The organism is Parabacteroides massiliensis (genome assembly GCF_900155425.1).
Lineage (GTDB): Bacteria > Bacteroidota > Bacteroidia > Bacteroidales > Tannerellaceae > Parabacteroides > Parabacteroides massiliensis.
This window is the reverse complement of the sequence record NZ_LT700189.1, coordinates 1,557,129-1,614,799: the sequence shown is the minus strand read 5'-3', so window position 1 is coordinate 1,614,799 and position 57,671 is coordinate 1,557,129. Positions and strand designations below refer to the sequence as shown.

The following is a 57,671-nucleotide window of genomic DNA, read 5'->3' as shown; positions in this document are numbered from 1 at the left end:
ATAAATGCGTGAAATTCTTTATTCTTATCAAAATCCTTGATGAATGTGCCTATTGTCTGAGGATGTGTGCATATTACAGTATCAAAGAAACTTGCAAATGTGTATGTTCTTACACCAAGAGATGTTAACAAATCAAGTTGGCCATAACTCTTGTTGACAATTTCAATTTTTATGTTTGATGGAAACCATGACATGTTAACTATATTCTCCAGATCAGTATCTGGGAAATATGTCTGTGAAGATACTTTTATATTATTCTTCCCATCATTTAATACTATGTCTTTAAATCTCTCAGGCAATACCTTGGTTTCCTTGTCTCTGAAGCATTCTAATTTGGAATCAATAAATTTGATAAAATCCACGTTTAAGTTTACGATATCATCTACTATTTGATTATACTCGTTCAAATATGACAAAACCTCATCTTTTGTTTCATATGGATTGGGAATTGATGTCTTCTTTATGATTGCAGGAAGGTTGTTTCTTATCACGAGATGACAGGCTATAGTGTCTGTCATTTCGGATATATCAAAACATTCTCTTAAAAACTTCTTACATATTTTACTTTGTTCTTCGTCAAGATTTTCAAAATAAGCGCGGTCTATTTTGTACAGCCATTCTTTCTCCATCCAAGCCTTTTGCGAATACACATTGAATAATCCTGTATCAATAAATCTGTTTACAGACTTATCTATATAGGCTTCTTCATTGGCTCCATTATATACGTGAAGACAATATTCGCACAATTCCTTTGGTCCGAATAGTTCTTTCTTAGAGAAGCAAAACCTAAAGAAATCAAGATTCGAAGATGGATTTTGAATAGAAGAATTAATTTCCTCAAGGTGTTTTGGGGATATTCTTTCTTCTCGAGAACTCCAACCATTGCTAACATTTTTATAAGAAGGTCTTATAAATGTGTCAACAACAAGTTTTTCAGAATACTCCTTTATTCCATAAAAAGTCTTTAAATATGTTATAACCTCTTCTGTATAGTCCTTTGATATGAATGTTATCCAATTATTATTCACCCATGGATGCTCTACAAACGATAACGCTTCTGTAGAAAATTCCAATATTAATTTATTGAATGAATCAAAAGCGACATCTGCATCACATTTATTCTCATGTATGAATCCCCAAAATGGTAGTTCTTTCAGAATATTTATAGTACTTTCATCTTTTGTTTTATTCCCATCTTCTTTGAAAAGATTTACATATTTAGCAAGGAAAGAATAAAAATCCAAGGAAGTTTGTTTGTCCTTTAATGCAGTAATTGTATTTGATCTATTTGAAGCATTAAGCAAAACGTTCAAAACGAATAATTTGCTTTTGAGGGCAGGGAATAATCCTTTTGTTTGTTCTTCCCATTCTTCGTTGTCTTTGAAGAACTCTACGGTTTGAAGTGTCAGATGTGGAATCAATGTTTCAAACCTTTTTAGGTAGTTTGCCTTGTCAAAAATATTTTTATCGTGATAAATAGAACTACAAGAATACAGATTGCCATCTGCACATAGAAATATAGAATAAACACCTATGTCTGTTAACCATTTTTTTTCAAGTAAAAATTTGAGGAAAAGATTGTTGTTTTCTTGGATTTTCAACCACGAAGCTATTTTTTCGGTAGTTATTGTTTGAACAAGATTAGTTTTATTCCAAATATTGTTCGCAAATCCAAACTTTGTTAAATATCTTTTGAGAAATGATTTGAAATCCTTATTTGTACGCAATATCCTCATAGGAAGATATTTGTCTTCAGGCAAGTAACTTAAGAAATCTGCGTCTTTAATTACACCAGATGACGTAATACTAGTCTCATCAAGGATAACCTCTGAAATCTTTTTAAACTTTCCTGCTCCAATAGGTATAAATTCTTCATTCTTCAGTTTTTCTTCAAATCCCTTCTCAAATCTTTCAATAAGATCCACATAATTTTTGCCAACACCATTTTTGCATCCCTCAAAATCAGGTATAAGTTGATAAATCGTGTCTGTTTTATACTTTTGCTCACGACATAACTGAAGAATCCATTCAAAGAATTTTTTACCTGCAATATATGCAATCTCTCGATTTACATCCAAATCCATTTCGATGTCATCACGGGGACCAGTCGGAACCATATCTGTGTTCATCAAAAATTTAAAGCCCCATGATGCTTTTTTAGCTGGCAAATAACAATATAGTAAAGCATCTAATACAGGACGCAATTCAACCCCGTTTTTTTCGCACGCAAAAGATACAGATGTTTCCTTAAAGTTATAATACTTTGTTGGTATCTTTAAAGTGCCATTTTCTTTCTGTTTATCTATCTCTTTATTGATAGCCTTTCTTGTTTCTTCTTTGATATGATCTTTATAAGTGTTAACGACCCATTTGTCATTACACTTAACTCTTGTTATGTCTTGATTAAAATTATCGTGGAAAAATACTTTAACAGAATTAATATATGGAATAAAGAGAATTACTCTTTCATTTGCAAATACATCCTTAAATAGTTTTACAAAATTTTGTTCAGATTGCCTAAGTGTTGAAGGATTAGTTGGGCGTAAAGCGAACTGAACAGGGAACTTGGTATAAGTCTTTTTGAAAATATCTAGCACACCATTATCCACCTCTGAAATATCCGTCCAAATAGGTAAAAGTTGCCAAGGAGTTGAAACTCTATTTTTAGAATAATCCCAATCAAAACGCAGATGAAAACGACCTGTTGACAAATAAACATAGTTATTATCAACAAACACGGTTTTAAAGCCAATGCCCTTGTAACCAATAGTATCTGTATTATCCGTTTTGTCTTTATCATTAATATCGCATATAGCCGCTATATTTTTTTCTGAAAACACAGCCCCAGTATGCATAAATATTAGATATTTATCGGTAATGTGAAATTCCACATCAACGGGTTGCTTAATGTTATCTATCTCTTGAGGATAGTCATTTGCATTTTGCAATAATTCATAAATAAATATTTCCTTTCCGCTAGCGGTGAGTTGAGTTTTTAGAGTATCAATAGAACGTACTGTTCTTTGAGCAGAAGGAGCACCTTCGCCCATTATATTTCTATGCAACTTCTCAACAACAGCTAAAGGTGTTACTTCGACGATTGGAAAATCTTCATTTACAGTAAATTGATATTCGTTTTTCTCAAAATCACAATTTACTAGTTTCCAAGTAAATTCATAATATCCATTACGTATTGACCTTTTTATTTTTGCACAAAATGGAGCCAACTGCTCCATATTATGCATTATCAATTTAGAGAAGTCAGAACGCCTTATATCCGATATTTCATATTCATTTCCAATAGATTTAAACTGAGCGATAAATCTGAAATTACGCAGATTCAACCTCCATCTAACAATACCAATATCAGTTCTATCTTTATCATCTATTGGCAAGTCGTTAACAAGAGAATAGTCATCTCTGTTAGTAATAGTTGTTTTTGTCCTCGGCTTATTCGCATTGCCATCAGTAGAAGTAAATATAAAATCAGGTTTTCTTATTGGCAAGAGTGCAACTATAGATAAAGCAAAAGGATTGTAGGTGGCTTCCCTGATTTTTTCAGGCGCAATAACACAATTAAAACTACACCAAGAACTTGTTAGTTTTTTGGAGATTTTGAAGCGTACGGGTATATCTTTTATAATTGGATATTTCAATATCCTTTTGCCATTACTTGAATATACGTTATCAATAATACCGATCTGTTTCACTTCATCATAGTGAAATTCAGCTACAAAAGAAAGACTTTCTATATGCCAATGATCAAGAAGATACGCTTCGCGTTCCTTGTCTGTTGCCGTAGAGAGGTTTATATTCTTTTCCATATTATACTTCTAGTTGTTGTAATTTTATTGAATTGTCAATATTTGGACATAAATTTATAAAAGGATTTGCAGATTCTCGAAGAAATCTCTGAAAATCTGCAAATCTCTTGTGAAAAAGATAGTTTTCTTCTTCGTTAACACCAATTGTTACCGTTTTCGTCTAGATGACCCCATATTGTTATCACGCTTCTTCTCTCCCCACGGCATATCCGACGATGAGCCACCACCTCCAGTACCGACATGAACTTGTGCAGGGCCACCAGCCATCAATCCTAAGGAAGCATCAAGCAATTGTGCCTGCATTTGGCTGACCTGCTCAAACGGTTCAAAGATGGCATTGATAAGTTCATATTCGGTAAATTCATCATTCAGATACTTCTGCATAGCCGGATTTCGCCACTCCGTATATTTGGCATCGTCAAATATCTCATCTTTTACCTGTGTCCAAATGTGAACGCTTGGTGATGGTGTGTGTCTTGGAGAAATATAAAAGTGAATGAGCGTAGCCCCTGAAGATAGCCTATAACGATGGGGATTTGCCTTGCGGTCAAGTTCCCTGTTCTTCTCTTTCAAATTCTCGTTCTCCTTCTTATAGGTTTCAGATTCTCGGATTGTCTTCTTCAAGGTTTGCTCTAGATTGAAACGGGTTTTCTCTCCATTCTCTGCCAATTGCTTTTTCTCCTGCTCCAATACTCGGACTCGTTTTTGCAGTGACTCAATCTGTGCGGTCTGCTCGGCTATGGCAGTTCTTGCCTTTGCCAGGTCGCCCTTATTGAAAAGACTAAGGATGAAATTTTTGCCCTCTTTGGCTGCTTCCTCTTCCTTTTTGAGTCTGGCCAGCTTTGCTTGTTTTACTTCAGTTTCCTGAATTAGTATCTCGATATTTTCTTGAATACTTTCCATCTTCTGCTTGTAGTAGGTACTGTTGGAAATATGCTTCGCAACGGAACCGACGACGCCACGTTCAAGCCCGAAACCTTTCATGGCTTTGCCATAGCTGTCTTGATATTTGGTAAGCATGGAACGGTGCATCACATCATCTGCACTTAATCGTGGCCCTCCTTTTGTGGTACGGTATTTCTTTTGACCTTCCCTTTCTCGACGCTTGCGTTCCGTGGTTACAATAGGAATAATCGTGGCATGCAGATGGGGAGTTTTCTCGTCCATGTGCAGCACACAAGAAACCAGATTCTCCTTCCCGAATGTATCTTCTAACCAGCGGATATTGGCATTGATCCATTCGGACAATCGTCCCTCCTGTTGTATCTTCATCATCTGGTCATGGCTGCCGGATAAGATTGCACACAGGTGGGTTGTCTGGTTCTTGCCAATCTTACGTTTGAGTCCGGCATTGGCAAGCCGATTCTTGATGGCACCGTTTCTATCTTTTACCCCATCGGGGAAAGAGAGTAGTTCACGATTAAGGTGTGTTCTCGACGGGTCGGCATTTTTAGGGATGAACGGCTTTCCGCTTTTCGTCTGTCTCTCTATATGGGTGCTCAATCCACTGCCGTTTGAATTGCCACGCTGAATGTGGCATACTGCATATTGGGTCATGATAGTTTCGTTTTAATGTTAGTTTTACTGTTTACTTTACGATGGTCGCTTTATAAAATTCCGTCATTGCAAACCGTCATTGATGATGGTAGGGAAAAGAATAGAACAGGTAGTCAAACGGGTGTCGAGAGGGTTGCCCTTTCGCTTATCGGCTTTTTTAGCTGCCACTTGTGCAGCGGTCGTAGAAAAAATGCCGTAATAAGCTACGGAATTTTTAAAATATCCCTCCTTAGCCAGCAAGCTGTCCACATCCGCCATATCTGTCACTATTCACTATCGAATTCCACTTAAAGGATTTTCCACCAATATTCGGGTCTCTTATGTGGTTACAACTTTACTTATCTTTATTCCTATATATATGCACCTTGAATAAAGTAAAGTAACCGAAACAAGACACTTGGTCAGTAGCGGTAGCCACCCCGATTGTAACGGTAGAGTTTCCCGTTGTCCTGCACAACCATTCTCTTGTTTCTGAGGAAAGTGATTTCAGCTGCTGCCTTGTTCTTGTTGAAACTGCCAAGTATGGTGCGAAGTTCTTCGACAAGTCTGTTTTGGAAGTCCTCATAATTGAATTCGTCAAACATGGTCGGGAATATCCTTTCAAGGGCGGTTTCGTGCTGTTTCTGTGTAATGTCAAAGTATGGGTCGAACTCTTTCTTTGACGGACGACCGGCTTTCTTCGGTTCGGACACATAGTCCTCAACAAGCTCAGGAAGAATGTGGTCATTGATACGGAATGCAAAGGTGGGGAAAGTCTGTGCGCGTGTAAGCACTGCGGACACCTTACTGATGTTCTCATCGACTTTGTCTTTCTCCACCTGAATGACGGTCGCAGCTTTATTGTTTATCTCCGTTCCGATATGACCTCTGGCATTCTCATCACCCTTGTTCTGATGGAGGATTGTATGGATGTGAATCTGATATTCATCCGTCCAGCGCATCAGTATGGAAGTGATTTGCGTAGCCTCCAATGGAGCATTGATGTCAAAAAGCAAGTCACGTACCCCATCGATGATGACAAGCCCGATTCCTTCGGTAGTCGCAAGAGCACATTCTATAATTTCAATGCGTTCTTTAGGCGTGTATTTCCGTAAGGAGAGAAATTCCAGGCGGTCAGTGTCCGTACCATCGGGAAGGTTGGCAAGAGCAAGGATCCTGGCAAGCGTCTTCTTGGAATGTGCCTTGCTCTGTTCGGTATCGACATAAAGAATCTTGTTCTTGCCTTCTGGCAAACATACCTCATACGTAAGTACCTTCTCACCACTCAGTGCTGCCGCAGTTATGGCAGAGACATTGAATGTCTTCTTGCTTTTGGCCTTTCCGATGGATGCACTGAAATTGCCGAATGTACCGATGGGTATGCCGTCCACCTGAATAACAACTGCTCCAGTGTCGTACTCTTCCGTCATACTAATGCGTGACTCATGCCATTTCTTTACTACGTCATCTTTGTTGGGTGGCTGTGTCAGGATTGGAATGTTTGCTTTGTCCATCATCTCAAACCTTTCTCTATACGTTCCACATCGGACTGTTTATAACAGTTCTTGCCTCCTATCTTATAACAGGTGAGATAACCCGAAGCATTCCATCTCCAAAGTGTGGCACGGCTCTTGCCCAAGCGTTGCAATACTGCGGATTCATCCAACATGGCATCATTTGCGGTTGCCAGACGTGTCTGTTCCTGTTCTTCCGCCCATTGTTGGAAAGCCTCTTTCAAAGTCTCTACAGAGGTGATGACCAAAGTCTCGGGTTGAGACGGATTGAAATTATTCTTATCAATCATGTGATAGTAGGCAGGGTTGCTGGCGACCCTCACGGCAAAACGCTTGCCTCGCACCTGCCCGGGCTTCACTATATCAGTGAGGTCTGAAGTAGATTCGCACTGCAAAAGTAGTATGGTTTGAAATGAAGCTGAAATATCTTGGATTGTCATTACTTGCCGACCATCGGAAGACATTTCTGTTAAAACATTTAACGAAATAACAACCTTAGACAACAAAGTGCAAAAGTGCAGAAAATGCAAGGTGTAAATAATGCAAAAGCCCACACTTGACGTAACATCAAGCATGGGCCGATTTTGTTATATGTAGAAAGAGGACTAACTCATGAATGACTTTATCAGTCGCCACCATTGTATGAGTATACTTTTGCGAGTGAATTTGCCTGCCAAAAAAGAAAGACGACCGTCATCTTCCTTAGTGTAGCCTATCCGAGTCCTCAGCGCACTGATGATACGGTTCTTTTCCTTGTCGGTAAACCGTTCATGGAGATAATTGTTATAAGCGGTCTTTGATACATGGCTGAACTCGGTACTGACTTTGGCATGAGCGATGTTCCTTACCAGCCCTTCATCCCTGGCACATACCATGACAAGTGCAGCACCTCTACCAACTTCACCGTTAAGCAGGAAGTGGAGCGTGTCAAGTATCTTCTCCGAATGTTCTGGGTATAATATTTCATCCGTAAAAGTGGAAGGTCTCTGTTGGAACACCACATGCTTCCAGATATTCATAAATGTCAGTACCATCTGTGGTGTTACACCTTTAATGTAATGACGTAGCAATCCGCTGACAAAATCATGCACTTCTTCATAATGACCTGTCGCACGTATGAAAAGATATTCCATGACGTTCTTCACCCGTCTTTTTTTGCAAATGGTTTCCCATGGCAATTCGGGTCTGTCAAGTATAAGAAGGATGGTCTTGGCTGCTGCCTCATTGGATGGCACAGGAATATTGTCGTCAAGCACACCATCTTTGAAGCGTTCGTTATAAAGGAATAGAATGTACTCGATGTTTTTCTCCGTATTGCTCTTGCCGTACTGGAATTCAATGTCAGCTGTAATGTCTTCAATGCTCTCTTTCATAAGTTCCTGTTTATATGGTTACACCATTCTTGCTAAGTTCAAGCAGATTAGCAAGCTGCTCGGCTGTCATGGATTCAAACTGTTGCAAAAGTAGTGATTTTACCTCCGACTCTTTCCTGGCTTTCGCCACTTTCTTGGCTATGTTGGTGGCAAGCTCAATACCGCTAATCTTGATATAGTCATTGAAGACACTTTCAGTCTTGTGTCCACTGATAGACATCATTTCATAAGTGTCAAGAATCTTTTCAAGATACATCAGTGTGATTCCGGTACGTCTTGCCGTATGAGTCGTGGCAAGCTTATAACGGGGTATGAGTGCTTCGCCCTGACTGTTGCGTTTGTAAGTTTCCTTGTTCTGTTGCTCCTTTTTCTGATGGTCAAGGGTCAACTTGGTGGGAAGTTCATGCTTCAAACTAGGCATCGTTTCCGCAAGGGTTTCCAATATCTCCTTTATTTTATTGTTAAGGCGTTGGTTCTGTATGTTCGGAAGGTTGTAGTTGTACTTCTCGAATATACGGAGCAGGTTATCATTGAGAATAGGAATGGTTACTTCTGTATTGGTTTTCTGCTGGACAAGCGTAATGATGCCCACACCATCGTGAAAAGTAACGTTCTTTGCCGATATACGGGAATAATCCGAGAAACGTTGGCTGGTATAACAACCTACAAGGAAGACATCACGCACACGGTCGTCCTCTCCTTCAAGTTCCATATCATATAGGGCTTGAAGCTCTTCGTTGGTAAGATATATTTCCACTACCATGTCTTCCTTGTTTACCTGCAACTTCGGGAAATGTTCAAGAATGGAAGCCTTGAACTTGTACCCTTCCTTGAATGCAACGTTGAGCATGGCAGAGAATACGGCAAGGTTCTTGTTGATGGTCTTCTTCATGTAGCCGTATCTTTCCATGTAAAGCACGAACTCGTCTATCATGCGTTCGTTGATGTCATTCCACTCAAACGGATGTTCTTTGCAGAAACTTTCAAGTATCACAGCGAAGCCTTTATAGGTATGGAGTGTTCCTTTTGAGTAGTTGTTGCCCTTACGCTTGATGCTTCCGTTTTCCATTCCCTCAATTCTCCTTTGAACAAATTCCAGAAGGCTTGGTCTGCGTGCATCCTGTAGTTTCTTGACCAGTTCGGCATTTGCTTCTGTCTGTTCCCTCTTTTTGGAAATTATTGTCGTCCGACTGATTTCTGAGGGATTGACGGTCTTCACCATTTCATAGACTTCAAGAATGTCCTTACGGGTAAGTGCTTCTTCAGGTAGTGACATAATGATGGCATTAAGTGAAGCAACGAAAGCCTCTATATCCGTTTTCTTCTTCATAAGGCTTTCCCTATAAGTGGCATTCAGCTTGCCTCTTTTAGGGATAGAGATTCCACCATCCACAAATTCTTCCTCCTTTACGGTAACAGGAGACTTGAACTGCGGTCTGTTGGTACGGGTTATGTCCATTCGTACCAAAATGTGATGTTCGCCTTGCTTATTTTCTTTCTTGGCAAGGGATAATGTTGCTTTTGCCATACTGCTATGTTATGAAGTTTGGTGCAAAGGTAGCAAAATTCCCTGAAAATAATGTCACAAATAATGTCACAATAATGAGATTTATGAAATATTAGTGAAACGGGCTAAAATTGTAAAAGCATTGATATAATGGATATTACCTTTCTTTTGATTCATTTCTTTTCATTTATTTTTCAGTTGTTTTTATCTAAAAGGGGAATTTAGCTCCCCATACAAGATAATGTCTGTACAACGGGCAAGCCCGTGGCTTAAAAAAGACGTGCTTTGAAGTAAAATGTTTGATATTTATGGCTTTGATTGACTGTCAAAGACGATTAAAAGAGAATAATTGTCGTATAAATGTGTATTTATATGGCAACTTAAATGGCATTAATGTCACATTTGGTGTTACAGTAGTGCCGATTCAGAACTTCAAATTGTATCTGAACATTCTGCCCACAGAGAAAGTGAACAAAGGATTGAAATCACTTTGGCATTTTGAATGCCATTTGCCGATGCTTGGATAAAGATTGTTCCAGCAGATTTGCCGAAATATAACAGGTGCTAATATTGAAAAACAGTGAAAGTAGAAATTATTTAGCTAGTAATGTGTTATTTGATATGCCAATATGAAGATTGTTGTTTTGTCATAACCCCAATAGTACAGGCATGAATATCCGCAAATGGCAAAAGATGTACAATTATTCCAAACGGATTGCCACAACCAATCCAAAGAGAATTAGCCACAATACCATTGGCAATTAAAACGGCAACGACCGATTTCGTGATTTATCATGAAACCAGTCGTTGCACTTAGACTTTGACTTATATACGAATGGACACTTTTAGAATAAAGTCAAGTGGAGAGTCAATAATGGTAATCCGGCATGAACCGATAAATGCCACGGCTTTCCTGAACCACCATCCGTTTGTTCGTGAGAAACTTAATTATCTTCACAATCTTGTTGTGATTAAATTTCGTTCCTGCCAGTTCGTAGGCAGTGGTCAGTTCTTCTTCCAAAGCCTTATATCCCGAAATAGTTTCTCTTCCCTCAAAAGCCAGTTCGAGAGCCTTGCGATGGATTGTTTCGTGGATGTCCCTATAAGGGGAGAAGGGTTCCTGTTTGGGACGACCTGCGCTTTTCTTGGTCGGCACATAGTCCGGCAGAAGTTCGGGAAGTGATTGGTCATTGATGCAGAAGGCGAATGGCAGAAAGTCTTTGGAACGGGTATGCACACTTTCCACTTTGCTGATGTTGTTGTCGTCCTTGTCTTTTTCGATTTGGATGACAGTCTCAGCCTTGTTGTTGATTTCCGTGCCAATGTGTCCACGGGCATTTTCATCGCTTTTGTTCTGATGAAGGATGGTGTGAAGATGAATCTGGTATTCGTCAGTCCACTGCATGAGTTTGGAGATTACGCACGTGGCTTCGCTCGGAGAATTAATGTCATAAACCAAGTCGCGGATTCCGTCAATCACCACGAAACCGAGACCCTCAATCTGACTGATTGCATCATCTATGATAGCCAAACGCTCCTTGGGGTTGAACTTGCGTAGAGCGAGAAAATAGAAACGGTCGCAATCTTCATTAGCCGGCAACTCTACCAGTTTCATGATACGATGCATTACAATCATACAATGGTTTTGACTTTGCTCTGTATCAATGTAAAGGATGCGGTTCTTTCCATCGGGAAAATCCGTTGTGTAGTTAAGGACTTCCTTTCCGGACAAAGCTGCTGCCACCATAGCCGACACATTGAAAGTCTTTTTGCTTTTAGCCTTGCCTATAGATGCACTGAAATTTCCCAATGTCCCGATAGCCACTTCGCCTATTTTCAGAACTTCCGGCTCCTGTTCGTATTCCTTTTCCAAGCTGAGCATTGTATCTTGCCATCTTGTAGCGACCTGAGTAGGATCTTCGATGGGTGCTACCGTTTCCATACTCACCAGCTTTTAGGGTTGGCTTTGCGACGTGTAGTTGCAAGCATTCGAGCGTGTTCTTCCTCTATGCTTATAGGCGTTTCTCCTTTTCTTCCGCTTTCCAACCATTTGTCCAATTCATCACGATAGACAAACAGGTGCTTGCCTTGTTTAATGATTGGAATACCTCCATGTTTGGCTTTGTAATAAAAGGATGATTTCGAGATACCTAAATATCCGCAGACTTCATCAACTGTCATTGGAACATGGGTATCCTTTTTTACCTCGTTATGCTGCTGATGAAGTTTTTCTGTCAGCAGATTTTCCATACTTGAGATTCTCTCGCAGAGTTCGCCTACCACTTCCGGTAGGTCATTGAAGGTTAATTTGTTTCTTTGCATGATATAACATTGTTTTTGTTAAACATGCTGCAAACCAATACAATGATGTAATGCTGACAAACCTCAGAAAGCAATAATATTTCGGTCTGCGTTGAATAACTCTAATTGATTGAATCTAAGTCCGATTCAGGGTCGTTCTTCATACATCTGAAGTGATAATCTCCGGTTTTAGGAATATCAAGTGCTATTTTGCAAACTCCGCTTGTCCGAAGATTTTTAGCCAAATATTTAATCGAAGCATCTTTCAGTTCATGTGTGAACATCGTATGTATGAATATAGCTCTGTCTATAAGGGAAATGTTCAATCTCTCTCCAATGTTCCACACAAAGTGCATCAGGTCGATAGAGCGGAGGGGATTATCTGATCTTGAACGGATTGGCTTGTATAATTCAGATTGTCCGTGTGCGAAATACTCTATGTTTTCATGCAGAATTTCAAGATTTTCTTTTGAGAGAAATTCAGTCATTACAAAGGTGGTGTATTCATGAATGACACGTTTAATGTCTGCCTGTCTTTCGGATTTTTTACGTTCAATTTCGGCGACACGCATTTCATAATTATCCATATAGTCGTGTTTTACACAGTTTTCTACAACTGGCTTTTCCAAATTTATCTCCCAGCCCTCAGAATATGTGGATTCAATCTCCTTAATCTGTTCTGTCCGTTCAATATGGAAAGGTTTTACTTGCTTGCCAAAAGACAAACTCAATTCATTCTTTGTTATGAATCGGAAGAAGAAAAGCTTAAGTACTCCACAGGCGAGTATCATTGCCGTAATATATAGAATAACTGGAGTGGAATATTCCATCATGTCGATATGGCAATTAAGATATAAATAGGAGTCTGTTGCCCAGTAAAGGATGACACTTACTGAAAGTATGAAACTGGTTCTTTGAGGAGAGATTTTAATACTATTCGTCATAAACTGATACTGTTTGAGTTTTACAATAAGACAAATGTATATGTAGATTTCCAAATAGTTGCTGTTTGTAATGGATAATCGTTCAGGATTTAAGAAAAAATATGCTCAGAGTATGATTTAGAGCAAAATATCATACTCTGAGCAATAAAAACGGGATTATTTGAACCTTAACTCTTACTTGCGGATTAAAGAGATGCTGTTGCTGGCTTCACGCTTGTTACTGTCCACAACTTTCATGTACCGTTGTGTCGTGGTGATACTTTTATGTGCCATATTACTTTGAATGGTACGTATGTCTGTGCCGGCTGCTCCTTGAAGTGTTGCATATGTTCTTCGGTAGGAGTGGAAAGTGATATTCTTGGTAATACCAGCTTCGCGAATCCATTCTTTCATAGGTTGCTGTGTCCAACTTCGTTTCAATCCTTTAAATACTAATCCGGTTTTTTCTGGAGAATAGCCAATCAATTGCAGGGCTTCGTCACTGATAGGAATGATGTCCTCCGTTTTGGTCTTTTGGGTAATTGTATGGACACATTTTCCTCCAGCTGCAAAGTCAACGATCTCATGCCATTGTAACGATAGTATATCGCTGATTATGAGACTGGTCAGACATGAGAACAATGATGCTGTCTTCAGAATCGGCTTTTTGCAAGGTGTTTCTGCCAATTTGTATAGTTCTTCCACACTTAGATACTCTTTTGGAGTATCTTCTGTTTCGATTTTATCCAAAAAGTCATTGATATTGGTCTTGATTAGCCGATTGCGATAAAGGATTTTCAAAAGTCCCCTGAATGTTGACCAATAGCCGGAAGCAGAGTTCTTTGAAATGCGACCGTCACGCCTGAGTTGCTTGGCATTTAGCAGATACTCACGAAACTTATTACAAAGGTCAATATCAATTTCTTCAAAAGTACATTTGCCATGAACGAAGTTGTAGAAATGGTGGTACACAAATTCCCACTTTTGGTCATGCTTGCGAAGCTGCTTGCGGTAGTATTCCAGAAAATCCGCTTTGAGTTTGTGTCTGTCAAAGAAATCATACCTGTCATTAACGATAGATTCAAAGCGTCGGCATCGGATGGCTTCCGCCTTTTCCGACATAATTGCATTGAAGTTGCGTTCACGTTCATTCTTAGGATTGGCATAAATATAAATGTTCAATCCTTCGTGACGGATGGTTTTCATTGTTTCCTGGTCACGATACCCCGGATAATAATCCAGATAGAAAGACAGCATCCCATGTTTCAAAGGACGTGTTCTCAATGTTACTGTTTTACATTCTAACATAGTTACAATTATTATTGGTTTATACTTATTTGCTACAAATGTCCGTAATGGCTTGACACAGACAATGCTCATTTTTAGAATCATTTTCTGGTCTGCATAAATTCAGGATTAGTCTTATTTTCGGGCTCCCATTACATGGTCAAATTCCACTTTCAGGAATCTCACGAAACGACCTTTCTTCTCACGTTTGATTTCGTGGAATTGTAAAACTCCATAAACAGAATCTCTGGAAAGACTATATTTCTTCATGGCTTCCTGTACGGTATAGTATTCCGATGAATCATCTTCTGTTGTTTTCTTCGATAGATCAAAGTGCAGTTTGGAATAGAATATCTGACCATGTTCTTTCTTTGAGGGGATATTGTTTCGATAGACATGAGAACGGATAGCGACCCGACTCATCCCATACTTTTGTTCTATCTCTTCGGGAGTGTACCATTCGGTCAGATCATTATCTGTCTTGTATTTGGCAAAGACAGCATCAATATGTTTCTTGCTGTAATAATTGAATTGACGGATTCTGACTTTGGGAATATCATGTTCTCTTGTGTAAGTCCATACCCATTTTGTGTTGACCTTATATTTCTCGGCAATTTGCTCGGCAGTATAATACTCGCTCATGTCAAATTCGTCCTTTGGAACTATACGTTCATAAGGCTTTGTCTTTAACATTAGCTCAATATCCGCACGCCGAATGAGAGATTTCTTCCCACTGATTCGTGAAGCTTTTAGCTTGGATTCCTTCACCAATTTATAAACATATTGGCGAGTTACACCCATTAACTGTGCCGCTTGTGCAAAAGAGAAGAAGTCTTGTCCTTCTGCTGCCTGTTTGGGCTCCAGCAGTTCCTGCATCTTTTTCAGTTGGCGTTTACGTTCTCGAATACGTTCCTTGTAGCCGAGATTGGAGCACTGGTGACTGCAATAGCAAGTCGTTGTTTTCTTCGCAATGAATGGTTTTCCACACCATTGGCAAATCTTTCTTACTTCCATATTTTTCTATTTTTAATTGAGGTATATCTCTTTATTTCTCCTCTTTTTTGTCAACACACGTAAACCATTGTCAACACACGACAACAAATGCGTCAGTGTGACATCGGGGACAAATCCCAATTTGTTTCGCGGTAGAAATACGGTAGAAAAATATGGTGAACAACACTATCCAATCGCTATGAACTGGATTTGGGGTAAATAAAAAAGCCGCTGAATTTCAGCGACTTCATTATAGTTGATTCTAATTCGTTGCGGTTAATTGCGATATATCATTTACCGATGCAAAACCTCTCAAATATGTTTCCCAACACCTGGTCTGTGGTGACTTCGCCGATTATGTCGGAGAGGTGGAAGATGCATTCTCTTAGGTCTTGGGAGATGAAATCTCCGGAGAGGTTGGCGGATAAGCCTTCTTGGACACGGTGGATGGATTCGAGGGCGTGGGTCAGAGCTTCGTAGTGGCGGATGTTGGTGACGATGATATCGTTTGAGGACAAAGAGGGGATATGGGCGGCTTGGATCAGGAGGTCCTGCAACTCGTCGATATGCTCTCTTTTCTTTGCCGAGATGAAGATCGATTGCACGTTATCGGGAAGGCCGGCCGGTTTAAACCGGTTGTCGGCGAGCAGGTCGGCTTTGTTGAAAACGAGGATTAGCTGCTTTCCTTCCGAGCGGGGCAGTATCTTTTCGGATAATTGGGCTATCTGCTGGTCGGCATCGACGGCATCTATCATCCAGAGGACAATGTCTGCCTGGTCGAGTTTCTGGAAGGTTCGTTCGATACCGATACTTTCGATTGCGTCATGTGTTTCGCGGATGCCGGCGGTGTCGATGAAACGGAATGTGATCCCTCCGATATTGACCGTGTCTTCGATGACGTCACGGGTCGTACCGTGGATATCGCTGACAATCGCTTTGTCCTCGTTCAGCAGGACGTTCAGCAGGGTTGATTTTCCGGCGTTCGTTTCACCGATGATCGCTACCGGAATACCATTCTTGATCGCGTTTCCTACACTGAAAGAGTTGGCCAGGCGCGATATGACTGTTTCGATATGGGCCGCCAATGTACTGAGTTCGCTACGGTCGGCAAACTCCAGTTCCTCGTGGTCACTGAAATCCAGTTCCAGTTCCATCAAAGAGGTGATATGCAAAAGTTGCTCGCGCAAGTTCTTTAACTCATGGCTGAAACCACCGCGCATCTGGTTTAAAGCCAGGCGGTGTTGGCCGGCCGAGGTCGAGGCAATCAAGTCGGCGACTGCCTCGGCTTGGCTCAGGTCCATCTTGCCGTTCATGAAGGCGCGTTGCGTATATTCGCCGGGGAGGGCGGAGCGGCAACCGCTTTCAATCAAAAGTTGCATGATCTGTTGCTGGATGTAGACGGAACCGTGGCAGGTGATCTCTACCGTGTCTTCGCCGGTAAAGGAATGAGGTGCGCGGAAAAGAGCGACCAGCACCTCATCAATGAGTTCTTCACCACGCCTGATACTACCGTAACGCAGTGTATAGGCTTTCTGTGACAACAGGTCTTTTCCTGCTGTACGCGGTACGAATATCGTGTTGCAGATTGCGATTGCTTCCGGTCCGGAAACGCGGATGACAGCAATTCCTCCGACTCCGGGGGCGGTTGATACGGCGCAGATAGTATCTTGATTGATCATTACGATTTATAAAATCAATTTTATACGGTTATTAATTCATATTCTTGTGTTCCGATACCGATCTTTTCGGCATGTACGAGCCCAGCTTTCCAGTTTGTTTCGGGGTGCATGATGTGGAATTTGTCGCAACCTTCCAGATGCTCGTGGTGCGGGGCATCGGAAAGGCGGTTGCCTGTCTCCAAGATCGGTGCCTTGATCACCATGTCGGCACAAGCCTTGTCCAATGCGACCGGATCGAAAGAGGCGGCGATACCCAAGTCTGGCACAATTGCTGCATCGTTGTGGTTCCAGCAATCACATTCGGGAGAGACGTTCATGATGAAACTGATGTGGAAGTGGGGTTTGTCCGCAAGGACGGCTTGCGTATATTCTGCAATCTTACAATTCAACCGTTCGGAAGTATCCCAAGAGGCCAGGACAGCCTCATCATGTTGGCACAGGGCTACACATTGCCCGCAACCTACGCAATGGTCATAATCGATCACGGCTTTCCGGCTTTCATCCAGATGGATCGCGTCGTGCCGGCAGTGTTTTACGCAGATGTTGCAACCGATGCAATGTTCCCGGTCTACACGAGGTTGCGAAGCACCGTGCAATTCCAACTTCCCGGCTACACTGGCACATCCCATGCCCAGGTTTTTCAATGCTCCGCCGAATCCGGTCTGTTCGTGTCCTTTGAAATGAGTCATGCTGATGATGATGTCGGCATCGGCTATGGCTGATCCGATTTTGGGAGCTTTGCAATATTCTCCGTTGATTTCGATCTCACGGCATTCCGTACCCTTCAACCCGTCGGCAATGATGACATCGCATTTGGCAGAGATAGGATTGAAGCCGTTTTCCATCGCGCTTTGCAAATGGTCTACTGCATTGGCGCGGCGGCCGGAATAGAGCGTGTTGCAATCCGTCAGGAAGGGTTTGGCTCCCAGGTTGCGGAGTATGGTTGCCAAACGTGCCACATAGTTCGGACGGATGTAGGCCAAGTTGCCCGGTTCGCCGAAATGGATCTTGATTGCCACAAATTGATCTTTGAAATCAATGTTTGCTAACCCCGCACGTTTTACAAGACGTTCCATCTTGTCCAACAGGTTGCTGGATGGGGTTGTCCGGAGATTGGTGAAGTAAACTTTAGACGTTTCCATTTGTTTATTGGTTTATGCAGGCAAAGGTACGAAAAAAACTGTTCTTCCTATGAATTGCCGGTTTTGCAGATTGGCTTTTATATCGTATTTTTGTGTCAAATCAGTTAAATTATGGACATGTTTCGGTTAAACCATGAGCAATTACTTAAAGGGGTAAATATGAGTTTCCAACGTTACTTATCCCGGCGGATCAAGTGGGACAAGAGGCTGATCGGCATTTTCGGTGCGAAAGGAGTGGGGAAAACCACGCTTTTGCTGCAACATATCAAATCGGCTTATGGCGATTCTCATGAAGCTCTGTATCTGCCACTCGATAATATCTGGTTTCAGGAACGGCAGATGTTGTCCGAAACTGTCAAGCAATTCTATGAAAAAGGAGGAAGGCATCTTTTTCTGGATAATATCCATCGGTATGGAAACTGGATGCAGACGATAGAGCGTTTGCTCGAAGATTATCCCGATATGCAGGTCGTGTTTACTGCGCCTTTGCTGGCCGAAGGTGAAATGCCGGATTTGTCTTTCGGTGGAAAAGGCAATTGGTATACGTTGCATACCATGTCGTTTCGTGAATATTTGTCCTATGAAGGGGCACTGGAACTCAAACCGGTCCCGTTGGACGAGCTTTTGCTTAACCATGCGGAGATCACGCAACAGGTGATGGACGAGATAAACGTAGTCCCCGTTTTCCGGAATTACCTGGAACATGGGTGCTATCCTTTCTATTGGGAAGATCCGGATGCCTTCAATTTCCGTTTGCAGGATTTGGTGCGGGATTCGGTCGATGTGGACCTGCCTGCCGTTCACCATATGAGCAACTCCGTGTCCAGGAAGATGAAGCAATTGCTGATTCTGCTTGCCAAAGAGGCTCCGGAATTTCCCCGCATGCAAACTCTGATATCCAAAAACGAGATGGATAACGTGCAAATACACAAATTGCTGGGCTATGTGGAGGGAATAAGAGCGCTCCGCATTTTGCAAGTCAGGAAAGAAGGGGGCGGGCTGGCTCGTTCGTATCGTTCTTTTCTGGCAAACACGAATCTGTTGGCAAGTCTTTTCCGGGAGATGGAACGGATCTATTGGGGTGAAACATTCTTCGTCGATCAGATGTCTAATTGCGGAACGGTAGAACTTTTGCATAATGGAGATTATCGTGTGAATGGAAAATACACATTCGTGATTGGTGATCCGCTGATGGACTATGAACGCATCAAGAATGTGGAAAATGCGTTTGCCGCCATACACGGGCAGCCCAAGAGTGTCGGGAACAAGATACCTATTTGGGCGCTTGGCCTTTGTTATTGAAAGATTTTATTGTTAATTAAATATGTAAGTTATGCTGGAGAATATGAAAAGCAGACGGACGATCCGTAAATATACGACTCAGGATATCCCTGAAGCCTTGTTGAATGAATTGCTGGAGGTTGCCACCCGTGCATCCAATACGGGAAATATGCAGCTGTATAGCGTGGTCGTAACCCGTGATAAGGCGAATAAGGAAAAGTTGGCTCCCGCCCATTTCAATCAGCCGATGATCACGACGGCTCCGGTCGTACTCACCTTCTGTGCCGATGCCAATCGTTTTGTGAAATGGGCAGAGCAGCGCAACGCCGTGGCCGGCTTCGACAATTTCCAGACTTTTATCGCTTCGACTATCGATGCGATGCTGTTTGCCCAGAGTTTCTGTACGGCGGCCGAAGAAAAGGGGTTGGGAATCTGCTATCTGGGAACAACGACCTATAATGCGGATAAGATTATCGACGCATTGTCGCTGCCCCGTTTGGTTGTCCCCGTCGTGACGGTCACGGTCGGTTATCCCGACGGAATGCCCGAACAGGTGGAACGCTTGCCACTCGAAGCGGTTGTCCATCAAGAAGTGTATACGGATTATACGCCGGCCTCTATCGATGCGTTGTATCACGATAAGGAAGAACTGGAAGTGAATAAACAATTTGTGCGGGAGAACGGCAAGGAAACATTGGCCCAGGTATTTACGGATGTACGTTATACGAAGGCCAACAATGAATATTTCTCTGACGTGTTGCTGAAAGTCTTGAGAGGGCAGGGCTTTTTGTAACTCTATGTGTTACGGTTGCTAACCCTATGGGTTACGCAGGTTAAAGCATAGGGTTAGCAACCGTAATGCATAGCTTTATTTTATATTCGGTCCAACACCGTTTCGATCAAGCCGGTCATGGAACCTTTGTATTCGGTGTTCATGTCTTTGGCCACCCGGCCGGCAATGATGCAACACACGGTCATGGCGCGATGTCCCATCAGGGCAGACAGCCCGGCGAGGGACGAACTTTCCATTTCGAAGTTGGTAATCCGGCTACCGTTAAAGTCGAATGCTTCTATTTTCCGATTCAACTCCGGATCGGCAAGCGGCAGGCGGAGTTGGCGGCCTTGCGGACCGTAGAAACCGTTGGCCGCAATCGTTACTCCCCGGATAATGTCGTCTTTTGTGATTTGTTCGACTAAAGAAGGGTCAGCGGAAACGACATAGGGCCGGATACCGCTTAACTTCCATTCCAATTGTTTGAGGAGTTCCGATTCGAAAACCTTGTCACGTACCTTTTCGGAATCGGCATAGAAATACAAGACTCCGTCGAACCCGATTGATTTTCCTGCTGCCACATAGGTCCCGACGGGAACAAACGGTTGTAATCCTCCTGAAGTCCCGACACGTACCATTGTCAGTTGCCGGAATTCAGGCTTGATGGTGCGTGTGGCAAAGTCGATGTTTGCCAGAGCGTCCAGCTCGTTCAGGACGATGTCGATATTGTCGGTTCCAATGCCGTGCGAAAGCGTCGTGATTCGCTTTCCTTTATAAGAACCTGTGATGGTGTGAAATTCGCGACTCGACACTTCGCATTCTTTCGTATCGAAGTAGGAGGCGACAGTGTTTACACGATCGGGATCGCCGACCATGATAATCTTGTCGGCAAGCTGTTCCGGTTTCAGATGCAGGTGAAAACAACTGCCGTCGGTGTTGATAATAAGTTCAGAAGGAGCGATCATTTGATTTTAGATTTATGATTTCAGATTTATGATTTATCATCAACACATAAATCATAAATCTGAAATCCTTGTTAGTCTTTTAAAGGTTTCGAAGGCGCATTAGACGGTTTGGCGATTGCTTCGCGCATGCCGGTGTCTGCCTCGATGTTCTTCATCTTATAATAGTCCATGATGCCCAAATTGCCACTGCGGAAAGCTTCGGCCATCGCTTTGGGCACTTCGGCTTCGGCTTCGATAACCTTCGCACGGGCTTCCTGTGCTTTGGCTTTCATTTCTTGTTCGACGGCAACGGCCATGGCACGGCGCTCTTCGGCTTTTGCCTGGGCGATATTCTTGTCGGCCTGAGCTTGGTCCATCTGGAGGAATGCGCCGATGTTTTTGCCTATGTCGATATCTGCAATGTCGATAGACAGGATTTCGAAAGCCGTCCCGGCATCCAATCCCTTGCGGAGCACGAGCTTGGAGATCGAGTCTGGGTTCTCCAGTACGGTCTTATGATTTTCGGACGAACCGATGGAGGAAACGATCCCTTCACCAACGCGGGCCAGAATCGTCTCTTCGCCTGCTCCTCCGACTAATTGTTTGATATTGGCCCGGACTGTCACGCGTGCTTTGGCGATCAGCTGGATGCCATCCTTGGCTACGGCCGTAACGGGAGGCGTGTCGATGACTTTCGGGTTGACCGACATCTGTACGGCTTCGAATACGTCTCGTCCTGCCAGGTCGATGGCGGTTGCCATCTGGAAAGGAAGGTCGATATTCGCTTTCGATGCGGAAACAAGGGCATGGACAACCTTTTCGACATGTCCTCCTGCCAGATAGTGCGCTTCCAGTTCGTCACGGGTCAATGTTTTCAGACCGGCTTTGTGGGCTTCGATCATGGCGCGGGTGATGACATAAGGCGGCACATTACGGATACGCATCAGGAAAAGCTGTATCAGCGAGATGTTGACACCCGAAACTTTTGCCGAGATCCACAGGAGGAACGGCACATAATAAAAGAAAATTACCAGCAGCAATATCGCTGCTCCCAAAAGGGCAAGAGGCACAAAGGTCATTTCCATGTGAGTAGATTTATGAATTATGATTTATACTTCAATTCTCAATTTTTAATTTTTACAACCACATTATAACCGTCGACGCGTATCACCTCGACCGGAGTGTTTTCATCTATCAGTTCGTCTACCGATTTGGCCTCCACAGTGATCCCGTTAATACGGGCTTTCCCGATAGGGGCGAGGCGCGAAAGTGTCAACCCTTCGTCGCCCGGCACGATTCCCAAGTCACGGCTGGACACCAATTTTGAATCTATGTCGGTTTTCAAAGCCACCCGGTTGAAGGATTTTGAGCGCAACAGCCAAGCGAAAGAGGCTGCGAATGCAAGCAATGATACCGCCAACGTCACATTTCCCACCGGTGTGCTAACCGAGTAGGCATAGAACAAGCCGCCGGCAGCAAAAAGGAATCCTCCGACACCGGCCACCGTGATGCCCGGTAGCATAAATATTTCCAACAGGATGAGTGCGATGGCTACAACCATTAGGAAAGTGATGATGAGCGTTTCGAATACCATAAATACTTATGTTTTATCGTTTGTTTTTCAGATAATTGATCTCTGCATTACGAGCTTTCTTTTCCAGCTCTCCGGGCTGTTCCAACAAAGCGTCCAGTTGTTCTTCTGCTTGCAGGATGGCCGGCTTCAATTGCTCTTTGCCGGTCTTGTTACCTTTGGCGTAGGAAGCACGCAGGCCGTCGAGTTTTTCATTCAGCTCTTTGATCTGCTTGTTCAGGGCGACCGCTTTTTCGTAGTAGCTCTTTGCCTCAGGGCTGTTGATCTCGTCCCACTTGTAGTAGACGATATTATCCGCGATGATGAATTCGAAATCCTTCTCGATCTTTTCCTCCCCGTAAGGTATTTTTGTATGGGACAGACGAATCAAGTCGGCATAGTCGGCTCCTTCCTTCCAGGAATCCCTGATGGAGGTGATCGCGGCACGGGCTCGTTTCACTTCGATGTCTTCACTTTCCACCCGTTTGTGTTCCGGGTTTGGGATGAAGAGATAGACGCAGGCTTTGCCTTCCGGCTGGAAACGGTCGGAAACGAACCAGCCCAATCCTTTCACATCGTCGAAGACCATCATATAGTCGTTATAGGGCGAGTTGAACGGCATACCTAATTGTTCCGGTGCCAGATACGTGTCGGAGTTGGTATTGTAGCGGGTGACGAAGAGGTCATAACCGCCTATCGAGCCGTTCCCTTTGGAGGAATAATAGATCGTAGCTCCGTCGGAAAGCACGAACGGGTAGTTATTGTCGTCATTGCTGTTGATACTCATCGGCAACTGTTTCTCGTCTCCCCATTCGTCCATGAGCATGGATTGGGTGAAGAGGCAGTAGCGGCCGTTGTCTGTCGAATGGGCATAATAAATCTTGTCGCCTTTCTGGTTCTTGTATACGGTCGAGTTCACAGGCTCGTTTGTCTGGAAGAAATCTTTGTAGGAATCGAGTGTGCCGCTTTCTTCGCTCAGAGTATAAGCGGAAAGGAAATCATTTTTGTCCACGACCAAGCTGTCGATGATCTGGACGTTTTCAACCTTTTCCATCATGCGTTGTGCGTTGTTTGCCAGGTCGAGCTTGGCTTCGAACGCTTGCGGATCCTGTTTCTTTTTTGTCAGCAGGTCGATATATTCTTCCAGCGTTTCGCCGGCTTCATCGAAGCGATACGTCTTGTAGTAGACTTCGGCCATATAGCGGTATGCGTCTTGCACTTTGCGCTTGACGGCCACTTTCAGATGTTTTTCAGCCCCGTCGAGATCGCCTGTTTCATAGCAGCAAACGCCATACCAATGATTATAAGAAGAGTTACTTGGTGCTTGTTTGACCAATTTTTCGAAGGCCGGCTTGGCCTCCGCATATTTACCTTCATTGTATAATTTCTTTGCTTCGGCCAGACTTTGTGCATGCAGCCCGCCACAGAGTAACGTAATTCCTATTGTATAAAACAGTTTATCAGATAACCAATTCATCATAAATCATTACTTTTGTGTCCGATTACAAAAATAGGAATTAAAATCAAGAATCAAAGCCCTTATTTTTTAATTCTTAATTTTTAATTCTTAATAAGTGAAGTATGGCAAAGTTGACAGAAGAGGAACTCCTGTTTCGCAAAGTGGAAGAGAAGGTTAAGAAGGCGATATTCGAATATGGCCTTATCGAGGATGGCGACCGCATATTGGTCGGTCTGTCTGGCGGAAAGGATTCCCTGGCGTTGGTAGATTTGTTAGGACGCCGTTCCAAAATATTCCGGCCTCGGTTTGAGGTGGTCGTGACACATATTGTGATGTCTAATATCCCGTACCGTTCGGATATCGATTATCTTAGAAGCCGGGCCGATGAGCACGGGCTTCCTTTCTTCGTACACGAGACGAGTTTCGACGCATCGACCGACACCCGTAAATCCCCTTGTTTCCTTTGTTCGTGGACACGGCGGAAAGCCATGTTCGATATTGCGAAGCAGCACGGTTGCAACAAAATTGCCCTCGGGCATCATCAGGATGATATTCTCGAAACCCTTCTGATGAATATGATCCACCAGGGAGCTATCGGAACCATGCCACCACGTTTGAAGATGAATAAGTTCGAGATGGAGATTATCCGGCCTATGTGCCTGGTGGAGGAAAAAGATTTGATCCGTATTGCTGCGTGGCGGGGATACCGGAAGCAAATCAAGAATTGCCCGTACGAATCCGGCTCCAGCCGTTCGGAGATGAAGGAGGTGTTGTCGCGTCTGGAGGCGATCAATCCGGAGGCACGCTATAGTCTTTGGAGTAGTATGTCGAATATTCAGGAGGATTATCTTCCGAAAATCATAAACCATAAATCATAAATCATCTCATGCAAGGATTTTATACTATTCTGTTATTGGTCGTATCCAATATCTTTATGACGTGTGCCTGGTACGGGCATCTGAAGATGAGGCAGCAGTTCAGTTGGTTCGAGCATCTGCCGTTGATCGGTGTTGTCTTGTTCAGTTGGTTTTTGGCCTTTTTCGAGTATTGTTTCCAGGTTCCGGCAAACCGGATGGGATTCCGGGATAACGGTGGCCCGTTCAGCCTGATCCAGTTGAAGGTGATCCAGGAGGTGATTACGCTGGTTGTCTTTGTCGGCTTCAGTTCGATCGCTTTCAAAGGCGAGTCATTTAAATGGAACCATGCGCTGGCATTCGTGTTTTTGGTAGCAGCGGTCTATTTGGTGTTTAAGAAATAGGGAGAGATGTCTGTTGTTCCCATGTCTTGACAGTTTTGAACCGTAAATGCTGAATTCCTGATATGTAATAAAATGATGGCGATCCGTAGGGGCGGGGTTCTACTCCGCCCATGCAAAATCAACATCCTCCTATCGAATGTCAATGGGCAGAGCAGAGCCCTGCCCCTACGGAATGACAATCATTTCCCGTCATAATCTGAATTTATCCACAAATGGGACAAAGTCAAAGTTCAGGAGTTGTTTCACTATCATCATACAATTACCTGCTTCCGGAAGCTACCAAATCTACTGAATCACCTACATATTGCTTTTCTGCTGAACCGTTTATTTTAGTTATAACTAATCTTGCATAACTTTGTTGATTTTCCCCAGTAAGGAATAAACGTACGTAACAATGATTAATACCCGGCTGAAGAACTCTTGTTATAGTTTGGAAATCATTTTCATTATTGAGACGTATCAGTGGAGTAGTACCTATAGATGCTTCACAACTAACATTTCCTGTAGCATTAAAAGCTAATATAAATGTATATGTCGCTTCTCTTTCACAATAGATATCTCCTGAAATCCAATTATATCCGCCTTCATACTTGGTTTGTTCTATATTATTGAAATAAGAAAAATCTGTAACTGCTGAACGAGTCATTAGCTTGGGTTCTGAGTCTACAATTTCAGAGTTATCGCAAGCGGACATAGCTAATAATAGGCTTAAAAAAATGTAATGTAATTTGTTCATGATCTTAACTGTTTGATTTAAAGTAAATATAAAAAATAGATTAGAGAGTATGTCGAAACTCAACATACCCTCTAATAAGTAACTAATTTAAAATAACTCCACTATTATCCAATGGATTTTGTGTCAGTGTATTGCCATTAGGATATGCATCAATGGCCTTTTGCGGGATATAATAAGTAACCCGGAAATCTGTAGCGGTGACCTCCTCCATTGCATTATGAGCACCTGGGAAATGTCGGGTCAATGTACCTCCGTTGCGGAACACGTCATAACTGCGTTCTGCCTGAAAAGCTAATTCCAATTGGCGTTCTTTATCAATTAAGGAAGGAGCAGTTGTTACATCCAAAGAAGCATAGCCTTCTCCCGGAATAGAACGTTCGCGAATTGTATTCAAATCGTTCAATGCTTCACCATATCTTCCTAACTTTGCATTGGCTTCTGCACGGTTCAGATAAATTTCACCTAAGCGGGAAATAACAGGCGAATGTAAATGGGAATCTTCTCCTTCGCGGGAACACTTTACAATGTAAAATTTCGGATGTCCGTTATTCAATGATATTTCATAATCGACAACACCAGTATAAGTCTTACCGTTATATTGAATGGTATAGTACTCTTCTGCTGCTCTATTCGGATCTGAATCAGGCGTGAGTGTATAACTCGCAGTTCCATCGGTACAAGTATTATCGCCAGTCATCTTAAATTGTTGGTAATAATAACCACTTTGCGTTCCGTTATTATAGATGTCATTTATGAAACGGAAAACTTTCGTATAATTGCCATCACTGTCTGCTACATATTGCGGCTCAATAAAGTTGGCACGGGCATCTACAATCTTCTTGTGATCCGGCCGCCAATCGTTACGTCCGGTTTCGTTCAGCAAATCAATGTATTTGGCACTGGCAAACATTTCGCCCCAACCCATACCGCCGATAACACCATACATACCACCTACACCATAATAATGATCATAGCCCGAAAACTCAGAAGCTACACGTTTTATGCAAAAGATAGATTCCGGATTGTTTTCAGGGACAAAAGTATTATACGCCATGAAATCTTCGCGGGGAAGCAGTTCATAAGCACCGGAATTAATTACCTGTGTAGCATAGTAAGCGGCAGAATCTGCATACTGTGTGTTGGGGTTTGAATAAGTGCCGCTCATGTAAAGATAAACGCGTGACAACATAGCCTGAGCTGCTCCTACTGATGCAAAAATAGGCCCATTGTTCACATTAATCATACTTTCCGCCTTCTTCAGGTCGGCGATTGCCTGCTGGTAGGTTGTTGCCACTGTCGATCGATCCGGTAATTGAACGTTGTTCATATCGTCCGGAGTCCCGTTAACAATAGGTATACCCAAGTTTTTATCTGGAGCTTGATAATAAGGTCGGCTGAATGCACGGGCAAGATAGAAGTACATCATACCACGGATGTAGTAACATTCGCCAAGCTTACTATCTATCTCTTCACTCTGTCCTTCTTCGATCATTTTCATGATATTGGATGCTTGAGCTACTGCTTTGTAACCATAATCCCAAAAAGTCAGCAAACGATCGTTATCAGGCGTACGGGAAAAAGAAATGAATGAAAAGAAATCATCGGATGAATATTTGCGAATCATCATATTGTCACCAGAATATTCACCTAAACGATGCATAGGATCAGACCAGGTTTTCAACTGGGCATAACTACCGCCTAATAGACCGTCTAAGGCTGTTAGTGGATCTGAAGTAATGTCTTCGGCAGCCATACTTCCATTTGGTAATCGTTCGATATCGCATGACATTAATACCATACTTGAACAAACGGTGGCCAAAAGGATTTTAGATATTATTTTTTTCATAAAAACTTACGTGTTAAAAAGTTAAATTAAGACCAAACATGTATTTGCGGGTAGATGGATAAACAGCAGGTCCCGCAGAACCGATAACCGAATTTTCATCTGCTGGAATTTCTGGATCAACACCGGAATAACCAGTAACAGTCAATAAATTTTCTCCGCTAAAGAATACACGTAGATTCTGAATATGATATTGAGGCAAACTCATGTTATATCCGATACTCAGTGAACGGAGTTTCAAATAATCGCTGTTTTCCAGAAAGCGAGTAGATGCTTTATTGGACTGGGATAGATTGTCCATTGAAGCTACCGGATGAGTCGCAATATCGCCGGGTTTTTCCCAACGGCTCCAACCATCCTTTAACTTCATCTGGTTGCGATCTGTATAAGTGCCATCAGAATCGTATTCCAAGCGGGAGTAATTGTAAATCTTTCCTCCGATTGAAAAACCGAATACGGCATTAAAGTCTATACTTTTCCAACTAATAGAAGTGTTGAAACCTCCAAATAGCTTTGGTGTGGAAGGTGGGCAAATAACCCGGTCGGCTTTAGCATAATCTTCAGTAAGAACCCGGCTGCCATTTTCGGCTGTCGTATACCATTGAGCTGCACCTGTTTCAGGATTGACACCTGCCCATTCTTGTATAAAAAAGGCATCGCTGCTGTAACCTGCTTTAAGAATCTTACTTGCAGTACCTGCAATATTAATATCTCCACCACCTATAATTTGCATTTCTGGATCATCGCCATACAATTTTTCTACGATATTCTTATTATGCCCCATATTGGCTTCCAAGCTCCAATTCCAGTCTTTTGTTTGGATGATGTTTCCTCCGATTGTCAGTTCAATACCTTTGTTACTGATTTCACCAACATTCTGCCAACGACTGGTAACACCGGTTAATCCGGATACTGGTGTCTTATATAAGACATCGGTCGTGTATTTATTATAGTAATCGAGTGAAATACGTAAACGGTTGCTAAAAAGATTCGCGTCCAAACCGATACCGAACGTAGAAGTTTGCTCCCAGGTTAAGTCCGGATTTCCAACTTGATTGATCAGTGTTGCAGGCACGCCGTTATAATTGGCGGAGACTGAATAAAGCGCGTATTGTGGATAAAGTACTCCCGGTCTGTTTCCCATTGTACCATATGATGCACGTACTTTTAAAATATCTACCCAGTCGGCTTTAAACCAATTTTCACGGTGGATATTCCAACCGCCACTTATAGAATAGAAATTACCGTATCGGGCATTATCCCCGAAATTGGATGCACCATCGCGACGAATAGAAACTTCTGCTACATATTTATTATCATATGAATAGTTGGCACGGGCAAAATATGACTGTATAGCCGATTCGCTCAAACTGCCTTTTGTCGCTTCAGGTAAAGCTGCTACATCCAACACCTCGAATCCTGGAGCAAAACCGGTTCCTTTGGCTTGAACGACTTTACTTTGGTAGTCTTTAAACTCATATGCCAATACGGCTTCTATCGAATGTTTGTTGAACTGCTTACTGAATGACAAATACTGGTTGGTATAGCGTCGAACCATATTACTCTGATATTCGTCAATACGACCATTTACGCCTGATGCACCGCTACTGCGAGGGTCTGTATAAGAATGATAATAATAATTTTGGTATTTATAACTGTTCACGGAATGGAAAGTCAACCAATCGGTTATTTTTATGTCGAAATCAACATTCCCTAAAAACTCATATGTTTTATAGTCTGTATGATTTCCGTATGACAAATCTAATAAGTAGTTTGTCGGCGTATTGTTTACCCAACCCGAATAGTAATGAGGAACCAGATTACCGTTCTCATCGTATGGACTATCCCATGGGAGCATAGAATACATTGCAGTAACCGAATATTGCGCATCAGTTACATCACGCATAGCACCCGATATGGACGGTTTAATTGTTAGCCATTTAAAAGGTTTATAATTCGATTTGTAACGGAAGTTATAACGGGAATAGTCGTATCCTTTCACAGCTCCTTCTTCATCATAGTAACCTAAAGAAAAGTAGGAATTGATCTTATCGGTTCCACCGGAAAGTGAAATGTTATACTCCTGTGTGAATCCGGTTTGAGTAGCCAGATCCCACCAATCGAAGTTTGAATTCCGTAATTCGGGATTCCAACGTGGAAAATTGAGTGTTTCGGCATTGCTGAATGAAGCAAAATAGTCATACAATTCTGCACCATCCATCATTTGCATATTACCATTATTTAATGTACTGATTCCTAACTTGGCAGATGCACTAACCTGTAGATCTCCACTTCGTCCGGATTTGGTCGTTACAAGGATAACCCCGTTAGCACCTTCCGAACCGTAGATAGCTGTGGATGCTGCGTCTTTTAGGATTGTCATCGTTTCGATATCAGACGGATTCAATAGTCCGGCACCATCTCCGACAATTACCCCATCGATTACCCATAAGGGAGCAGTCGAACCATTCAGTGTTGCTTTTCCACGCACTACTACGGCGCCGCTTGCTCCTGGTTGCCCAGAACCCGGTGCTACATACACACCTGAGATCTTACCATTCAACATGTTTTCAACTGAAGGTGTCGTGATATCCGTCAGCTTTTCTTTTTTCAGAGTCTGCAATGCACCCGTCAAGCTTTCTTTCTTCTGCGTGCCATACCCGACGATGACTACTTCTTCCAGTGCTTGAGAATCTTCTTTCAGGGCGATTTTGATGTCGGTTTGTCCGGTGTAGGGGATTTCCTGTGTTATATACCCGATAAAGGAGACTTGGATAATATCGCCTCGTTTCAGGCCTTCCAAAATGACTTGGCCGTTACTGTCGGATACGTTTCCGTTGGTCGTTCCCTTTATTACTATGGAAGCTCCGACTACTGGGCCGAATGAATCTTCCACTATACATGTGACTTTCCCGTTCTGTTGGGAAATGCTGACATTTTGCTTTACCGGAGCTGTGTCTGCCCAAGCTCCTCCCGGTACAGCTAAAGTACCTGTCAGCAAAATGGCATTTACTAAAATTGACTTTTTCAACATAGAATTATAATTTAAAAGAATGTTGTTTGATTTTTCTTGACCATTATATCCTATGTGAAATAGAAAGAGGATATTCTTGGCGCTATTTATTTTTGTTTTATACGTGGTTCTGATAGAACTATGGCGTTTTTTTAGGTTTTCTTTCTGTTTGATATGGAAATAGTATGGTTTTGTAACTTTTTGAATAATTCCTTGATCGTTCTGGGTTATCTAAATGGTTAAATTTGATTAACGGTCAATACTTGTATGCAAGAATAATTTATACTTGTAAAATATTGCATATATTTGCCAAAAAAATGACGGAGTTCTATCAGAACTTCGTCGTTTTTTTTATAAATTTTGTTGATCCAGATAGTCCAGTATTGCTTTTTCTTCATCCGGATGGAACCATCGGATATCAGGGTCCCGTTTGAACCAGGTCATTTGTTTACGGGCATAAACGCGGGAGTTGCGTTTTATCTTTTCTATAGCGAAGTCTAATGTCCATTCGCCATCCAAGTATTTGAACAGTTCTTTGTAGCCGACCGTGTTGAGGGAGTTCAATTCGCGAAAAGGATAGACGTGGCGTGCTTCTTCCAGCATACCGTCGGCCATCATTTGGTCTACACGGCGGTTAATGCGGTCGTAGAGTTCTTCGCGATCACGGGTAAGCCCTATCTGGATGATCCGGAAAGGACGTTCTTTGCGGGTATTGGTGCGGAAAGAAGAATAGGGTTTGCCTGTCATGCGGCAGATTTCTACGGCGTGGATCACTCGTTTGTAGTTGTTTCGGTCCACCTCTTCGTAATGCAAAGGATCGGCTTCCTTCAACTCGGCAAGGATAGGGGCAAGGCCCTCTTCTTCAAATTGCTTGTAGATGGTTGCTCGGATTTCGGGGGTGACGGTAGGGATGTCGTCGATTCCTTTCGTAACGGCATCGATATACATCATACTACCACCCGTCATAACGACGGTAGAGTGTGTCTGATGGAGTTCCCTGAGCAGGGATATCACGTCTTCTTCGAAATTGCTTGCGCTGTAGTAATCGGTGAGTGACAATGTGCCGACCATATAATGGCGTACGCGTGCCATCTGTTCAGCCGTAGGGGCGGCTGTGCCTATTGGAAGTTCTTTGTAAAGCTGACGGGAGTCGGAAGAAATGATCGGAGAACCGAAATGTTCCGCTATGCGCAGGCTCAGTTCCGTCTTGCCGACTCCTGTCGGCCCCAAAAGGATGACAAGAGAATTGACCATTTGTCAATTGAATTCGTCGTACGGGTTATCCATTGGCCCGTCGCCAAGCCCGTCGAAGCCTTCTTTGTCGAGTTCGTCGATATCGTATTCGGAGTCACCGTAGAAGTCTTCCCCTATATCGGTGTTGCTTGCTTTGGTGTCTATTTCGTCGAACGACATGATCTGAACAGGTGCTTTACCGATGGATTTGCTGCACACGGGTTTGTCCAGGTCTTTACCGGGGATGATTTCGCGGAGTTCCATGAAAAAAGCACGTTCGGTCATATAATCGAAGACGAAAAGCAACTTCTGATGTTCGTCCTCAAGAAGTTCTTCCAGACGTGTATCTTCCATTATATAGTTGTCCACTTCGGAAGTGGTATCCATTTCAACCAGCGTGATTTCTGTATTCTTGCTCCAGTCGTCATCGCAGATAAAGAAAGAGCACATCTGATCTTTTGTATACCCAACAGAATCCATAATGGCATTGTACAAATCCAGAAATGTCGCTTCCGAGTCAATCTTGATCTCACGTTTGAAGTCGTCAACTTCATCTGATAGAATTAGAAATCTAAATACCATAGTCGTTATTAGTTTTTTGTCGGTTCAAAAGTAGTAAAATAAAAATAATGTGCCAATAAAATAATGTGCCAATATGCCAATTAAATTCATTTCCCTATTGGCATATTGGCACATTATTTATTCATCGATCGAACCTCTGACGATACCGCGTTGGGATGATTTGATGAAGTTCAGGATCAGATCCCGTTCTTCGCTGGGCTCGTATTCGGTTTCGATGGCTTTCAAGGCTTCCGTATTGTTGAGGCCGCGTGTGTAAAGCGTACGGTAGATATCCTGGATCAGGAACACTTGGCTGTTGGTAAATCCGCGACGGCGCAACCCTACGATATTGATGCCGCAGTACACGATCGGGTCACGTCCGATCAGTGTGTAAGGAGGGATATCCTTGCCGATACGGGAACCGCCCTGGATCATGACGTGTTTGGATATGCGGGAGAACTGGTGAACCAGGCTGCCACCGCTGACGATGGCGAAGTCATCGATCTCGACTTCACCGGCTATCTGTGAAGCATTGCCGATTATGATATTGTCTTTCAGCAAGCAATCATGGGCGATATGAGAATAAGCCATAATCAGGCAATTGTTGCCGACAACAGTTTTGCCTTTGGAGGCTGTACCGCGGTTGACGGTCACGCATTCGCGGAGAATGGTGTTGTTCCCTATTTCGGCGGTTGTAATTTCTCCTTTAAATTTCAGGTCTTGAGGGATACCGGCAATAACGGCTCCGGGAAATACCTGGCAATTGTTGCCGATCCGGGCACCGTCTAAAATAGTCGCATGCGAATAGATCCGGCAATTATCACCGATTACGACATCTTTCTCGATTACGGCAAAAGGATCGACCGTTGTGTTCTGACCGATTTTAGCCTCTGGATGAACGACTGCTAAAGGGGATATGTTCATAATGATTTATGATTTATTGTTTATGATTTCGGATTTATGGTTTATCGTATCTTGTCGTTACTATAAATCATAAATCTGAAACCATAAATCATTGATTTATTTATTTTTTACGATTTGTGCCATAAACTCGGCTTCGCTGACCAACTTATCGCCTACGAATACATATCCTTTCATGGTTGAAATGCCACGGCGGATGGGAGCCAGCAACTCCAGACGGAGGATCAGCGTATCGCCCGGAACGACTTTCTGGCGGAATTTGACACCGTCGATCTTCATGAAATAAGTGGAATAGCGTTCCGGTTCGTCTACCGAATTCAGGACGAGCAGGCCGCCGGTCTGAGCCATCGCCTCTATTTGCAGTACGCCCGGCATAACCGGTTCCTGGGGAAAATGGCCTGTGAAAAACGGTTCGTTGCTCGTAATGTTTTTCACACCCACGATATAGTTGCCACCGATTTCGATGATCTTGTCGACCAACAGGAACGGGTAACGATGCGGGAGCAGTTCGCGGATACGGTTGATGTCCATAACCGGAGTGCTGTTCGGATCATAGACGGGAGCCTGGACTTCGTTCAGCTTGATGTCTTTGCGGATCATGCGTGCCAACTGGTTGTTGATCTTATGTCCAGGACGGGTGGCGATAACGCGGCCGCGGATCGGTTTGCCGATCAATGCCAGGTCACCGATCACGTCGATCAGTTTGTGGCGTGCCGGTTCGTTGTCGAACACCAGCGGTTTGTTGTTGATGTATCCTAAGTCTTGTACGTCCTTATGCGGGATAGACAGTTTGTCGGCAAGGTTGTCGAGTACTTCCTGCGACACTTTCTGGTCATAGATAACGATCGCATTGTCGAGGTCACCACCTTTGATCAGGTTATTCTGCAACAGCATCTCTACTTCGCGTACAAACACGAATGTACGGGAAGCAGCCAGTTCTGTCGGGAATTCACTCAGGTCGTTCAGCGTGGCGAACTGGTTGGACAGAACGGGCGAATTGAAAGAAATCAGGACGTTGACGCTGAACTTGTCGTCCGGCAGGATGACGAGAGACGAACCTGTTTCTTCATCCTTGACTTCAATCTTGTGCTTTACGATATAATAATCTTTCGGTGCGTTTTGTTCTACGGAACCGGCTTTCTGTATCTCTTCACAGAAGAAACGGGAACTGCCGTCGAGAATCGGGAATTCGGGTGCATTCACCTCTATCAGGCAGTTGTCTATTTCGTAGGCATATAAAGCGGCCATCGCATGTTCAATGGTACTTACCTGGATCCCGTTTTTGGAAAGTACGGTTCCTCTTTGGGTCCCGGCTACATTTTCAGCGACAGCATCGATTACGGGTTCTCCTTCCAGGTCGACACGTTTGATTTTGTATCCATGATTTTCGGGTGCAGGGTGGAAAGTGATCTGAATATCCAAACCTGTATGCAACCCTTTTCCTTGCATAGAGAAACTTGTGGCAAGCGTCTTCTGTTTCTGCATACGATCTATATGATTTATGATTTATAATTTATGATTTATTCATTGGCAATTGTGCGCATTGCCAATAGCCAATTTAAGTCGTTCTATCTCACGTTGCATCTGTCCCATCTGGCGGTACATGTCCGGCAGGCGGTTGAAGATTGCACTGGAGCGCATGAACGCCTTTGCATTGATGGCCGGTGCGCCTAAGAGGGTCGCCGGTTCTTTTACATCGCTGATCACGCCGCATTGTGCGCCGAAGACCACATGGTCCGCCACGTGGATATGGCCTGACAACCCGGCCTGGCCGCCGAACATGCAATGGCTGCCGATCTTAACGGAACCGGCAATGCCCACCTGGGCCGCCATGACCGTATTTTCACCGACTTCCACGTTGTGAGCAATCTGCACCAGATTGTCCAGCTTGACACCCCGGCGGATGATGGTCGAATCCATGACAGCGCGGTCTATCGTGGTGTTGGCCCCGATTTCGACGTCGTCTTCCAGTATGACATTCCCCAACTGGGGTATTTTCTTGTAGTTCTCGCCTTCGGGAGCGAAACCGAAACCATCCGACCCGACCACGCTTCCGGCATGCAGGATGCAGTTGTTGCCGATTATGCAACCGTTGTAGATGGTCACGTGCGGATAGATCGTACAGTTATCGCCGACGGTCACATGGTCGCCGATATAAGCGTGCGGATAAATGCGGCTGTTCTTGCCTATCTTCACATCTTCGCCGATGTAGGCAAAGTTGCCGACATAACATCCTTCGCCGACCGTTGCCGAACCGGCGATGAACGCCGTCGCGTCTATGCCTGCCTTCTTGACATTAGCCTGTTCCACCATATTCAGCAGGATGGCGAGCGCAGCATAGGCATTGGCTACCTTGACCAAGGTGGCTTTTACCGGCTCGGCGGGCGTGAAGTCATTGTTGACTAAAACAATGCTTGCTTCTGTCTTATAGATAAAATGTTCATATTTGGGGTTTGCCAGGAAGGTCAATGTCCCTGGTTTGCCTTCTTCTATCTTTGAGAAGTTGTTGACTTTCACTTCCGGGTCGCCTTCGACGGTTCCACCTAAAACGCTCGCTATTTGTTGGGCTGAAAACTCCATTACTTAATCTTATTATATGTATATCAAATGCAATTTGCCCGAATTTGTTTCGAGGCAGTTTGCAAAAATGGTGAAAATTATTGGGATAGCCTATGCTTTGCAGGGAATAATTCCTTTATCGTGCAGATATCCTGCCATTTCGCGTTGAACGGCCATGGCTGCTTCACGCGCTGCGTTGGCAAAATTCTCCGTTTTGTCTGCATATATGATCGCACGGGAAGAGTTTACCAGCAGTCCGCATTGGTCGTTCATGCCGTACTGGGCCACTTCGGCGAGGCTTCCGCCCTGTGCGCCTACGCCCGGAACCAACAGGAAGTGGTTGGGAGCGTGTTTGCGGATATCCAGGAACATCTTTCCCTGGGTAGCGCCTACTACGTACATCATCTGTTCGTCCGTAGCCCAGTCCTGCGACTTTTTCAATACTTTTTCGAACAGCCGTTCGCCGTTTGCATCTTCTGTTAACTGGAAATCGTGCGAACCTTTGTTGGAAGTCAGCGCCAGCAGGATCACCCACGCTTCCGGATAGATCAGGAACGGTTTTACGCTGTCTTCGCCCATATACGGAGCGACCGTTACGGCATCGACCTTGATATGGTCGAAGAAGGAGCGGGCGTACATCTCGGATGTGTTTCCGATATCCCCGCGTTTCGCATCGGCGATGATGAACTGGTCGGGATAGTTCTCACGCAGATAGGCAACCGTTTTTTCGAACGATTGTATGCCTTTTACGCCCAAACTTTCATAGAAGGCCAGGTTCGGTTTATAAGCCACGCAATAGCCGGCTGTCGCGTCGATGATTGCTTTGTTGAAAGCGAAGATAGGATCTTCTTCAGACAGCAGGTGCTGCGGGATCTTCTTTATATCTGTGTCGAGCCCCACGCAAAGGAAGGACTGCTTCTTCTTGATGTTTTCGAATAATTGCTGTTTGTTCATGTTGTTACGTGTAAAAAAATTAGTCTAAAAATGATGTTATAGTTCAGACTCTTTCAGGCGTTCAGCGTTCTCGGCCACGATCAGCTGATCGAGGCATCCTTGTATATCCCCATCCATAAAGGCCGAAAGATTGTAGATCGTGTAATTGATACGATGGTCGGTGATGCGTCCTTGCGGATAGTTGTAGGTACGGATTTTCGCCGAGCGGTCTCCGGTAGAGACCATCGTCTTACGTTTGTGGGCAATGTCATCCAGATATTTCTGGTGCTCCTTGTCATAAATGAACGAACGCAGGCGCGTAAGGGCGCGTTCCTTGTTCTTCGGCTGGTCGCGTGTTTCGGTACATTCGATCAGGATCTCTTCGCTTACGCCGGTATTCGGGTTCTTCCAGACATAGCGCAGGCGGACGCCTGACTCGACCTTGTTTACGTTCTGTCCTCCGGCTCCACCCGAACGGAACGTGTCCCATTTGATTTCGCCTTCGTTGATTTCCACGTCAAACTCGTCTGCTTCGGGCAAGACGGCAACGGTCGCTGCCGATGTGTGCACGCGTCCTTGTGTCTCGGTAGCCGGCACACGTTGTACGCGATGCACGCCCGATTCGTATTTAAGGGTCCCGTACACCTTTTCTCCGCTCACGGTAAAGATAATTTCCTTGAAACCGCCGGCTGCCCCTTCGCTACAACTGGACAGGGCTACTTTCCAGCCTTTCGCCTCGCAGTACTTCACGTACATCCGATACAGGTCTCCGGCAAAGAGCGCAGCTTCGTCGCCGCCTGTTCCGCCACGTATTTCGACAATGGCATTTTTGTCGTCCTGCGGGTCGGCGGGCACGAGTAGCAGCTTGATCTCCTCTTCCAGTTCCGGAATACGCGCCTCGCAGGCTGCCGCTTCTTCGCGGGCTATTTCCTTCATCTCAGGATCGGTTTCGCTCATCATCAGACGGGCCTCTTCCAATCCGTTGAGGCATTGCATGTATTCCTTACGGGCTTTTATGATTTCGTTCAGCTCCTTATATTCTTTCGTGAGCTTGACGTATCTTTTCTGGTCGGCGATGACGTCTGGGTCCGTGATGAGCGTCGATACCTCTTCGAAGCGCGATACCAATCCGTCCAGTTTCTCTAATAGCGTATTATTCTCAGCCATATATGAACTCACCGAACTCGCTTTTTATAATCAGTTCCTTCTTATCGCTTTCTTCTACGCGGCCGACAATTTGTGCGTCGATATTGAATGATTTGCTGATGGCAATCACCTCTTCCGCATGTTCCGGAGAAAGATAGACTTCCAGGCGGTGCCCCATATTGAACACTTTGTACATCTCGTCCCAGGCCGTGCCGCTCTGTTCCTTGATCGTCTTGAACAGAGGAGGAACGGGGAACATGTTGTCCTTGACCACGCGGCAATTGTTTCCGATGAAATGCATCACTTTGGTTTGTGCGCCGCCAGAGCAGTGTACCATCCCGTGGATATCCGGACGCAAGGCATCCAATAGTTTTTTGACTACCGGCGCATAGGTCCGCGTGGGAGAAAGCACCAGCTTGCCAGCGTTCAGCGGTGATCCTTCTACAGGGTCGGTCAGCTTTAAGCCGCCGCTGTAAACCAGTTCGTCGGGAACTGCCTTGTCGAAACTCTCCGGGTATTTTTCTGCCAGGTATTTGGCAAATACGTCATGACGTGCGCTGGTCAGCCCGTTGCTTCCCATGCCGCCGTTGTATTCTTTCTCGTAAGTGGCCTGTCCGAAAGAAGCCAACCCGACGATCACGTCGCCCGGACGGATGTTCGCATTGTCGATCACGTCGGCGCGTTTCATGCGGCAGGTAACCGTACTGTCGACGATGATGGTACGGACCAGGTCGCCTACATCGGCCGTTTCGCCGCCTGTCGCATAGCAACCGACTCCCATTTCGCGGAGTTCGGCCAGCAGTTCGTCTGTCCCGTTGATGATGGCGGAGATCACTTCACCAGGAATCAACAGCTTGTTGCGTCCGATGGTGGAGGATACCAATATGTTGTCTACGGCGCCCACGCACAGCAGGTCGTCGATATTCATTATCAAAGCATCTTGCGCGATACCTTTCCATACGGACAAGTCTCCTGTCTCTTTCCAGTACAGGTAAGCCAGAGAGGACTTGGTTCCGGCTCCGTCGGCATGCATGATGTTGCAATATTCGGGATCGCCTCCCAGGATATCGGGAATGATCTTACAGAATGCTTGGGGAAAGATTCCCTTGTCGATGTTCTTTATCGCGTTATGAACATCTTCTTTCGAAGCGGATACACCGCGTAGGTTATAACGTTGGTCACTCATTGTTTTTGTGAATTATGCTGCAAAGATACTATTTTTTTGTCTTACTTATCTAAGTTTTAGCACATCTCCTTCTTCGGGGATATAATCTTTGTGCTTTTTATTCATCTTATATAAGCTCTTGATCTGTATTCCGTATTTCTGTGCGATGCTGTGCATGGACTCGCCTACTTGTACGACATGGTCGTAATAGGGCTTGTCTGCTTTCTTCTTTTTCTTTTCCAGGTAAACGATATCGTTTTTCTGTAACGGGAAATCTTCCGGCACTTCGTTGTATTTTTTCAGGTCTTTCACCTGGAAGCCGAGGCTGGCGGCTATGTCGTCGAAATTGTCTCTGCCGTTGGAATGAACGTACAGCAGGCCGTTTGTGCGGTAGACCGTGTAGCGGGCGATGCGTGTCGGTTGCTTGCCTGTTTTTTTGCCGCTTTTTGCCGTGTCGTACCTGTACAGGTCATAATCTTCGATCAGCTTGATCAGCCGGTTGGCGTATGCACGGTCTGTTGCATATCCGCATTTTTGCAAACCTCTTGCCCAGCCTTTATAGTCGGTTATTTTCAGTTTGAACAGGGAAGCATAGCGGGGACGGTCGACCAGAAAACGGGCGTGGTCTTCGTAAGACTGCTTCGGGTCGGAGTATTTGCGGAAACATTCTCCACGTAGGTCATCATCGTGGTAGATGCGCCCGCCCCGCCAGTCGGAATGGCACTTGATGCCGAAATGGTTGTTCGATTTGCGTGCCAGTTCGCTTCGGCCGGCTCCCGATTCCAATAGCCCTTGCGCGAGCGTGATGCTTGCCGGGATCCGGTACTTTTTCTGATGTTGGACTGCTAAACCGCTGTATTGTTTGATATACTTTTCGTATGCCGGCACTTTCCGTTGGCTGGCTCCAAACGCTGTTCCGGTAACGGACAGCACCAATAGCAGGGAAAGGATTCGTAATGTTAATCGCATGACAGATTCGTTATATGTAGTTCTATTTAACGGCAAAGATATATAATTTGTTTCATAACCCTATGCTTTAGCACTCGTAACCCTATGCTTTAGCCTCACTAATCCTATGCTTTATTGCGGGGAAAGAGATAACTGCCTTTCCGGTTTCGTTTTTCTCTGCTGTAGCAGGCCTTTCTCTGGCTTTTTCTTTATTTTTGCTTGTATCATTAAAAAGCTATTTCATGAAAGAGATCAAGTTGGAAACAAGAATCCGTATTTATCCCCTTGCCGAATTGCCGGACAGGGAATTGCCGTTGATGGAAGCGGCCATAAAAGCGACCGGGCAGTCGTATGCGCCTTATTCGAAGTTTCATGTCGGTGCGGCAGCCCTGTTGGAAGACGGCACGATCGTTACCGGCAGCAATCAGGAGAACGCCGCTTATCCTTCCGGCCTGTGTGCGGAGCGGGTAGCGTTGTTTCATGCCGGCCATCGATATCCGGATAAGCCCGTTGTCGCCCTTGCCGTTGCTGCCGCCACGAATGGCCGCCGGGTCGAGAGCATTTCTCCTTGCGGCGCCTGTCGCCAGGTTTTGTTGGAGACGGAGCAGCGTTATGGCAGGTCCATGAAGATTTTGCTGTGCGGGACGAAAGAGGTGGTGGTGGCGGATAGTGCCGAATCGTTGTTGCCTCTTTGTTTTGGTGCGAAAGATTTGAAAGAAGATTAGTTGTGTATTATTAAAAGAAAGAGGCACATCTCAAGGGGAGTGATAAATATGTTGTTTATCGTCTCCCCTTGGCGATGTGCCTCTTATGCGCTGTTGTTGTTATGCGCGCTTTTTCCTGAGTTATCAAATATCCGGATCAGCCGGTTCGACCTTTAAAGGTTCGATGTTGTTTTCTGCTCCCGGATAACCGATGTTCTGGTTGATCACGCCACCCGTGTTGGTTGTGATGGCTGTTTCGGGAATCGGCCATAAAATATGGTGTACACTCATGCGGTATTCTCCGTTCGGGATTTTAACACCCTTGTTGAAGAAATTGTTGTGAGCCATTACCCAGTCGAAATAGAAGTTTACGCCGGCATCCTTGCAGTTTGTGCCTACACCGCCAGGTCCGCACAGGTTATCCAACTTGTAAGTCCGTCCGCCCAATGCTTCGCAAGCTTTTCCTGTCTTGGCATACAGGTAAGAAATACGAACCAATTCTACATGGCGGTTTTCTTCGTAGTACAGCTCACGAGCGCGTTCGGCCAGTACTTCGGCGATACCGACGTTTCCACTCAGCGGCTCAGCTCCTGCACGTTCACGAACAACGTTCAGCATGGCTGCTTCGTTAGCAGCATCGCCTTTCCAGTAGTAACATTCTGCCATCATCAAATAAACTTCGGCCGAGCGATAGATGTACCAAGGTGTTTCGCCACCCTGGAGGTCTTGAGTCTTCGTTGGATCCGGCACGAACAGTTTGTAGTGCGGCCACATATACCAGCAACGGATAGAGTCGGCAACGGACAGGTCGACCGGGCGAACCAGGTTTTGTCCGTAATAGGGATTATTCGATTTCTTCAAGCCGGCATCGTTGTAACGCAAGTCTTCCATACGTTTCCAGCTGTCATGGTTGAACGGGCCGCGAAGGTCGTTCTTTTCCTTGTCGGTCCAGATGTCATACTGGTAATAATTGGTCGGGCGGCAAGTACCGATTCCACGGCCATACTTGGAGTCGTTGTCGATATCCGTATTCTTGTCTGCCTTGTCTGGTGTAATGGCGGTTCCGGTCTTTCCGTCCGGAGTTTTGATGGCACCACCTTTAGCCCAGTAAGGCAATCCGTTACGCATCGTGTAGATACGGTTGCTACCGTCCAGCGGAGTGGTCGACGGGTGAGCAACTACATACATGATACCTTCCGTGTTCGACATGTCGACTTTGGCTTCCACGCTGTGCAAATCATGCATCAGGTTGGTGTTGGCTTTTGTCTTGTTGCTTGTGAAACGTTGTGTCATCAACGGATGGCGGCTTACAACTTCCTTGCCGACTTCGATGGCCCGGTCAAAATCGCCGGTGGCCATGCAGAACTTCATCAACAAGACACCGCAAGCGTCTTTGTTGGCACGTCCGCGCGGTTGAACTTCCGGTACCCACTGGTAGGCATATTCCATGTCTTTTTTGCACTGTTCCAAAATGCTCCAACGGTCATAAGTATAGAAGTCCAGTTTCGGCTCGGTGATTTCTTTGTTCAGATAAGGAACATCACCGAATTGGTGTGTCAGTTTGTAATAACGATAGGCACGCTGGAAATAAGCGGCTCCCAATACGGCCTTCCGTTCAGCTTCGTCTTTGTATTTGGCAGCATCCAAACGGCTGATGGCGATATTGGCATATTTGATGCCCTTGAATCCTTCTTCCCAGTACCATTTGTTTTTACCTTTCATGTCGTTTTTCGTACGGGCGGGTAACATTTCGTTATCCAGATCGACCAAAGAAGCACTTTCGTCAGTCTTTCCGTGTACGGCAAGGTCGGTCAGAAACATTTCCGTCAGGATCGGGGCGCCGTCACCGAAATATTCATGACGCATGTTACGTTCGCAGGCCGTTAAAGCGGCATAAAGTCCTTCGGCATTCACGTATGTGTTTTCAGGTGAGTAGAAAGACAGAGGCTTCGGCTCCAACCAACTCTCACTACAAGAATTAAGCATAGGCAATGTGGCCAATGCCAGGACTATATATTTTTTCTTATTGATATTCATAATCTTATTATATTTTATCAGGTTTAATTATAAAGTAAAGTTCACACCGAAGTTCACTGTACGCAAAGTTGTGTCACCACCTTCCGGATCTCCGAAATCCCAACCGGTAATCACGAACGGATTACGGACTGCTACGGAGAAACGCATGTTTTGCACTGCAATCTTTTTCAGCAAGTTCTTGGGAACATTATAAGACAAGGTGATGTTTTCCATACGGACGAACGTTTTCTTTACATAATTGTTACCCTTGTTGGTCGAACCGATGCGGGCATAATCGTTTGTCGGGTTGTCGACTGTCCAACGTGGAATGTCGACAATCGTATAACGGTCGTACATACCGCCTGTATTGGCTGCACGGTTGAATGTGCCGTATTGCCCTACATGCGAATACATCATGAATGAAAGGCTTAAATTCTTGTAGAATGTGAATTCGTTACGCCAAGACCAATAATACCGCGGAGTCTTGTAGCCTTGGAATACCTTGTCTTTCGTGTCCAGTACGCCATCACCGTTTTGGTCGATATACTTGAAGTCTCCCGGTTTGTTGCCGTATTTGGATGCTTCTTCTTCTTCGCCCAGCTGCCAAACGCCGTCACGTTCGTAATCCCATATCTGTTCGGTATCGTGACCGATGAACCATTGGTTCTGATAGTCATCGGCTTCTTTATATCCGATCACGTTTCCATCGTCGTCTTTGACCTCTTCAACATCGCCATAAAGATGTTTGATCTTCCGGCGGTTGAAAGAGAACGTTCCGCTTGAATTCCATGCAAAATTGTCATGGTTGATCAGATTGGCATTTAACGAAAGTTCGAAACCACGGTTTGTCAAAGCTCCCAGGTTGGCCATTACACTTGAATATCCCAAGATAGAAGGCAATGAACGGTTCACCAGCAAATCGTTAGATTCAGCCATATAAGTTTCGACGCTACCGCTCAATTTGTCTCCGAACAAAGAGAAGTCCAAACCAATGTTGTAAGATTCTGTCCGTTCCCATTTCAATTTGCTGTTAGGCATACGGTTGATGTATACTTGAGAAGTCAGATATACATTTCCGCTTGCATCGATATAAGTATAAGCTCCGGAGTTCAACTGAGCCAATGCTTCGTACTGGCCGATGTCGCGGTTACCGTTTTGTCCCCAAGAGAAACGCAATTTACCATAATTCAACCAGTTGGATGAATTTTCCATGAACTTTTCAGAGGTGAATACCCAACCCAAAGCGACAGCCGGGAAGGTTGCACGCGGGTTCATCTGTCCGAATGCCGAATAACCGTCACGACGAACAGAAGCTGTCAACATATATTTGTCTTTGAAAGAGTAGAACAAACGTCCCATCAGAGCGTCACCGGTCTTATATGTGTCGTTGCTGGAAACAGACGGAGCTGTACCTGCACCTATATTGTGGTAACCTAATACATCACTCGGAGAGTAAAGTTTGTTGCTTGCCACTGTCTGCCAGAATTGTCCTTTTTCGGCATTTGCCAGGAAAGTCGCTTCAATTCGATGATCTTGACCGAATTCTTTTCTCCAACGGACAATATTATCGACCTGCCAGTTGAATGTCTTTTCATTTTTACGTTCGGATTTACCGCCATCACCTGCCCATTCCGGATGTTCGGATGATTCGTGGTTCATATATTCGTACCAGTGGTAACGGGGAGTGAAATTCATCTGATATTCCAAGCCGAACGGTAATTTGACAATTGCATACAAGTTTGCATTGAAGTCGTGGTTGATGTCACGTCTGTCACGATATAAGTTATCGAAGAACGGGTTCTTCGTATTGTTATCACCAGACGGGTACATGCGATACGGACTGTCCAATATGTCGATATCGTTTGTCGTGTAAGGCGAGTTGTGTTCGCGTTGGTCTACATCGGCTGCCAGATATCCTCCTACGCGGGTTGCGAATTGTGTGTTTACACCGACTGTCAGGAAAGAAGTCACTTTTGATTCCAAATTCAAACGAGAACGGAAGTTACGATAGCGGTCACCCACTTTTACGCCTTCACGGTCTGCATAACCCAAAGACCAATAGTATGAAAAGTCATCTTTGCGGTTTGAAATGCTAACCGTATAATCTTGTTGTAATCCGGTCTGATAAACAACATCGTCCCAATCGGTTTCGATTCCGTTTAAGTAGTTCTCCATTTCGATAGTCTTGAAGTTCAAACGGGTCAACCATTTGTTGATCATAGTCTTTTCATCTGGCAAAGCAGAAACAGGGGTTTTCTGGTCATAGTTATACCATGCCAACGGATCGATACCGGCAGCCGACAAGCTACGCGGATCTGCAAACTTACCCGGCTGTGCGGCCATTTCGGCTTCCGTCATCAAGCTTTCGCCATATTCTTGTCTGAATTTGATGAATCCTGCACCATCAACGGTTTTAGGCAGACGTGCGTTGCTTACCATACCGATGTTGGTATTGAATGAAATTATCGGTTTTCCTGTTTTTCCTTTTTTGGTGGTGATGGCAACAACGCCATTGGCGGCTTTTGCTCCATAAACGGCAACAGAGCTGGCGTCTTTCAAAATATCGATGTTCTCGATATCCAACGGGTTGATGTCTTGTAAAGATCCGTCATAGATAACACCGTCCAAAACCAACAAAGGAGAGGATCCTGCTTTCAAAGAATTCTTTCCACGTATTTGCAGGTCGGCAGTACCGGCGGCATCTGTTGACATTGAGATCGACAAACCGGAAGCGCTGGCACGCAACAAGTCTTGAACGGAACGCGGTGCTTCGGTTTCTAATTTCTCTGTCTTTACGCGTGAAATCGCTCCGGTCAAATCTTTCTTCTTTGCCGTGCCGTAACCGATAACAACCACTTCTTCCAGTTCTTCCGTATCTTCTTTCATTGTTACATTGATTGCTTTCTGGTTGCCTACAGGGACTTCTTGAGATACATATCCTATGTAAGAGAATACAAGAATTGGTTTTTTACCTGTGGTAGAAACACTGTATTTCCCGTCTATGTCTGTAATGGAACCATTGGTCGTCCCCTTTTCCATCACATTTACGCCAATCAAAGGTTCACCTGACTGGTCTTTAACGACACCAGTGATCGTCATATTCTGTGCGAATAATTGAGTTGTAAATGGCACTAACAGAATTGAGATCAGGTTGGTTCGTGTTATAAAAAATAAGTATTGTTTTCGCATCTTTGTTGTGTATTTGATTAAACATTATAGTAATAGATTGAAAAATAGTTTTATACGAAACTTTTGAAATTACGAGGTATTAAAAAGACAATGCATAATAAATATTAAATTAATTTGTATTAGTAACTTAGTACTTTCTGAACTACGGATATATCCTAAGAATTATGCTTGCCAAATATTTTTTGTTTGCAAATAAAAGTTCCTAATGTTTGTATTATTTAAAAATTACCCGTATGTTTGCGAACACGTTTGAGCAGAGCTTGTACAATTGTTAATTTTTTCTTTGACAATTCATCTCAGTTCAGAAAGAACTATGGTTGGTAGAGGTGGAAAATCAAGGAAAGTTGTTTGGTTTGACTTCCCTTTTTTCTATGATGCAGTAAATGTGGTATTTGTGGCGGTCAAATGTTTCAATGCACAGAAGAGGGGCGTAAAGATATTTTAGGGTATCTGCAGAAAATTGTGGAAGAAAGAATATAGATAAAAAAGGCGGTATGTTAAAATGTACTTGTTTCCGCGCCAAGCACGTGAACAAGTACATTTTAACATACCGTCTTTGAGAATATGGCGGGTTTAGATTCCCAATGAGGCCTTGATCGCTTCGATCTTTTCTGCTCCGGCTTTTTCAGCGGCCGGCAGTTCGTCGAGACTCTTCACTTTGGAATGGACTTCGCAATAGAACTTGATTTTGGGCTCTGTGCCGGAAGGACGGATAGAAACTTTCGTGCCGTCTTCGGTGAAATATTGCAGTACATTGGAAGTAGTCGGCATATCCAATATCAATGTTTCGTTTTCTACATAGTCTTTGCCTTTCAGGGAGGCATAGTCGTAGAACAGAGTGACTTTGGAACCGGCAATTTCCAGTAACGGGTTTTCGCGGAAATGTTTCATCATGGCTTCGATCTCTTCAGCGCCGCTCTTTCCTTTCTTTACGACAGAGATGCCTTTTTCTTTGGAGAAACCATACTGTACATAGATGTTTTGCAACAATTGGTACATCGTGATGCCTTGATCTTTAGCCCAAGCTGCAATCTCGGCTAGGATGGCACAAGCGGAAACAGCGTCTTTATCACGAACGAAATCTTCACACAGGAAACCGTAGCTTTCTTCACCGCCACCGATATAGTTCTTTTTGCCTTCGTTCTTCTTCATGACATCGGCAATCCATTTGAAACCGGTGTAAACGTCATACACTTCGACACCGTTCTTTTCAGCGATCGTACGGATCAATTCGGTCGTGACGATTGTCTTCACGATATATTCTTTGCCGTTGATTTTGCCGAGTTCTTTCCAGCGGGTGATGAGGTAGTAGACAAACATCAAAGCAGTCTGGTTGCCGTTCAGCAATACCCATTCGCCGTCGTTGTTCTTAACGGCTGCACCTACGCGGTCTGCATCCGGGTCGGAAGCCAATACCAGTTCGGCATCCGTTTCCTTGGCTTTCTCAACAGCCAGAGCCAAAGCGGCCGGTTCTTCCGGGTTGGGGGAAACGACGGTAGGGAAGTCACCGCTTACTACGTCCTGTTCGGGAACGTGGATGATATTCGTGAAACCGAACGCTTTCAATGTCGGCGGGATAACCGTCACGCCTGTTCCGTGGATCGGCGTGTAGACGATCTTCATATCGTGGTGGCGGGCGATGGATTCCGGTGACAAGGATATTTTTGTCAAGTCGTTGATATATTGTTCGTCGATTTCCTTGCCGATGATTTCGATCAGTTCCTTGTTGCCTTCGAATTTGATTTCGCTGGCATTGCGGATTTTGTTGACTTCGGCAATCGTGTTCTTGTCGTGCGGAGCGATCATCTGGGCGCCATCGTCCCAATAGGCCTTGTATCCATTATATTCTTTCGGATTGTGCGAAGCAGTCAGGATAATACCGCTCTGGCATCCCAACTTACGGATGGTATATGACATTTCAGGAGTCGGGCGAAGGTCTTCGAACAGATAAACCTTGATACCGTTTGCAGAGAAAATGTCAGCAGAGATTTCAGCAAATTTGCGGCTGTTGTTGCGGCAGTCATGGCCGATGACAACTTTGATTTGGCTCAAATTGGCAAATTCCTTTTTCAGATAGTTGGATAAGCCTTGTGTGGCAGCTCCTACCGTATAGATATTCATGCGGTTTGAACCTACTCCCATGATGCCTCTCAAACCACCTGTACCGAATTCCAGGTCTTTGTAGAACGATTCGATCAGTTCCGTCGGATCTTCATTGTCTAACAGAGCCTGCACCTGTGCACGTGTATCAGCGTCATAACTTTCAGTAAGCCAGCTTTGTGCCTTGCTTCTTACCTTTTCTAACAGTTCCTTGTTTTCCATGACCTATATGTCTTGCTTTTAATTTTAGAATGAACAAAGATACAGAAAGTCAGGAAACATCCAAGTGAAAGGACTGGATATTTTTGTCAGACATTCAAACCGAATCCGGTTTAATAGCAAGAATTTATCGCAAATATGAAAAAAAAGACTGATCCATATCGGGAGTCCGGTCTGTGATTGATTTCTTTTTTGCGAGTGTGCCGTGTCCGGATGTGGATTTAGGAACAGCCGGTACGCCCTCTACCAGACGAAGGGATGCGTATATTCCGACCGGTTTCCGGCAGCATCCGTAACCGTTAGCTTGAGGGTATGTTTTCCTCTGTCGAGCCGTTCCTTGTCGAGCTTGTAGGTGATGACTGATCTGCTGTTCATTTCGAACAGGACGTATTGCCCGTCTATCTCTCCCCGGTAGGTTTGTATGCCACTCAGGTTATCGGACAGGCGGAAAACGAATGCTTGTTTGCTGATCCATGTTTGGGCTCCCAACGGGGTGATCGTCGGCGCTTGGAGGTCTTGCCCAATCGTATAATTGCCCAGTTCTTTGATCGTTCCGTCGATCCAGCCGTTACGATAGGTACCGCCGATCCAGGATTGGCGGCCTTTCCGGATGCTGACGATACCATATTGCCGTTTGTTTTCCAATGTGTCGATCCGTAAACGCAGAGATAACTGGGCCGAGCTGTGAAGCGGGACGGGGTGGTTATGCAGCATGTGCGTGTCTGCCAGTGCCGTACTGTCTTCTTTTACCGAATAGCGGAAATAAAGATCGTCATAGAGGTTGCCTTTCGGAATCGTCATCCGGATGCCTTTTGCACCGAACCGGTTGTCGGTTATCCAATGAAACAACTCTGTGCCATCAGTCTCGATTTCCGGAATCTCCTGTTCCTTCCCTTCTATCCAAACGGATAGGCGAGTCGTGTTGCCGAAGGCATCGGCAAGCGTGTACGTGAGATGGTACGTCTTCTCTTCTTCGATGCGAATGATTCCCCTATTGATGCTTTCGCTGAAGCGAAGCCGGTTGCCCGGTTCTACGAAACTGCGCATATAGAAAGATTGGCGGTTTGTCCATTCCTCATAATCGACGTAGCTGTTCAGGTAGCGGGTTTCGTCGAATGCAAAGCGATCCAGGTTGCTATGGTAGATTGTCTGGTTGTCCAGACGGAGGGTGATCTCTTTCACTCCGTAGATGTTGGTTGTGTTGTCCATATAGTCGTAAGCTTTGATCGCCAGTCCGATCTCTCCCCATGCTTCGAGCTTGCCGGTAATGGTTTGCTTGCCGTTTTTGGCCGTGACTGGTTTTAGCTCCAGTTTACGGCTACTGCCATTGACCACTCCTTTGCCCGGTTGCGGGCAGACCAGTATGCCTTGTATTTGGGGGGCACGAGTATCGGTTATCTTCTCCTTGAAATATTCGATCGGGTCGAGGACATCTTCGCTTTCCGTGTCGCGCACTTCGAAATGAAGGTGCGGGCCGCCCGAACTTCCTGTGTTTCCACTATAGGCGACGATTTCCCCTTTCTTGACCGGAAGGCGATCCGGGGTGAGAGAGAGGTTTACGTTGAATTTTTCCTGTTCGTATTGCTGCTCCTTGAGGTATCGGGCGATGGAGGGTGCGAACCGTTGCAGATGTGCGTAGACGGTTGTCGTCCCGTCCGGATGTGTCAGGTATAGTGCGTTCCCGTATCCCCACGGGCTGACGGATATGCGGGAGACGTATCCTTCCTGTACGGCATGGATCGGTTTTCCTTCGACACCTTGTGTCTTGAAATCTATTCCGGAATGAAAGTGATTGCTGCGTAATTCACCGAAGTTTCCACTCAGCAAAATCGGAAAATCGAATGGCTGGCGGAGTTGTTGGGCACTTATTGTCTGTATGCAAAAAGCCAGTATGGCGATGTATAGCTTGTTCATATTATGTGTATTTAGGAAAACAAAAGTAATCATTTATTTCAATAGTAGAAAGTCGACGAGCAAGGGGAGATGATCGCTGTAGCCGCCTTCGTATTTGAAACCGTAATAAGAACGGAAAGGACGTTCGCCGCGCCAGGTTTTGTCTTTTGTCAGTAGGAATGGCGGGGCGAAGATACGGGCACTTTCCGGGACGAGTTGCATCCGGGAGGCGGTGTCGGTGAGAGAAGACGACAGGATGATTTGGTCTAACTGGCTCCATTCTCCTTGATATTTGTGGCTACCCGGAGGTACAACCTGCCTGTTTCCGGCAAATAGGTTATACAGGTGGAGAGGCGGACAAGTCTCTGTCCGGAGTTCCACAGGCATGGAACCGGAAGCGGGTAGGCATGGAGCCGGAAACGGATGGGCATGCAATATAGCCCGGACGCTTGTGTCGTCCGGCGTGTCATTGAAATCTCCCATGATCAGGATGTGCGGGGCGGGACGGAGGCTATGGATCGAATCGCATAATATGCGCAGGGTACGTGCTGCGTCCAAGCGGTCCGGTTCACTTTCTTTTTCTCCTCCGTAACGGGAGGGAAAGTGGCAGACAAAAACATCGAGCCGGTCTCCGGTAATCACCTCTCCCCATACATGCAGGATGTTACGGGTCTGTTTGTGGCGTCGGCGGGTAAAGCGGACCGGGTGCTCCGTGTGTCCTCGGTAGCGGAACTTGTCCCGTTGGTAGAGCAATGCCACGTTGATGCCTCGCCTGTCTTGTCCGTGCGTCATGCAATGGCGATAGTGTTGCCGGCGGAGCGGGGTGGAGTTCAGGAGGCGGACAAGCACGGAATCGTTTTCTACTTCGCAAAGTCCGATCAAAGCGGGGGTGCTCCATTCGCCGGCAGCGGTGATGACTTTTGCCAGTTGCTGCAATTTGTGATAAAACCGTCCGGGTGTCCAATGGCGGTTGCCGGAGGGAAGGAAGTCGTTGTCGGCGGTAAGCGGGTCGTCTTCCGTGTCGAAGAGGTTTTCGACGTTATAGCTCATCACGCGAAAGTCTGCCTGTCCGGATGAAGACAAGGAAAACAGTGCCAGGATAAAAAATGTCATAGTTAAGATTCGGGCCATATCGTTGTTATTGGGAGACCTCTTCTTTCGGAACGAATTCGTAGGCTCCGATATCGGGACCGTCGTTTGCCAGGCGATTTATGCCGTAGCGGTCCACCGGATATTGCTGTGTGACGAAGATATCGGCTTTCCCTACTCCTAAAGTCGTCAGCGAATCCGGCCGGAAATCAAAGCGGTATTTGTTCTTTTCGCCACCCTTTAGCCTGTAGGAAGGACTGACGTTTGTGAACAGTACCTCTTTGAAGTGATCATTGTTGTTGCCGTTCGTCTTAACCACGCAATGGTTAAAGATGTATTCGATTGAAGCTGCGCCGTCGATGGAGAGATTGAGCTCCCCTTTGTATTCTTCCTTGCCGGCATCGAAACTGCCGTCGATAATGCAATTGTCGAATGTCGCGTTGAGGGGATGAGCCTCATTATTTGCATTGTTCGCCATCGTGAGACAAGACGTGGTTCGTTTTTCCAATGTCATGAAATTGGCAAGCGTACAATGGATAAACTTGTATTCTCCGCCAATCAGCACGACGACGCCTCCTCCGGCATTCGTCAATTCCGTGTTGGTCACTTCTATGTTGCAATCGAGTGCGAAGAACAGATTCTCTCCCATATTCGTGATCTGAGAGTTGTTTAATTTCAGCTTGGATTCGTCAGGAGACGATTTTTCGAACGTCAGTCCTGTTTTCCCGTTTCGCACGATTACATTGTCCATTATATTGTTGTAGCTTTCCGAGCGGAAGAAGATGCCTCCCCACTGCGACGGTGTCCGGTCGTAGGGCAGTATGTCGTTCAGTATGAAATCGAGGCGGTCTCCGCGGAAGACGATCGGATTTTCGTGTGTTCCTTGGGCCAGCAAAGTCCCGTAGGTGATGACTTTCGCCGTGTCGTGCATATAGAAAGTTACGCCCGGATCGATTTCGAGTGTGACGTCGGGAGATACCACAAGGCTGTCGTATATGAGATAGGGCCGTTCGGCTGTGAAACGGGTGTCTTGTGTCAGGATGAGCCCGTTTTTATATAGGTTTACATTTTGCCCGTATGCTTCGAGGCGGACAGATTGTTTGATGCCGTTTGTGGTGAAGATGACCGAGTCGTCTACCAGCAACGGCTGGTTGGATGCATTCGGATTGACGGTGACTTCCACGAATACATACAAACTGTCGTTGGCCTGTATCCTTACATCTTGGAAATGGTCGCCTTTACGCCCGTCCACATTGATGCGGAAACCTGTCTCTTCACCGCTTGCCAACAGTATCTCGCTGATCAGCAACGGCTGGTCGTTGCGGTTGTAGATCATGAACTCTTTGGTTGCGGAACCAATCGTGGCGAACACCGTATCGAAAGAAAGCGTGTCGACCGAGAAGCTCAGCCGGTGGTTGGGGTTACTCGAATAGTTTTCGTCCAGCCCGTCGCACGACAACAGGTTGAGCACGATAAAAAATAGTATGAGTAGCGGAGCTGCTAATTTTTTCATTTCATTCATTATTAATAGTCCGGGTAAATAGTTATTTACCATATAATGTCAATAAGAAAACAATTTTATCATAAATAAGTTTTCTGTGATTAACATAAAAAAAGAGGAAAAACATCCACCGAATGTTAATCCTCTTTCTATAACGAAAAATGTATCGTTTTATTTTGCGGGGATGCTCTTTAATAGTTCGAGCAAGTGAGACCACCACAAACCGACGGTGTCGATCTGTATGCGTTCGTTGGGCGAATGGACATCCCGGAGTGTCGGTCCGAATGAGATCATGTCCAGGTTCGGATATTTCTCCAAGAACAGACCGCATTCCAATCCGGCGTGGATCGCCATTATTTTGGGTTCTTTGTTGAACAACCGTTTGTAGGTCTCTTGTGCCACTTTCAGAATCTTTGAATCCGGATTAGGCGCCCAACCAGGATAACCGTCGCCGTGAGTGACATGTGCACCGGCTAATTTGAAAACAGATGCGACCTGGTTGGCGATCATGTTCTTGCAAGACTCGATGGAGCTGCGCTGGCTTGTGCCGACAATGATTGTGTTGTCATCTCCCATCTTGACAGAGGCCAGGTTGGTCGAGGTTTCCACCAGTCCTTCGATGTCGTGGCTCATGCCGATCACGCCATGCGGGCAGGCATGTAAAGCCAAAATCAGTTTTTCGGCATCATAGTCATTGATATATTTGTCAGGACGGTCGACCGATGCCATTGTGATCTGTACGTTCGGGTCTACGTGTTTCAGTTCGTTTTCGATATCTGCCGTGAAATGGTTCAGCAGGATGCGGGCTGTCTCCTTTTCTTCCGGATACAGGCCGATGGTCGCTTGCGCTTCGCGGGCGATAGCGTTGCGGAGGTTACCGCCGTGGATGAAGCAAAGGTGGAAATCGGCCTGGTTTTTCAGCAGGTACAGGTAGCGTGCCATGATTTTGTTGGCATTACCCAATCCTTTGTGTATTTCGCCACCGGAATGTCCGCCGTTCAGGCCTTTCACTTCGATTTTGAAATATTGCATGTTCGGGTTGGTGTCACGTGATTCGTAGTGGAACACCGCTTGCGTGTCTTTGCCGCCTGCGCAACCCATGAAGATTTCGCCTTCGTCTTCACTGTCGAGGTTCAGTAGTATCTCGCCTGTCATGAATCCTTTTTCGAGTGCTTTGGCTCCGGTCAGTCCGGTTTCTTCGTCTACGGTGAAAAGGCATTCGATCGGTCCGTGCTCGATGTCGTCGGAAGCGAGGAGGGCCAGTTCTGCGGCTACGCCGATGCCGTTGTCGGCTCCCAGCGTCGTCCCGTTGGCATGAAGCCAGTTCCCGTCTACGATTGTTTCGATCGGATCCTTGTCGAAATCATGCGCGGTGCCATTGTTCTTTTCGCAAACCATATCCATATGGGATTGCAGAACGACAGTCGGCAGGTTTTCTTTGCCGGGAGTAGCCGGTTTAGACATCAAGATATTGCCTGTGGCATCTTTTTTGATGGCGATTTTATACTGTTTGGCGAATGATTCAAGAAACTCGATCATTTTCCCTTCCTTCTTTGAAGGACGGGGCACTTGGGTTACCTGGTGGAAGAACTTCCAAACGATTTCAGGTTTTAAATCAGTAATCTTCATAATGTTACAATGTATTATAGATGTTACTCTATAGTTAATAATACCACAGCAAACAGGGTTTTGTATGAAAAAAAGTACAATTAAATATCAAAAACATACTTTCTAATCACTTAAACTCTTATATTTGCGTCCACAAATATAGAGAAAATGCTTACAACGTTATTGATTACCGTCATAATTCTTGTTATTTGTGTTGTGCTACTCAGTGTAAAAGTGATTTTCAAAAAGGGAGGGAAGTTCCCTAATACACACATCGAGGGTAACGCGGCACTAAGGGAGAAAGGTATATGCTGTGCTAAAACCCAACACAGGCGTGATAGTTTGCGGAAGAATCTATATGACAGGATTAAAGAAATAGAAGAATAAAATAAATAAAGATTTAATTTACACTTTATGAAGAACATTAACTACGTTATTAATGGTGTGCTCGCGGTGGCTGTCATAATTTTGTTTGTTATGCAGTTTTCCGGTAAAAAAGAATCCACAGTAGCTCCGGCTTTCACAACAGAAGGAGATTCTACTAATTTGCTTCCTATAGCATATGTGAATGTAGACTCTCTTTTATCGAATTACAACTATTCGAAAGATCTGAATGAACGCATCCTCAAGATGCAGGAAGATTATCGTTTAGATATGACCCAGCGGTCAAATGCCTTACGGACTGAATTGAATGATTTCCAACGCAAATATGAAGCCAATGCTTTCCTTACCACGGAAAGAGCGCAGCAGGAAGGAAACCGCTTGCAGAAAAAACAAGAGGAACTTCAGAACTATGCGGCTAAGAAAGAACAAGAACTGGCTGCCAAACAGATGGAACTGAACGGACAGCTTCGCGATACGATCGTTGCCCAGTTGACGACTTTTAATCAGGCAAAAGGGTATCAGATCATTTTCAGCAATACGATGGGTGATAACATCCTGTTGTCTAATCCGGCCTACGACATCACGGCTGAATTTCTTGAAGTGCTGAACAAGAACTACTCTTCCGGTAAATAAGGAAAATAGAAATACGGAATAAAAAAAGGCTGCCCTCGTTATGCGAAGGCAGCCTTTTTTGTATTGAAGGCATTGCTTGGCTTTGGGTTTCGTAACCCTATGCTTTAGTTGTTGTAACCCTATGCCTTAGACCTCGTAACCCTATGCTTTAGCTTTCGTGTCCTAATGCATTAGCCGAGACCTTTCTTGCGTCCGGTCGTCCGGTCGGTTTTGCAAGATGGCCTATTGAGCTTTCCGAGTTTCTTCTTGATCCAAAAATAATAACCGGTTAGGGCAAAGACGGCACCTAAGAGCGAAACCAGGCAGCTTAATATCCGGGTTGTCATTCCTCCCCATGTCCCGGCATGAACGGAATAGATCCAACCTCTTATTTGGGCGGACCGGGGAAGGTCGTCATACAACTGGCTCTCGGTTATCTTTCCGGTAGCCGGATCAAAGGAATAACGGTCGCTTCCTCTTGTATTCCCATAGCCGGCGGTAGAAACTGTTGCCGAGCCGTCCTGGATGGCGATCGATTTATATTCCGGATAGCGGCTTTGTAGGTCGGCCAAGACTTTGCCCCATTGCGTGTAATCGGTCCGGGGAGGTTTCTTCGGGCCTCTTTCTCCGGATGTTTTGTGGGGAGAAGATGAGGCCGCGGCATGAGTCTGCTGGGATGGCATGCCGACACCGAACACGGTGTAGAACGCATCGCGATACCAGCCGAACGACCAGGTCAAACCGGTGAGTGACAAGACGAGCAAAAGCAAGGCGGCATAGAATCCGCCGGCGACATGCAAATCGTACAAGAAACGAAACCAACCGGCTCTTGTTTTTATTTTGAGCCGGTTTTTCAGTACTTTCTTGTTTCTCGGATACCAGATGGCAAGTCCGCTTATGATGATCAAGACCAGAACCAGGGTCGAATACCCGACGATCACTTTGCCCCAGGCGAAACTACCGTCCCGTTTATATTCGTCCAGCAACCAGCGGTGGAGACGCATCATCTTCATAAAGAACCCATTCCCGTCGTCTATGCCGGTGACTTTTCCGGTGTAAGGGTTGATAAAGCATGCCGCCTTTTTCCCCGGTAGAATTAGCTGGTAGGTACGGCGGGGATCGGACGTGACCCGTATTCCGTTTATTTTGACGGAGTCAGGAAGTTGCCCGCGGGCAACTTCCATGAGCACAGCCGGCGAAAGCGGTTCACCCTTTGCTTCTTTGACAAAATAGCGGGAGGGGTAGCAAAGCTCCTGTATCTCCGTTTCGAATACCAGGATTGCTCCTGTCAGGCAGACGATCGCGATGATGATGCCGAAAGGTATCGATAACCATAAATGTACTTTCGCAAAGAACTTCTTCATTGGTTTGTCAACTTGCCGATACCGGTTATTTGAGTCGTCTCAACTGTTACGCCTTTCGTCGCACTGGCGCTGGCCGGGTCTATCTTGTAGATGGCCGGATTACCGTCGGTTGTCGTCACGGCGATGTAGGCTTTGCCGTTTTCAACATGCAGCGTGTTCCCGAAACCTGAGATTATATCGGTTGAAGGAAGTCCGCTCACGTAAGTCAGCTTTTCGCTTCCGGCTTTGAACACGGCGAGCTGGTTGGCCGTATAGCCTGTTTCGCTGAAAGGACGGTCGTACATCAGCAGCAGGAAATAATCTTCTGCAATATGCCAGCTGCGCAGGAAGGAGTTGCCATTGCTCTGTGCCTCCAGGTTGCAGTAGTAATCGTCGAAGTCTTCGCTTCCATTCGGGATGCGCACTACACCGGCCGGTAAGTCGGTCTGCTGGCGCGGGTCGGTCATCGTTTTGGCATAAGACGGCGAAAACACATAGATGTCGCCATTGTCGGCAGCCCAGATCATTTGGTAGTATTGCGATTTGAAACGGCCGCAAGCATAACTGATTTTATCGGTTTGGATGATTTTCT

Annotated in this window: 45 protein-coding genes (2 of these 45 cut by a window edge); 6 read left to right on the top strand and 39 right to left on the bottom strand. The window is 45.0% G+C overall.

Translation table 11 applies throughout. The features are described from left to right. From BQ9893_RS06815 to BQ9893_RS06745, 14 genes are all read right to left on the bottom strand, one after another. A protein-coding gene (locus BQ9893_RS06815; protein ID WP_075965311.1) for a sacsin N-terminal ATP-binding-like domain-containing protein crosses the window boundary here: on the bottom strand, window positions 1-3,824 show its 5' portion. Its footprint begins 3,550 nt before the window's first position; 3,824 of the gene's 7,374 nt are visible here — the first part of the coding sequence; the start codon lies at window positions 3,822-3,824; the stop codon falls past the left edge of the window. 147 nt (window positions 3,825-3,971) lie between these two features. Beyond that, entirely contained in the window at window positions 3,972-5,381 is a 1,410-nt protein-coding gene (gene mobV / locus BQ9893_RS06810) for a MobV family relaxase (RefSeq protein WP_075965310.1), read from the bottom strand. Between the two features lie 63 nt (window positions 5,382-5,444). Continuing rightward, the gene (locus tag BQ9893_RS06805; protein ID WP_075965309.1) at window positions 5,445-5,639 is read right to left on the bottom strand and encodes a hypothetical protein; all 195 of its coding nucleotides are present in this window, start codon (window positions 5,637-5,639) and stop codon (window positions 5,445-5,447) included. A gap of 143 nt (window positions 5,640-5,782) precedes the next feature. Further along, window positions 5,783-6,877: an AAA family ATPase gene (locus BQ9893_RS06800; RefSeq protein WP_087880661.1), complete on the bottom strand. Its 1,095-nt coding sequence runs from the start codon at window positions 6,875-6,877 to the stop codon at window positions 5,783-5,785. Then, window positions 6,874-7,269, bottom strand: a complete 396-nt coding sequence (locus tag BQ9893_RS06795; protein ID WP_244155072.1) for a helix-turn-helix transcriptional regulator — start codon at window positions 7,267-7,269, stop codon at window positions 6,874-6,876. Before BQ9893_RS06795 ends, BQ9893_RS06800 begins: the two co-directional genes overlap by 4 nt. Before the next feature lie 210 nt (window positions 7,270-7,479). Beyond that, window positions 7,480-8,247 (bottom strand): hypothetical protein, encoded by a 768-nt coding sequence (locus BQ9893_RS06790; RefSeq protein WP_075965308.1) that lies wholly within the window; start codon window positions 8,245-8,247, stop codon window positions 7,480-7,482. Window positions 8,248-8,257: 10 nt separating this feature from the next. Further along, window positions 8,258-9,775 (bottom strand): phage integrase SAM-like domain-containing protein, encoded by a 1,518-nt coding sequence (locus BQ9893_RS06785; RefSeq protein ID WP_075965307.1) that lies wholly within the window; start codon window positions 9,773-9,775, stop codon window positions 8,258-8,260. 847 nt (window positions 9,776-10,622) lie between these two features. Further along, window positions 10,623-11,696 carry an AAA family ATPase gene (locus BQ9893_RS06775; protein WP_075965305.1) on the bottom strand — a complete coding sequence of 358 codons (1,074 nt, stop codon included), beginning with the start codon at window positions 11,694-11,696 and terminating at the stop codon, window positions 10,623-10,625. A gap of 2 nt (window positions 11,697-11,698) precedes the next feature. Beyond that, window positions 11,699-12,076 (bottom strand): helix-turn-helix domain-containing protein, encoded by a 378-nt coding sequence (locus tag BQ9893_RS06770; RefSeq protein WP_075965304.1) that lies wholly within the window; start codon window positions 12,074-12,076, stop codon window positions 11,699-11,701. A 101-nt stretch (window positions 12,077-12,177) separates the two neighbouring features. Then, window positions 12,178-12,999, bottom strand: a complete 822-nt coding sequence (locus tag BQ9893_RS06765) for a hypothetical protein (RefSeq protein ID WP_075965451.1) — start codon at window positions 12,997-12,999, stop codon at window positions 12,178-12,180. A gap of 174 nt (window positions 13,000-13,173) precedes the next feature. Next, complete coding sequence (locus tag BQ9893_RS06760; protein ID WP_075965303.1) at window positions 13,174-14,286, bottom strand: tyrosine-type recombinase/integrase; 1,113 nt, start codon at window positions 14,284-14,286, stop codon at window positions 13,174-13,176. 114 nt (window positions 14,287-14,400) lie between these two features. Then, the gene (locus BQ9893_RS06755) at window positions 14,401-15,279 is read right to left on the bottom strand and encodes a helix-turn-helix domain-containing protein (protein ID WP_075965302.1); all 879 of its coding nucleotides are present in this window, start codon (window positions 15,277-15,279) and stop codon (window positions 14,401-14,403) included. Between the two features lie 269 nt (window positions 15,280-15,548). Then, the gene (gene mnmE / locus BQ9893_RS06750; RefSeq protein ID WP_208610804.1) at window positions 15,549-16,934 is read right to left on the bottom strand and encodes a tRNA uridine-5-carboxymethylaminomethyl(34) synthesis GTPase MnmE; all 1,386 of its coding nucleotides are present in this window, start codon (window positions 16,932-16,934) and stop codon (window positions 15,549-15,551) included. Between the two features lie 23 nt (window positions 16,935-16,957). Further along, entirely contained in the window at window positions 16,958-18,079 is a 1,122-nt protein-coding gene (locus BQ9893_RS06745; RefSeq protein ID WP_075965300.1) for a DUF362 domain-containing protein, read from the bottom strand. 159 nt (window positions 18,080-18,238) lie between these two features. On the opposite strand from BQ9893_RS06745, the gene BQ9893_RS06740 reads away from it, so the two are divergent. Continuing rightward, window positions 18,239-19,381, top strand: coding sequence for an ATP-binding protein (locus BQ9893_RS06740; RefSeq protein ID WP_244155071.1), 1,143 nt, complete (start codon window positions 18,239-18,241; stop codon window positions 19,379-19,381). A 31-nt stretch (window positions 19,382-19,412) separates the two neighbouring features. After that, window positions 19,413-20,153 carry a nitroreductase family protein gene (locus BQ9893_RS06735; protein ID WP_075965298.1) on the top strand — a complete coding sequence of 247 codons (741 nt, stop codon included), beginning with the start codon at window positions 19,413-19,415 and terminating at the stop codon, window positions 20,151-20,153. Window positions 20,154-20,233: 80 nt separating this feature from the next. On the opposite strand, the gene BQ9893_RS06730 is transcribed toward BQ9893_RS06735, so the two are convergent. The 4 genes from BQ9893_RS06730 to BQ9893_RS06715 all read right to left on the bottom strand — a co-directional run bounded on the left by BQ9893_RS06730 (window position 20,234) and on the right by BQ9893_RS06715 (window position 24,123). Continuing rightward, the gene (locus BQ9893_RS06730; protein ID WP_075965297.1) at window positions 20,234-21,097 is read right to left on the bottom strand and encodes a nucleoside phosphorylase; all 864 of its coding nucleotides are present in this window, start codon (window positions 21,095-21,097) and stop codon (window positions 20,234-20,236) included. A gap of 71 nt (window positions 21,098-21,168) precedes the next feature. Continuing rightward, complete coding sequence (gene floA, locus BQ9893_RS06725; RefSeq protein ID WP_075965296.1) at window positions 21,169-22,161, bottom strand: flotillin-like protein FloA; 993 nt, start codon at window positions 22,159-22,161, stop codon at window positions 21,169-21,171. A 38-nt stretch (window positions 22,162-22,199) separates the two neighbouring features. Then, window positions 22,200-22,670 (bottom strand): NfeD family protein, encoded by a 471-nt coding sequence (locus BQ9893_RS06720; RefSeq protein ID WP_075965295.1) that lies wholly within the window; start codon window positions 22,668-22,670, stop codon window positions 22,200-22,202. A 13-nt stretch (window positions 22,671-22,683) separates the two neighbouring features. Continuing rightward, complete coding sequence (locus BQ9893_RS06715) at window positions 22,684-24,123, bottom strand: tetratricopeptide repeat protein (protein WP_075965450.1); 1,440 nt, start codon at window positions 24,121-24,123, stop codon at window positions 22,684-22,686. Between the two features lie 104 nt (window positions 24,124-24,227). Between BQ9893_RS06715 and BQ9893_RS06710 the strand changes: the two genes are divergently transcribed. Both BQ9893_RS06710 and BQ9893_RS06705 read left to right on the top strand, forming a co-directional pair. Further along, complete coding sequence (locus BQ9893_RS06710) at window positions 24,228-24,983, top strand: tRNA 2-thiocytidine biosynthesis TtcA family protein (RefSeq protein ID WP_075965294.1); 756 nt, start codon at window positions 24,228-24,230, stop codon at window positions 24,981-24,983. A gap of 8 nt (window positions 24,984-24,991) precedes the next feature. After that, window positions 24,992-25,363 carry a DMT family protein gene (locus tag BQ9893_RS06705; RefSeq protein WP_075965293.1) on the top strand — a complete coding sequence of 124 codons (372 nt, stop codon included), beginning with the start codon at window positions 24,992-24,994 and terminating at the stop codon, window positions 25,361-25,363. 259 nt (window positions 25,364-25,622) lie between these two features. On the opposite strand, the gene BQ9893_RS06700 is transcribed toward BQ9893_RS06705, so the two are convergent. The 12 genes from BQ9893_RS06700 to BQ9893_RS06645 form a co-directional block, all read right to left on the bottom strand. Then, window positions 25,623-26,099 (bottom strand): hypothetical protein, encoded by a 477-nt coding sequence (locus tag BQ9893_RS06700; protein WP_075965292.1) that lies wholly within the window; start codon window positions 26,097-26,099, stop codon window positions 25,623-25,625. A gap of 82 nt (window positions 26,100-26,181) precedes the next feature. Continuing rightward, window positions 26,182-27,945, bottom strand: a complete 1,764-nt coding sequence (locus BQ9893_RS06695) for a RagB/SusD family nutrient uptake outer membrane protein (RefSeq protein ID WP_075965291.1) — start codon at window positions 27,943-27,945, stop codon at window positions 26,182-26,184. A gap of 13 nt (window positions 27,946-27,958) precedes the next feature. Further along, window positions 27,959-30,976 (bottom strand): SusC/RagA family TonB-linked outer membrane protein, encoded by a 3,018-nt coding sequence (locus tag BQ9893_RS06690; RefSeq protein WP_081415383.1) that lies wholly within the window; start codon window positions 30,974-30,976, stop codon window positions 27,959-27,961. Window positions 30,977-31,306: 330 nt separating this feature from the next. Further along, complete coding sequence (gene miaA, locus BQ9893_RS06685) at window positions 31,307-32,209, bottom strand: tRNA (adenosine(37)-N6)-dimethylallyltransferase MiaA (protein WP_075965290.1); 903 nt, start codon at window positions 32,207-32,209, stop codon at window positions 31,307-31,309. 3 nt (window positions 32,210-32,212) lie between these two features. Next, window positions 32,213-32,770 (bottom strand): IS1096 element passenger TnpR family protein, encoded by a 558-nt coding sequence (locus BQ9893_RS06680; RefSeq protein WP_075965289.1) that lies wholly within the window; start codon window positions 32,768-32,770, stop codon window positions 32,213-32,215. A 117-nt stretch (window positions 32,771-32,887) separates the two neighbouring features. Continuing rightward, window positions 32,888-33,673, bottom strand: a complete 786-nt coding sequence (gene lpxA, locus BQ9893_RS06675; protein ID WP_005635926.1) for an acyl-ACP--UDP-N-acetylglucosamine O-acyltransferase — start codon at window positions 33,671-33,673, stop codon at window positions 32,888-32,890. Between the two features lie 96 nt (window positions 33,674-33,769). Beyond that, on the bottom strand, window positions 33,770-35,155 hold the full coding sequence (locus tag BQ9893_RS06670; protein ID WP_075965288.1) for a bifunctional UDP-3-O-[3-hydroxymyristoyl] N-acetylglucosamine deacetylase/3-hydroxyacyl-ACP dehydratase: 1,386 nt from the start codon (window positions 35,153-35,155) through the stop codon (window positions 33,770-33,772). A 39-nt stretch (window positions 35,156-35,194) separates the two neighbouring features. Beyond that, window positions 35,195-36,250: a UDP-3-O-(3-hydroxymyristoyl)glucosamine N-acyltransferase gene (gene lpxD, locus BQ9893_RS06665; RefSeq protein WP_075965287.1), complete on the bottom strand. Its 1,056-nt coding sequence runs from the start codon at window positions 36,248-36,250 to the stop codon at window positions 35,195-35,197. 90 nt (window positions 36,251-36,340) lie between these two features. Beyond that, window positions 36,341-37,183, bottom strand: a complete 843-nt coding sequence (gene pyrF, locus BQ9893_RS06660) for an orotidine-5'-phosphate decarboxylase (protein ID WP_075965286.1) — start codon at window positions 37,181-37,183, stop codon at window positions 36,341-36,343. Between the two features lie 36 nt (window positions 37,184-37,219). Next, complete coding sequence (gene prfA, locus BQ9893_RS06655; protein WP_075965285.1) at window positions 37,220-38,329, bottom strand: peptide chain release factor 1; 1,110 nt, start codon at window positions 38,327-38,329, stop codon at window positions 37,220-37,222. Continuing rightward, the gene (locus BQ9893_RS06650) at window positions 38,322-39,494 is read right to left on the bottom strand and encodes an AIR synthase-related protein (RefSeq protein ID WP_075965284.1); all 1,173 of its coding nucleotides are present in this window, start codon (window positions 39,492-39,494) and stop codon (window positions 38,322-38,324) included. Before BQ9893_RS06650 ends, prfA begins: the two co-directional genes overlap by 8 nt. A 45-nt stretch (window positions 39,495-39,539) precedes the next feature. After that, window positions 39,540-40,442 (bottom strand): glucosaminidase domain-containing protein, encoded by a 903-nt coding sequence (locus BQ9893_RS06645; RefSeq protein ID WP_075965283.1) that lies wholly within the window; start codon window positions 40,440-40,442, stop codon window positions 39,540-39,542. 221 nt (window positions 40,443-40,663) lie between these two features. On the opposite strand from BQ9893_RS06645, the gene cdd reads away from it, so the two are divergent. Beyond that, on the top strand, window positions 40,664-41,146 hold the full coding sequence (gene cdd, locus BQ9893_RS06640; RefSeq protein WP_075965282.1) for a cytidine deaminase: 483 nt from the start codon (window positions 40,664-40,666) through the stop codon (window positions 41,144-41,146). Between the two features lie 123 nt (window positions 41,147-41,269). On the opposite strand, the gene BQ9893_RS06635 is transcribed toward cdd, so the two are convergent. The 7 genes from BQ9893_RS06635 to BQ9893_RS06605 form a co-directional block, all read right to left on the bottom strand. Further along, on the bottom strand, window positions 41,270-43,162 hold the full coding sequence (locus BQ9893_RS06635; RefSeq protein ID WP_075965281.1) for a RagB/SusD family nutrient uptake outer membrane protein: 1,893 nt from the start codon (window positions 43,160-43,162) through the stop codon (window positions 41,270-41,272). A 27-nt stretch (window positions 43,163-43,189) separates the two neighbouring features. Next, a complete protein-coding gene (locus BQ9893_RS06630; protein ID WP_075965280.1) occupies window positions 43,190-46,330 on the bottom strand; it encodes a SusC/RagA family TonB-linked outer membrane protein in 3,141 nt (1,046 codons plus the stop codon). 573 nt (window positions 46,331-46,903) lie between these two features. Then, window positions 46,904-48,652 carry a phospho-sugar mutase gene (locus tag BQ9893_RS06625; protein ID WP_075965279.1) on the bottom strand — a complete coding sequence of 583 codons (1,749 nt, stop codon included), beginning with the start codon at window positions 48,650-48,652 and terminating at the stop codon, window positions 46,904-46,906. A gap of 240 nt (window positions 48,653-48,892) precedes the next feature. Further along, on the bottom strand, window positions 48,893-50,563 hold the full coding sequence (locus BQ9893_RS06620; RefSeq protein ID WP_075965278.1) for a M23 family metallopeptidase: 1,671 nt from the start codon (window positions 50,561-50,563) through the stop codon (window positions 48,893-48,895). 33 nt (window positions 50,564-50,596) lie between these two features. Further along, a complete protein-coding gene (locus BQ9893_RS06615; protein WP_075965277.1) occupies window positions 50,597-51,673 on the bottom strand; it encodes an endonuclease/exonuclease/phosphatase family protein in 1,077 nt (358 codons plus the stop codon). Between the two features lie 7 nt (window positions 51,674-51,680). Then, window positions 51,681-53,144, bottom strand: a complete 1,464-nt coding sequence (locus BQ9893_RS06610; RefSeq protein WP_075965448.1) for a right-handed parallel beta-helix repeat-containing protein — start codon at window positions 53,142-53,144, stop codon at window positions 51,681-51,683. 159 nt (window positions 53,145-53,303) lie between these two features. Continuing rightward, window positions 53,304-54,761, bottom strand: a complete 1,458-nt coding sequence (locus tag BQ9893_RS06605) for an aminoacyl-histidine dipeptidase (protein WP_075965276.1) — start codon at window positions 54,759-54,761, stop codon at window positions 53,304-53,306. A 393-nt stretch (window positions 54,762-55,154) separates the two neighbouring features. Between BQ9893_RS06605 and BQ9893_RS06595 the strand changes: the two genes are divergently transcribed. Then, entirely contained in the window at window positions 55,155-55,757 is a 603-nt protein-coding gene (locus tag BQ9893_RS06595) for an OmpH/Skp family outer membrane protein (RefSeq protein ID WP_075965274.1), read from the top strand. A gap of 170 nt (window positions 55,758-55,927) precedes the next feature. Here BQ9893_RS06595 and BQ9893_RS06590 read toward each other — a convergent pair whose 3' ends face one another. Beyond that, window positions 55,928-57,100 (bottom strand): PepSY-associated TM helix domain-containing protein, encoded by a 1,173-nt coding sequence (locus tag BQ9893_RS06590; protein WP_075965273.1) that lies wholly within the window; start codon window positions 57,098-57,100, stop codon window positions 55,928-55,930. After that, window positions 57,097-57,671, bottom strand: partial view of a DUF4374 domain-containing protein gene (locus BQ9893_RS06585; RefSeq protein ID WP_075965272.1) — the final stretch only. It continues 829 nt past the right edge of the window; the window shows 575 of its 1,404 coding nt (coding positions 830-1,404); its start codon lies off the right edge, out of view — the gene reads right to left on this strand; its stop codon occupies window positions 57,097-57,099. The genes BQ9893_RS06590 and BQ9893_RS06585 overlap by 4 nt, the downstream gene beginning before the upstream one ends.

Coding starts and splice junctions, on each gene's coding strand:
- mobV (WP_075965310.1), bottom strand. CDS start 5,381: ATGACCCAATATGCAGTATGCCACATTCAGCGTGGCAATTCAAACGGC.
- BQ9893_RS06805 (WP_075965309.1), bottom strand. CDS start 5,639: ATGGCGGATGTGGACAGCTTGCTGGCTAAGGAGGGATATTTTAAAAAT.
- BQ9893_RS06800 (WP_087880661.1), bottom strand. CDS start 6,877: ATGATGGACAAAGCAAACATTCCAATCCTGACACAGCCACCCAACAAA.
- BQ9893_RS06790 (WP_075965308.1), bottom strand. CDS start 8,247: ATGAAAGAGAGCATTGAAGACATTACAGCTGACATTGAATTCCAGTAC.
- BQ9893_RS06785 (WP_075965307.1), bottom strand. CDS start 9,775: ATGGCAAAAGCAACATTATCCCTTGCCAAGAAAGAAAATAAGCAAGGC.
- BQ9893_RS06775 (WP_075965305.1), bottom strand. CDS start 11,696: ATGGAAACGGTAGCACCCATCGAAGATCCTACTCAGGTCGCTACAAGA.
- BQ9893_RS06770 (WP_075965304.1), bottom strand. CDS start 12,076: ATGCAAAGAAACAAATTAACCTTCAATGACCTACCGGAAGTGGTAGGC.
- BQ9893_RS06765 (WP_075965451.1), bottom strand. CDS start 12,999: ATGACGAATAGTATTAAAATCTCTCCTCAAAGAACCAGTTTCATACTT.
- BQ9893_RS06760 (WP_075965303.1), bottom strand. CDS start 14,286: ATGTTAGAATGTAAAACAGTAACATTGAGAACACGTCCTTTGAAACAT.
- BQ9893_RS06755 (WP_075965302.1), bottom strand. CDS start 15,279: ATGGAAGTAAGAAAGATTTGCCAATGGTGTGGAAAACCATTCATTGCG.
- BQ9893_RS06745 (WP_075965300.1), bottom strand. CDS start 18,079: ATGGAAACGTCTAAAGTTTACTTCACCAATCTCCGGACAACCCCATCC.
- BQ9893_RS06740 (WP_244155071.1), top strand. CDS start 18,239: ATGAGTTTCCAACGTTACTTATCCCGGCGGATCAAGTGGGACAAGAGG.
- BQ9893_RS06735 (WP_075965298.1), top strand. CDS start 19,413: ATGCTGGAGAATATGAAAAGCAGACGGACGATCCGTAAATATACGACT.
- BQ9893_RS06730 (WP_075965297.1), bottom strand. CDS start 21,097: ATGATCGCTCCTTCTGAACTTATTATCAACACCGACGGCAGTTGTTTT.
- floA (WP_075965296.1), bottom strand. CDS start 22,161: ATGGAAATGACCTTTGTGCCTCTTGCCCTTTTGGGAGCAGCGATATTG.
- BQ9893_RS06720 (WP_075965295.1), bottom strand. CDS start 22,670: ATGGTATTCGAAACGCTCATCATCACTTTCCTAATGGTTGTAGCCATC.
- BQ9893_RS06715 (WP_075965450.1), bottom strand. CDS start 24,123: ATGAATTGGTTATCTGATAAACTGTTTTATACAATAGGAATTACGTTA.
- BQ9893_RS06710 (WP_075965294.1), top strand. CDS start 24,228: ATGGCAAAGTTGACAGAAGAGGAACTCCTGTTTCGCAAAGTGGAAGAG.
- BQ9893_RS06705 (WP_075965293.1), top strand. CDS start 24,992: ATGCAAGGATTTTATACTATTCTGTTATTGGTCGTATCCAATATCTTT.
- BQ9893_RS06700 (WP_075965292.1), bottom strand. CDS start 26,099: ATGAACAAATTACATTACATTTTTTTAAGCCTATTATTAGCTATGTCC.
- BQ9893_RS06695 (WP_075965291.1), bottom strand. CDS start 27,945: ATGAAAAAAATAATATCTAAAATCCTTTTGGCCACCGTTTGTTCAAGT.
- BQ9893_RS06690 (WP_081415383.1), bottom strand. CDS start 30,976: ATGTTGAAAAAGTCAATTTTAGTAAATGCCATTTTGCTGACAGGTACT.
- miaA (WP_075965290.1), bottom strand. CDS start 32,209: ATGGTCAATTCTCTTGTCATCCTTTTGGGGCCGACAGGAGTCGGCAAG.
- BQ9893_RS06680 (WP_075965289.1), bottom strand. CDS start 32,770: ATGGTATTTAGATTTCTAATTCTATCAGATGAAGTTGACGACTTCAAA.
- lpxA (WP_005635926.1), bottom strand. CDS start 33,673: ATGAACATATCCCCTTTAGCAGTCGTTCATCCAGAGGCTAAAATCGGT.
- BQ9893_RS06670 (WP_075965288.1), bottom strand. CDS start 35,155: ATGCAGAAACAGAAGACGCTTGCCACAAGTTTCTCTATGCAAGGAAAA.
- lpxD (WP_075965287.1), bottom strand. CDS start 36,250: ATGGAGTTTTCAGCCCAACAAATAGCGAGCGTTTTAGGTGGAACCGTC.
- pyrF (WP_075965286.1), bottom strand. CDS start 37,183: ATGAACAAACAGCAATTATTCGAAAACATCAAGAAGAAGCAGTCCTTC.
- prfA (WP_075965285.1), bottom strand. CDS start 38,329: ATGGCTGAGAATAATACGCTATTAGAGAAACTGGACGGATTGGTATCG.
- BQ9893_RS06650 (WP_075965284.1), bottom strand. CDS start 39,494: ATGAGTGACCAACGTTATAACCTACGCGGTGTATCCGCTTCGAAAGAA.
- BQ9893_RS06645 (WP_075965283.1), bottom strand. CDS start 40,442: ATGCGATTAACATTACGAATCCTTTCCCTGCTATTGGTGCTGTCCGTT.
- cdd (WP_075965282.1), top strand. CDS start 40,664: ATGAAAGAGATCAAGTTGGAAACAAGAATCCGTATTTATCCCCTTGCC.
- BQ9893_RS06635 (WP_075965281.1), bottom strand. CDS start 43,162: ATGAATATCAATAAGAAAAAATATATAGTCCTGGCATTGGCCACATTG.
- BQ9893_RS06630 (WP_075965280.1), bottom strand. CDS start 46,330: ATGCGAAAACAATACTTATTTTTTATAACACGAACCAACCTGATCTCA.
- BQ9893_RS06625 (WP_075965279.1), bottom strand. CDS start 48,652: ATGGAAAACAAGGAACTGTTAGAAAAGGTAAGAAGCAAGGCACAAAGC.
- BQ9893_RS06620 (WP_075965278.1), bottom strand. CDS start 50,563: ATGAACAAGCTATACATCGCCATACTGGCTTTTTGCATACAGACAATA.
- BQ9893_RS06615 (WP_075965277.1), bottom strand. CDS start 51,673: ATGGCCCGAATCTTAACTATGACATTTTTTATCCTGGCACTGTTTTCC.
- BQ9893_RS06610 (WP_075965448.1), bottom strand. CDS start 53,144: ATGAAAAAATTAGCAGCTCCGCTACTCATACTATTTTTTATCGTGCTC.
- BQ9893_RS06605 (WP_075965276.1), bottom strand. CDS start 54,761: ATGAAGATTACTGATTTAAAACCTGAAATCGTTTGGAAGTTCTTCCAC.
- BQ9893_RS06595 (WP_075965274.1), top strand. CDS start 55,155: ATGAAGAACATTAACTACGTTATTAATGGTGTGCTCGCGGTGGCTGTC.
- BQ9893_RS06590 (WP_075965273.1), bottom strand. CDS start 57,100: ATGAAGAAGTTCTTTGCGAAAGTACATTTATGGTTATCGATACCTTTC.